Origin of the sequence: Streptomyces microflavus, from assembly GCF_014650075.1 — a bacterium.
GTDB lineage: Bacteria > Actinomycetota > Actinomycetes > Streptomycetales > Streptomycetaceae > Streptomyces > Streptomyces microflavus.
On sequence record NZ_BMUG01000013.1, the window covers coordinates 1 to 57,671 of the forward strand.

The window sequence follows — 57,671 nt, forward strand, 5'->3', positions numbered from 1 at the left end:
GCCCGCAACTTCCTCAAGGACAACCCCGACCTCGCCGACGAGATCGAGAAGAAGATCCTGGAGAAGCTGGGTGTCGGTGTCCGGCCGGAGACCGAGACCGCCGAGCCGGCCGCGGAAGGAACGGCGGCTGCGGGAGCGGCGGCGGACGGGGCGGCGAAGCCGGTGACCGCTGCGGCCACCAAGGCGAAGCCGGCCAAGACCGCGGCGGCCAAGAGCTAGGCCGTGGCACGTCGTACGGAGTGGCCGGGAGGCCCTGCGGAGCCCGGCGCCGGGTTCGGCGAAGGGGCGGGCCGCCGTGGCCGCTCCGGCACCAGGAGCAGCGGCTCCCCTTCCTCGTCGAGGGCCGAGAAGGGGGAGCCGCGTGATCAGCGGGACAGGGGCGAGCCCCGCGATCCGGTCGAGCAGGCGCGCAATATCTGCCTGCGCCTGCTCACCGGGACGCCGAGGACGCGCAAGCAGCTCGCGGACGCCCTGCGCAAGCGGGAGATCCCGGACGAGGCCGCCGAGGAGGTCCTCTCGCGCTTCGAGGACGTCGGGCTGATCGACGACGCGGCCTTCGCCGGGGCATGGGTGGAGTCCCGGCACCACGGCCGGGGGCTCGCCCGCCGGGCCCTCGTCCGCGAGCTGCGCACGAAGGGCGTCGCCCCGTCCGTGATCGATGACGCGGTCGGGCGGCTCGACGCCGATCAGGAGGAGGAGACGGCCCGGGAGCTGGTGGCCCGCAAGCTCCGCTCCACCCGCGGCCTGGACCGCGACAAGCGGCTGCGCCGCCTCGCGGGCATGCTCGCCCGCAAGGGATACGGGGAGGGCATGGCCCTGCGGGTGGTGCGCCAGGCGCTGGAGGAGGAAGGCGAGGACACGGAAGGCCTGGACGAGCCTTTCTGAGGGGAGCGGGCGCGGGCCGGACGGGGGAGCGGGCGCGGGCAGCGGGGGCGCTGTGCAGTAGTGGCCGGTCAGCAGTGGTGGCCGGTCAGCAGCGGGGAGCGGAGCGGCGGTCGGGGGCCCGCCGGTCAGTGTCCGGCCAGGGACGCGCGGCGGGCGGCTGAGTCGAGGAGGGCCAACGCGTCCGCCGCGGTGCGGCCCGGCGCGCGGTTCCAGGGGCCGATCAGCCCGGGCCACCCCTGGGAGCGGAGCTCGGTGATCAGCCAGGCGCCGGCCCGGTTCACGGTGGTGGGGGAGCCGTAGCCGAGCCGGTGGGCGGTGAGCATCGCGCCGCAGATGCAGCGGGCGCCACGGGCGTTGCGCAGCCGGTACGGGGTGTTCTGCCAGCCCCATTCGGTCAGGACCTGCCGGGCGTAGCCGAGGTGGACGGAGGGTCTCAGATCTCTCTGGCCGACCCGCCGCCAGGCGTGTACACGGTCGGGCAGTACCGCACCCAGCCGACCGGGGAGCGGGCGCTCGGGCGGAGGCGCTGCCGGCAGCGCCTGCAGGGAGTCGTCGATGAGCCGGTCGACGGGGACGGACAACAGACTCCGCCAGTCGGCAGGGCGGTCCTGTGCGGGTGACGGGCACCGGCCGGGGACTACCGGCTCCGGGCGCTCGGCCGGGGAGAGCACGGGCTGGGGGGCGGTGCTCTCCCACCCCGAGACGATGCGCTGCCACGCTTGTGTGTCGTGCAGCCGGGAAGCCTGGGCGTCGAGCTGGTCGGGGGTGAGGACTGGGATCGCCATGAGTGCGTCATCTCCGTACATTTCGACCTCTGTATGAGGCGAATGTCGGTCGCGCACGGCGATGGCTCTACTGGAATGCGGCGTTCGGGTGTGTCACGCGCAGGAGCGAGGTTCAGAAGAAGTGAGCCAGAAGCAGTGAGTCGGAAGTGAGCCGGACGTGAGGGAGGGGGCGGCCACGTCACGCCCGTGGCCGCCCCCTCCCTCGGATCGATGTCCGGCGTCAGCCGCCGGTGCCGGTGCCGGTCCTGCCCTCGGCGTCGGCGTCGGCAGCGGTCTCGGCGTCGGCGGCCAGGGTCACCGGGAGCCCTGCCGCGCGCCAGGCCTGGAAGCCGCCGATCAGGTCGGTGGACCGGTGCAGCCCGAGTTGGCGCAGCGATGTCACCGCGAGGCTCGACGCGTACCCCTCGTTGCAGATGACGACCACCGGGAGGTCGTGGCTCACCGCCTCGGCGGCGCGGTGGCTGCCCTGCGGGTCGAGCCGCCACTCCAGCTCGTTGCGCTCCACGACCAGCGCGCCGGGAATGAGCCCGTCCCGGTCCCGGAGTGCCGCGTACCGGATGTCCACCAGCAGCGCCCCGTCCGCCGCCGCGGCGGAAGCCTCGTGCGGGCCGATCCGGTCGTAACCGGCCCGGACCCGCTCCAGCAGCTCGTCGATGCCCACCGGCTCCGGGGTGCCCACGCCCTCGGCGCCACCCCGGTCGTCGCCGCTCACTGCCAGTCCTCCGGGCGCTCGGTCTGCTCCAGCCGGAGCACCGCGCCGGTGCGGCTGAACCGGCGGATCCGCGGCAGCGGCGGGTAGTACGCGTGGACGGAGACGGCATGCACGCTGTCGGACTCGTTGAGGACCTCGTGCACATGGTTCTGCCCGAAGGCCCGCCCCTGACCGGCCGCCAGCTCCCGTGACCGGTCCACCCCCTCGTTCAGCTCCAGGGTCTTCCAGCCGTCGGTGGGCAGCCGTACGGCCAGTGAGTGCTCCTTGAGGGCGCCGGCCGCGGTGGTGAAGGCGCCGACCGAGTCGGCGTGGTCGTGCCAGCCGGTCCCGGTCCCCGGCGGCCAGCCGATCAGCCAGGCCTCGCTGCCACCCGGCCCGTCGAGCCGGACCCAGGTGCGGCCCTCCGGATCGAGCGGGAGAGAGGCGATGAGCGCGGTGTCCTCGGCGGCGCGGCGCACGAAGTCAAGCAGCTCCGCGACCGTCGGACCGGAGGAAACGGAACGGGCCGAGCCGACCCGCGCGGAAACAGCGGGAGCGGAGGCCACCGGTCCGGTGGCGGGGGAGGCGGGGGAGGGTACGGAAGCAGCCGTGGGTACGGCAGGAGAGGGGGAAGACACAGGGACCGTCCTGAGAGTTCGCGCGAGATCCCGGCCGTGCGGGAAAGCGGCACGGACCGGCAGAGGAGGGCGATTCAGCAGGACGGGCGACACACGCAGCCCGCGTAACGGAGGAGGTCCATATGGACCCTCCGCCACAGGCGCACATCGGTGTCGGTCATGATCTGGAGTACACCATGTGCGCCCGTGACGGTCAATTGATCCTGGCGGTCCGGTCGGCGTGAACCCGCTCGCGGGGCCCCGGCGCGCGCGCCGCCCCCCGCTCGTCCCCGTCGCTCTTCCTGTCCCCGCTCTCCCCGTCCCCGCTCTCCGCGGATCCGGCGTCGGACCCGGCCCCGGCCCCGGTCAGCCCGCCCAGCGCCGCCCGCGCCGCGGCGAACAGCTCCGCGGGCCGTACGCCGGCGAAGGCGGCCACCAGGTGTCCGTCGGGCCGCACCAGCAGGACGGTGTGGGCCGACGCACCCGGGTAGCTCTCCGTGACCAGCAGCTCCGCCGTGGACGGCAGTGCCTCCACGGCTTCCACGAGGCGCGGCATGATGCCGGCGGTCAGCCAGTGCCGCCGGTCCCACACACCGGTTCCGGGGGCGACCAGGATCACCAGCGGGTGCCCCTGCCCGAGCCGCTCGCGCAGCCGTACCGACGTTCCGTCCGGCGCCGTCACCCGTACATCGGCGACCGGCGCACCGGGGGGCGTACCCACCGTGGTGTGCGCCTCGGCGTGCGGTGGTGCAAGGGGGGAGTGCGTGTACGAAGGGGGCGCACCGAGGGCTCCGCAGCCCAGGTGGCCGTCGGCGAGCAGCGTGTCGTGACTCCGGGCCGCGCCCGGTACCAGCGTCCGCAGTCCCCCGCCGCCCCGCAGTATCGGCAGGGACTGGTCGGCGGCGCGCAGCCGGGCGGCCACCGCGGCCCGGCGTTCGGCCTGGTAGCTGTCGAGCAGCAGATCGGTGCCGCCGTGATGCCAGGCGTGGGCGAGCTTCCACGCCAGGTTCTCGGCGTCCCGGATGCCCTCGTCCAGGCCCTGGGTGCCGAGCGCTCCCAGCAGATGCGCGGCGTCGCCCGCCAGGAAGGCCCGCTGCACCCGCCAGCGCCGGGCGAGGCGGTGGTGGAGCGTGTGCACCCCGGTGTCGAGCAGCTCGTACGGCGGGGTCTCGCCGCACCAGCCGGCCAGACTGTCCCGGATGCGGGTGATCAGGGCGTCCGGGGTGACCAGCTCGCCGCGCGGCGGGAGCAGCCAGTCCAGCCGCCAGACCCCGTCCGGCAGCGGCCGCGCGCCGACCTCGGCACCCCCGGTGCGCCACGGCGGCTGCCGGTGCAGCACGGCCTCGCCCGGCCAGGGCAGGTCGGCCCGCAGCGCGGCGACGGCGTGCCGTTCCACCGCCGTACGACCGGGAAACCTGATGTCCAGCAGCTTGCGCACGGTCGAGCGTGCGCCGTCGCAGCCGACCAGATAGCTGCCGCGCCACCAGGTCGCACCGGGCCCCTTGGTGTGCACCGTGACGCCGTCGCGGTCCTGCTCCAGGGTGTCGACCCGGCTCAGCTCCACCAGCTTCACCAGCGGCGCCGCCGCGACGGCGGCGCGCAGGGCCGACGCCAGCGCGTGCTGCGGAATGTGGAGGGGGGCCGGGAGGGGCGGCGCGTCCTCGTCGACGGAGTCCCCGGAACCCGGACCCAGCGGCACATCACGGACCAGCTGCTTCCGGCGCATCGAGCGCCACCCGCTCCACCGCAGCCCGTCCTTCTCCAGGCGGGCGGCGCCGAGCCGCTCCACCAGATCGGCGGTGTCCTCACGCAGCACGACCGTGCGGGCGAGACGTACTTCCTCGGTGCCCGGCCCCTCGTCGAGGAGCACGCAGGGGACACCCTGGGCGGCGAGGGCCAGCGACAGCGTCAGGCCGACGGGCCCGGCGCCGACGACGATCACCGGGTCCACGGCGCGTGTCCTCCGGCCCGTACGGTCATGCGGAACGTGGCAGTGGAAGCCGGGTGCGTGATCACAGAACGTATGCAACCCACTGGGGGTGCTTGCGTCAAGTGACCGAGGCAGCGACGCGTGCGCCGCTGCCTCGAATGCTTCTGCCGGGAAGGACCGACCACGGTCAGTTCTGTGACACTCCGGCCCCACCTGCACCGTCGGCCCCGGTGCCTGCGCCCCCTGCGCCCCCTGTGGTGTCGGCGTTCGGGCCGAACGTGCCGGCCGTCGCGTCGATGGTTCCGGGGGCCTGGACGGCCGGCGCCACCGCGATGCCGGTCTTGGCGCGGCGGCCGCGCTTCTCGATCCAGGTCGCCAGCGACGAGAGCAGCAGACAGAGCGCGATGTAGATCGTGCCGATGACCGTGATCGTCGAGACGTACGGGTACTGGCCGTTGACCAGGGTGTTGGAGGCGATCAGACGCGCGGTCTGGAGCAGCTCCGGGTACAGGATGATGAAGCCGAGCGAGGTGTCCTTGAGGGTCACCACGAGCTGGCTGATGATCGTCGGCAGCATCGACCGGACCGCCTGCGGCATCAGGACGGTGACCATCACCTGGGTCTTGCTCATGCCGAGCGCGTACGCGGCCTCGCTCTGGCCCCGGGGGACGGCGTTGATGCCGGCGCGCAGCACCTCGGCCTGCACACAGCCGTTGTAGACGGACAGGCCCGCGGCCAGCGCCCACATCGAGTAGTCGGTGAGGAAGCCGACCCAGATGGCGTAGATCGTGATCAGCAGCGGGAGCGAGCGGAACAGCTCGATGAAGGTGGTCGCCGCCCAGCGGACCGGTTTGTGGTCGGAGAGGCGTCCCACCGCCAGCACCACACCGAGGACGACCGAGCCGACCGCGGCCAGGCCGAACGCCTTGAGCGTGGCGACGAGGGCGTCGGCGATGTTCTGCCGGATGCCCGAGTAGTTGAAGATGTCCCACATCTCGGGGGCCAGGTGGCCCTTGTCGGCCAGCCGCAGCAGACTGACCGCGATCAGCGCCGCGATGGCGAGGGTGCCGACGACGGCGTAGATGCGGTTACGGACGACGGCCTTGGGGCCCGGGGCGTCGTAGAGAACGCTGGCGCTCATCGGGCGACCTCCATGCGACGCTCCAGCAGCCGGAAGAGGCCGCTGATGGTAAACGTGACGACCAGGTAGCCGAGGGCCACCCAGATGAAGACGGGGACGATGTCGTAGCCCTTGTCGCTCATCAGCTTCTGCCAGCCGAAGAGTTCGGCGACGCTGAAGGCTCCGGCGATCGCGGAGTTCTTGGTGAGCGCGATGAAGATGCTGCTCAGCGGCGGGATGACGGTCCGCGTCGCCTGGGGGAGCACCACGATGCGCAGGGTCTGGGCGAACGTCATGCCGATCGAGCGGGCGGCTTCGGCCTGGCCCAGCGGCACGGTGTTGATGCCGGAGCGGACCGCCTCGCAGACGAACGAGGAGGTGTAGAAGCCGAGCGCCAGCGAGCCGAGCACGAACGGGCTCATCCCCGGGAAGAGGATCTCCGGGACGACGAAGAAGAAGATCAGGAAGAGCAGCGTCAGCGGGGTGTTGCGCATCAGCGTCACCCAGGCGGTGCCGAAGTACCGCAGCGGCGGCACCGGCGAGACCCGGAATCCGGCGATGGCGACACCGAGCACCAGGGCGATAACCGAGCTGACGGCGGTGATCGACACGGTTCCTATGAAGCCGTCGCGGAACTCTGGGAAATTGTCGAGCAGTACGTTCATGAGGTCTCCGCGTCGGCGGTCAGCGGCATCAGGGCAGGGGAAGGGGCGCCCCGTGCGCCCGCCCCGTGCCCCTGAGGGGCAGCGGCGGCGTACGGGACGCCTCCTGAGTCACACGCGGTACGTCAGTGACGGGGCGTCGGCCGTGGGACGGCGGACGGCGTCAGTAGCGCTCGAGCGCCGGCGGCTCGATGTAGTCCGAACCGGACAGGCCCAGCGTGGCCTCGTAGATCTTCTTGTACGTGCCGTCCGTGACGTGCTTCTCGAGCGAGTCGTTGATCGCGTCGCGCAGGACCTTGTCGTCCTTGTTCAGGCCGACGCCGTAGGGCTCGCTGGTGAACGGCTTGCCGACGACCCTGAGCTTGCCGGAGTTGGCGGCCGCATAACCCTTGAGGATCGAGTCGTCCGTGGTGAGGGCGTCGACCTGCTTGGTCAGCACCTGCTGCACGCAGTCGGAGTACTTGGCCAGCTCGACGACGTCCGCGCCGTACTCCGGCTTCTTGATCTCCTGGAGCGGGGTGGAGCCGACGATCGAGCAGACCTTCTTGCCCTTCACCGAGTCCTTGCCGGTGATGGAGTTGTCGTCCTTGCGGACCAGGAGGTCGGCGCCCGCCTTGTAGTACGGACCGGCGAAGCCGACCTGCTTCTTGCGCTCGTCGTTGATCGTGTACGTACCGACGAAGTAGTCGACCTGGCCCTTGGAGATCGCCGTCTCACGGATGCCGGAGTCGACGGTCTTCCACTCGATCTGCTTCTCCGTGAAGCCGAGGTCCGCCGCGATCATCTTGGCGATCTCGATGTCGAAGCCGGAGCGCTCCTTGGTCGACTGGTCCTCGAAGCCGAGGTAGGGCTGGTCGGCCTTGGCGCCGATGATCAGCTTGCCGCGCTCCTTCGCCTTCTTGAAGACCGGCGAGTCCAGGGAGACGTCCTTGGCGACGGTGTACGTGGGCAGCGCGGGAGCCTCGGAGGAGCCGGGCTTGGTGCCGCTCGGTTTGTCACCGGCGGAACCCTCCTTGCCACCACACGCGGTCGCGGTCAGGGCGAGGACGGCGATGGCCGCGACGGCGGCCGACTTGCGGAGCTTCATGTGAGTTTTCCTTATGCCGTGGGTCGTTGTCGTCAGTCGTCGGTCGTCAGTGGTGAAGGATCTTCGACAGGAAGTCCTTGGCCCGGTCGCTGCGCGGATTGCTGAAGAACTGCTCGGGCGTCGCTTCTTCGACGATCTTTCCGTCCGCCATGAACACCACACGATTGGCGGCCGAACGGGCAAAGCCCATCTCATGGGTGACGACGATCATCGTCATTCCGTCCCGGGCCAGCTGCTGCATGACTTCGAGGACCTCGTTGATCATCTCCGGGTCGAGAGCCGACGTCGGCTCGTCGAAGAGCATGACCTTCGGGTCCATCGCCAACGCCCGTGCGATCGCCACGCGTTGCTGCTGGCCGCCGGAGAGCTGTGCCGGGTACTTGTCGGCCTGTACGCCGACGCCCACCCGGTCGAGAAGGGTCCGGGCCTTCTCCTCCGCGGCCTTCTTGTCGGTCCTGCGGACCTTGGTCTGGCCCAGCATGACGTTCTCCAGCACCGTCTTGTGTGCGAAGAGATTGAACGACTGGAAGACCATGCCCACGTCGGCGCGCAACCGCGCCAGCTCCTTGCCCTCCTGGGGCAGGGGCTTGCCGTCGATCGAGATCGCACCCGAATCGATCGTCTCCAAGCGGTTGATCGTGCGGCACAGCGTGGACTTCCCGGACCCGGAGGGCCCGATGACGACCACGACCTCGCCACGGGCGATGGTCAGGTCGATGTCCTGGAGCACATGCAGCGCGCCGAAGTGCTTGTTGACGTCGCTCAGTACGACAAGGTCGTCGCCCGCGGGCGCGGCATCCTCGGCGGCCTTGGTCACTGAAACTCCGCTCATCGGCTTCTTGCTCCGTCCTCCTCGGGTGCCAAGGACACTAATGACGCGGTGCGACCAGCGTCATTACATCTGAGCGGAAATTGAGCATAACGATCCGGCGGCAACCGGACACTCCGCGTGAAGGGGACGTCACGAGCGGTGCCCGGGCGTACCGGGTGCATAACGGAAACCCTGCTGTAACCGGCAGCCTCTTGACTGGCATGCCGGTCATCGGAGTGGATGCCCTGTGCGGCAAAAGAATGTGAAGCGCCGCTGAACGGAGAGTTTCGCCAGGGATCTTCCGGGTGAAGCAGGGCGAAACTTGAGATATCGCCGTGTGGCGCCGTGCAACGGTGGCGTGCACAGGACCGGTTACGCGAACGAGTACGGGACGTCCCCACGGCCCGGGGAGACGGAGAGGAGGGCCATGAGACTGCTGCTCGTCGAGGACGACGACCATGTCGCGGCGGCCCTGTCCGCCGTGCTCGCCCGGCACGGGTTCCAGGTCGTGCACGCCCGCAACGGCGAGGAGGCCCTGCGCGCGCTGCTGCCCGCGGAGAAGGAGCCCTTCGGCGTCATCCTGCTCGACCTCGGCCTGCCCGACCAGGACGGCTACGAGGTCTGCGGCAAGATCCGCAAGCGCACCGCGACCCCGGTGATCATGGTTACCGCCCGTGCCGACGTCCGCTCGCGCATCCACGGACTCAACCTCGGCGCCGACGACTACGTCACCAAGCCCTACGACACCGGTGAGCTGCTCGCCCGTATCCACGCGGTCGCCCGGCGCACCACCAGTGGCGAGGACACCGCGTCGACCCCCGTCGCGGCACTGCGTCTGGGGTCCGTCCGGATAGAGCTGCCGACCCGGCGCGTCAGCGTCGACGACGCAGAGGTCCAGCTGACCCGCAAGGAGTTCGACCTGCTGGCCCTCCTCGCCCAGCGGCCCGGCGTGGTCTTCCGCCGCGAACAGATCATCAGCGAGGTCTGGCGCACCAGCTGGGAGGGGACCGGGCGCACCCTGGAGGTGCACGTGGCCTCGCTGCGCTCCAAGCTCGGGCTGCCCGCCCTCATCGAGACCGTGCGAGGCGTCGGCTACCGGCTCGTCGCCCCGGCCGCGTGACGGACGGCTTCTCCCCCGGTGCGCACCCGTCTCCTCCCCCTGCTCATCACGCTGATGGCCGCCGTCCTGCTCACCCTCGGCTTCCCGCTCGCGGTGAGTGTGGCCGCCGCCGAGCAGCAGCGTCTGGTCATCGACCGGATCGACGACACCGCCCGCTTCGCGGCCCTCGCCCAGTCCATCACCGACACGGTCCCGGCCACCGACGAGCGCCGTCTGACGCTCGCCACCGACCTGGAGGTCTACGCCTCGGTGTACGGCATCCGGGCCGGCATCTTCTACCGCAACGACCTGGCCCTGGCGAAGGCCCCGGACGGCTGGCTGCTGCCGGCCGAGGGGGAGGGGCGCACCGCCTTCAGCGAAGCGCTCCTCGGCCGCCGTTCGCACGACCCCCCGCAGGTCTGGCCCTGGCAGGACGGCCGGGTCGTCGTCGCCTCGCCCGTCGTGCGCGACGGTGACGTCGTCGCCGTGGTCGTCATCGATTCGCCCACCGACGAGATGCGCTCCCGCATCCTGCGGACCTGGCTGCTGATCGCGGTCGGCGAGGCGCTGGCCATGCTGGTCGCGGTCGGCGCCGCCGTCCGGCTCACCGGCTGGGTGCTGCTGCCGGTGCGGGTCCTGGACGCGGCCACCCACGACATCGCCGTCGGCCGGATGCGCTCCCGGGTCGCCGCCTCCGGCGGGCCGCCGGAGCTGAGGCGCCTGGCCCGGTCCTTCAACGAGATGGCCGACAACGTCGAGGACGTCCTGGAACAGCAGCGCGCCTTCGTCGCCGACGCCTCGCACCAGCTGCGCAACCCGCTCGCCGCGCTGCTCCTGCGCATCGAACTCCTCGCCCTGGAACTGCCCGAGGGCAACGAGGAGATCGCCGCCGTACGCACCGAGGGCAAGCGGCTGGCCCGGGTCCTGGACGACCTCCTCGACCTGGCGCTGGCCGAACACACCGAGGCGGACCTCCAGCTGACCGACATCGTCCCGCTCACTGCCGAACGCGTCGCCTCCTGGCGTCCGATGGCGGACGAGAAGGGCGTGCACCTGATCCAGGACGGGGCCCCGGCCGCCACCGCCTGGGCCGACCCCACAGCGCTCTCGAGCGCCCTGGACGCGGTCATCGACAACGCCCTGAAGTTCACCCCGGCCGGACAGGACGTACGGGTCACGGTCGTCCCGGGAGCCACCGCCACGACCGTCGTGGTCGCCGACCGGGGGCCCGGCCTCACCGAGCAGGAGCTGGAACGCGTCGGGGACCGCTTCTGGCGCAGCACCCGCCACCAGAACGTCAGCGGGTCGGGGCTCGGCCTCTCCATCTCCCGCGTGCTCCTCGCGGCGGGCGGCGGCTCGATCACGTACGAACGCCATGAGCCGCACGGCCTGCGGGTCACTGTCTCGGTGCCGCGCGAGCTGCCGCAGACCCCCTGAGGCCCGGGGCCCGGAGGGTTTCCGGCTCAGGGGTTCAGCGGCTCAGGGCTTGACCGAGCGGTAGTAGCGCTTGGCGCCCTCGTGCACTTCCAGCGGGTCCGTGTAGATCGCAGTCCGCAGGTCCACCAGCTGCGCCGCGTGCACCTCGCGGCCGATCCGGTCCCGGCTGTTGATCACCGTCCGGGTGAAGGCCTCGGTCATGGCCGGATCCGTACGGTCCGTGGTGATGAGCAGATTGGCGACGGCGACCGTGGCGACCGACTGGCCCCGCTGGGCGAAGCGGTAGGCGTCGGCGGGCATCGTCGCCGAACGGTAGTAGCGGGCGGAGCCGCCGACCGACTGCAGCTCCTTGACCAGGTCCTCGTCCAGCGGGACCAGCTTCACGGCGAACCGCTCCGTCAGCTCCTGCACCGCCCCGGTCGGCAGCCCGCCGGACCAGAAGAAGGCGTCCAGGTCCCCGGAGACCAGCCGGTCCGGCATGGTGTTGATGCCCGCCGACACCGCGGTCACGTCCTGCGTCGGGTGGAGTCCCGCCGCGTTCAGCAGCCGGTCCGCGACCAGCCGGACCCCGGAGCCCTCCTGGCCGACGCCGACCCGCTTGCCCCGCAGATCGGCGACGCCGGCGATGTCGGAGTCGCGCGGGACGACCAGCTGCACATAGTCGTCGTAGAGCCGCACACAGCCCCGCAGCAGATGGGCGCCGGGCCTGCCGTCGCGCACATAGGTCGCCACGGCGTCGGCGGTGGCGATGGTGAAGTCGGCCTCTCCCGTCGCCACCCGCGCGAGGTTCTGCTGGGAGCCCTCGCTGGTGAGGAGCTTTATCGACACCTCGGGCATGTCCTTGGCAAGGGCGCCTTCCAGCCGTTCCCCGTACCGCTGGTAGACGCCGCTCGGCACCCCCGTGGAGAAGGTCAGCGTCCCGCTCGGGGCCCGTTCGCCCAGGGGAAGGAGCCACCACGCGAGCAGCCCGAGCACGACCGCGAGCGCGGCGCCCGTCTGAAGGGTGCGACGTCGGCCGAATCGGGACAGAGCGTGGAGCATGCGCGCGATCCTGCCAGCTCACCGCCCCTCTGACCAGGCCCGGCCGCCGAGGCGGACCCGGTACGGGAGGGGCGCGCCCGGCAACCGCCTACCCTGGTCACATGAGCAGCGGCAACCGGAGCGAAGCAGTGGACGTCCAGAAGAGCTACGAGGTGCGCACCTACGGGTGCCAGATGAACGTCCACGACTCCGAACGGCTGTCGGGTCTCCTGGAGGGCGCCGGATACGTCCGCGCCCCCGAGGGCTCCGACGGCGACGCCGACGTCGTCGTCTTCAACACCTGCGCGGTACGCGAGAACGCCGACAACAAGCTCTACGGCAACCTCGGCCGGCTCGCCCCGATGAAGACCAAGCGCCCCGGGATGCAGATCGCCGTCGGCGGCTGCCTCGCCCAGAAGGACCGCGACACCATCGTCAAGCGGGCCCCCTGGGTGGACGTCGTCTTCGGCACGCACAACATCGGCAAGCTGCCGGTCCTCCTGGAGCGCGCCCGTATCCAGGAGGAGGCGCAGATCGAGATCGCCGAATCCCTGGAGGCCTTCCCCTCCACGCTCCCCACCCGCCGAGAGTCCGCGTACGCCGCGTGGGTCTCCATCTCCGTCGGCTGCAACAACACCTGCACCTTCTGCATCGTCCCGGCGCTGCGCGGCAAGGAGAAGGACCGCCGTACCGGCGACATCCTGGCCGAGATCGAGGCCCTGGTCGCCGAGGGCGTGTCCGAGATCACCCTGCTCGGCCAGAACGTCAACGCGTACGGCTCCGACATCGGCGACCGCGAGGCCTTCTCCAAGCTGCTGCGGGCCTGCGGGAGGATCGAGGGCCTGGAGCGGGTCCGCTTCACCTCCCCGCACCCCCGCGACTTCACCGACGACGTCATCGCCGCCATGGCCGAGACGCCGAACGTGATGCCCCAGCTCCACATGCCGATGCAGTCCGGCTCCGACCGCGTACTGAAGGCGATGCGTCGCTCCTACCGTCAGGAGCGCTTCCTCGGGATCATCGAGAAGGTGCGCGCCGCGATGCCGGACGCCGCCATCTCCACCGACATCATCGTGGGCTTCCCCGGCGAGACCGAGGAGGACTTCGACCAGACGATGCACGCCGTCCGCGAGGCCCGTTTCGCCAACGCGTTCACCTTCCAGTACTCCAAGCGCCCCGGGACGCCGGCCGCCGACATGGACGGCCAGATTCCCAAGGAGGTCGTGCAGGAGCGGTACATGCGCCTGTCCGCCCTCCAGGAGCAGATCTCCTGGGACGAGAACAAGAAACAGGTCGGCCGCACCCTGGACGTCATGGTCGCCGAGGGGGAGGGCCGCAAGGACGGCGCCACCCACCGCCTCTCCGGCCGCGCCCCCGACAACCGCCTGGTCCACTTCACCAAGCCCGGCCAGGACGTGCGCCCCGGCGACGTGGTGACCGTCGAGGTCACCTACGCCGCCCCGCACCACCTGCTCGCCGAGGGCACCCCGCTCGCCGTACGGACCACCCGCGCGGGCGACGCCTGGGAGAAGCGCACCACGGCCGCCGCCGCCAAGCCGGCCGGAGTGATGCTCGGCCTCCCCACCATCGGCGCCCCGGCCCCGCTGCCGGCCGCCGCGGCACCGGCCTGCGGCATCGGCTGATCCGCACGGGAGGCGACGGGGAGCGGGGACCCGGCCCCCGGCAAGTACCCTGACCGGCATGCTTGTCGCCGCCGCCGTGTGCCCCTGCCCGCCGCTCCTGGTGCCCGAGGTCGCCGCCGGGGCCGCGCCCGAACTCGACACCGCGCGCGCCGCGTGCCTGGACGCCGTGGGGGTGCTCGCCGCCTCCCGCCCCGACCTGCTCGTGGTCGTGGGGCCGGGGGCCGGCCGGTCCTACCCGTCCGGCGGGCACGGCTCCTTCCGCGGGTTCGGCGTCGCCCTCGACGTCACCCTGGGCGAGCCGGGCCCGGCCGCGCAGGAACCCCCGCTGCCGGACTCCCTCGCCGTGGGCGCGTGGCTGCTGGACCGGGCCCGCTGGGCGGGCGCACCGGTCGAGGGGCTCGCGGTGGACGCGCGCCACCCCGCCGGCGAGTGCGCACGGGCCGGAGAGGGGCTGGCCGCCCGCGTCGACCGCGTCGCGCTCCTGGTGATGGGCGACGGCAGCGCCTGCCGCACGCTCAAGGCGCCCGGCTACCTGGACGAACGGGCCGAGGCCTTCGACGCCCTGGCCACCGCGGCGCTGGGCTCCGCGGACCTCGCCGCACTGGACGCGCTGGACGCGACACTCGCGTACGACCTCAAGGCGGCCGGCCGGGCCCCCTGGCAGGTGCTCAGCGGCGCCGCACGAGGAGCGGGCCTCGGCGGGCGGCTGCTGTACGAGGACGCGCCCTACGGAGTCGGCTACACCGTCGCCACCTGGTCCTGAACGGACACCGCCTGGTCCTGGACAGGCCGACGGCGGCACCGGAGAGATCCGGTGCCGCCGTCGGGGCCTGCCCCTGTCAGGGGCAGGCCGCTGTCAGATCAGGAAGCGGGCGGCGGAGGGGGCGGGGTGGTGCCGGGGGTGCCGCCGTCCTTCTGGCCCAGCTTGTCCACGGCTTCCTTGGCCTTGCGCGTACCCGTGTCGATCTTGTCGCTGTACTTGCCCTTGGTCTTCTGGTCGACCGTGCGCGCGGCCTTGTCGAGGCCCTGCTCGATCTTGCCCCCGTGCTGCTGCGCGAGGTCGCCGACCTTTTCCTTGGCCGGTCCCAGCTTGGCCTTCAGGTTGTCCAGGAACCCCATTGGGTCACCTTCCGTGCAGTGAGGACTGTCTGCGGGAGCGTTCTCCCGCCCCCATTGTCCGTCACCTGTCCCTTCCTGCCGACTTTACTCGCCCTTTAGCGTTCTCTTAGCGCCCATCCGGTTCCCCCGGGCGTGGGCGGGAAGGGCACGGATATTTGGGAGACTGTCCCGGTGAACCGTCCCGTTTCAGCCCCCCGCGTCATCACCGTCGTCGGCCCCACCGCGGCCGGAAAATCCGATCTGGGGGTCTTCCTCGCCCAGCAGCTCGGCGGTGAGGTGGTCAACGCCGACTCCATGCAGCTCTACCGCGGGATGGACATCGGTACGGCGAAGATGACGCCCGCCGAGCGCGCGGGCGTCCCCCACCGTCTGCTCGACATCTGGGACGTCACCGAGGCCGCCAGCGTCGCCGAGTACCAGCGCCTCGCCCGGCTGGAGATCGACCGGCTGCTCGCCGAGAACCGCACGCCCGTCCTGGTCGGCGGCTCCGGGCTGTACGTGAAGGGCGCCATCGACGCCCTGGAGTTCCCCGGTACGGACCCCGAGGTGCGCGCCCGCCTCGAACAGGAGCTGGCCGAGCGGGGCTCCGGCTTCCTGCACCAGCGGCTCGCCGCCGCCGACCCCGGCGCCGCCCGCTCCATCCTCGCGAGCAACGGCCGCCGTATCGTCCGCGCCCTCGAAGTCATCGAGATCACCGGCAAGCCCTTCACCGCCAACCTCCCCGGCGACGAGCCGGTCTACGACGCCCTGCAGATCGGCGTCGACGTCGACCGCCCCGAGCTGGACGAGCGCATCGCCCTGCGCGTCGACCGGATGTGGGAGGCCGGCCTGGTGGACGAGGTGCGCGCCCTGGAGGCGTGCGGGCTGCGCGAGGGCCTCACCGCCTCACGGGCGCTGGGCTACCAGCAGATCCTCGCGGCGCTCGCGGGGGAGTGCACCGAGGAGGAGGCGCGGGCCGAGACCGTGCGCGCCACCAAACGCTTCGCGCGCCGTCAGGACTCCTGGTTCCGCCGCGACCCGCGCGTCCGGTGGCTCGGCGGCGGACAGCGTGACCGGGAGGAACTCCCGCACCGGGCGCTGACGTTGATCGAACGAGCGGTCACAGCCTGATCACGTGATGGCATCGGGACGCTCCGCCCGTCAATTCGGCGCCCGTGATCGTGCCATCATCGAGCATCGATCCACCAGTGGAGTCCTAGTTGGGAGGGCGCGTGGCGATGGAGGCCGGCCCTCGCGACACGGAGCAGCACGACGTACCGCCACCGCAGGAGACCGCGGGGCGGCTGAGTCCCGACGGGCCCGACGAGCAGGACGTGGCCCCGGAGGTCGAGGTCGAGCTCAGGCCCGCCCGCAGACTGCGGATCTGGCAGCTCGCGCCCATCATCATGCTGGCCGCCGTCGGCTCACTGATGTTCGCCTTCCCGCTTGCCTTCGAGTTCGGTGACGGCGGTGCCGTCGTCGCCATGCTGGGCCTTCTGATCAGCTGCTGCGCGGCCGGCTGGGGCATGATGGCGGCCCGCCGCGTCGGCCACACCTGGCCCGGCCTGCCGGCCAGGGGCTCGGGCGACCGTCTCGACTGGCGGGTGATCGCGCTGTACGTCGCACTGGGCGGTGGTCTGGTCGCCCTCGCCGTGTGGCGCGTGGCCCGCCTGCGCTGAGCCGTTCCAGGGGTGCCCGGGGGTGTCCGGCATCGCGGACTGTCGGTGATGGCTCGTACAGTTGCCGTGTGAGCACTTCGCAGATCACCTTCCTCAAGGGTCACGGCACCGAGAACGACTTCGTGATCGTCCCCGACCCGGACAACGCCCTCGCGCTGCCCGCCTCCGTCGTCGCCCGGATCTGCGACCGCAGGGCCGGTATCGGCGGGGACGGCCTGCTGCACGTCGTCCGCTCCGCGGCCCACCCCGAGGCCCAGGACATGGCCGCCGAGGCCGAGTGGTTCATGGACTACCGCAACGCGGACGGCTCGATCGCCGAGATGTGCGGCAACGGGGTGCGCGTCTTCGCCCACTACCTCCAGCGCGAGGGGCTCGTCGAGCAGGGCGGCCTCGCCGTCGCCACCCGGGGCGGCATCAAGCAGGTGCACCTCGCCAAGGACGGCGACATCACCGTCTCCATGGGGCGTGCCGTGCTGCCCGAGGAGAGCGCCACGGTCGCCGTCGGGGAGCGCAGCTGGCCCTCCCGCAACGTCAACATGGGCAACCCGCACGCCGTCGCCTTCGTCGACGACCTCGCCCACGCCGGCGATCTCCTCTCCGCCCCTCCGGTCAGCCCCGCCGCGGTCTACCCCGACGGCGTCAACGTCGAGTTCGTCGTGGACCGGGGCCCGCGCCATGTCGCCATGCGCGTCCACGAGCGCGGCTCCGGCGAGACCCGCTCCTGCGGCACCGGCGCCTGCGCGGTGGCCGTCGCCACCGCCCGCCGGGACGGCACGGACCCGGCGGTGACCGGGCTCCCCGCGACGTACACGGTGGACCTCCCCGGCGGCACCCTGACCATCACCGAGCACCCGGACGGCGCGGTGGACATGACCGGCGCCGCGGTGATCGTCGCCGAGGGCACCATCGACCCGGCCTGGCTCGAAGCGGCGGGCGGCTGAGCGCCGGGCGGCTCATCGGCCGAGCGCCGAGGGCCGGGCGGCTCCCGGTTCGAAACCGTGGTCGGTCGGAGCTTCGCTCGAATGGGTGATCCGTTTCACGCTGGGCGAGAGCCGGACTGCGCCACGTGGTGGGGTCGATAGCATCAAGCACCGGCCCGGAGAAGCGTCCGCCTCTCCCCACCGCCGGTCGACTCCGCCGGAGGTGCCCATGAGTGCAGAGGCCGCCGATCCCGCCGCTGTGCCCCGCAGGCGGAGCCTGCCCAGGATCGATCTGCGCAGACTGGGCCGGGTGGCGCTGCTCGGCCCGGTTTCCCGCGACCGGCTGCCCGACGCCATCGGCCATGTCGCCGACGCGCACCGGGCCCACCATCCCGACGCCGACCTGGGCATCCTCCACCGCGCCTACGTCCTCGCGGAGTCCTCGCACCGGGGCCAGATGCGCAAGAGCGGCGAGCCGTACATCACGCACCCGCTGGCCGTCACCCTGATCCTGGCCGAGCTCGGAGCCGAGACCACCACCCTGACCGCCTCCCTTCTCCACGACACCGTCGAGGACACCGAGGTGACCCTCGATCAGGTGCGGGACCAGTTCGGCGAGGAGGTCTGCTATCTCGTCGACGGCGTCACCAAACTGGAGAAGGTCGACTACGGCGCCGCCGCCGAGCCGGAGACCTTCCGCAAGATGCTCGTCGCCACCGGCAACGACGTCCGGGTCATGTCGATCAAACTGGCCGACCGGCTGCACAACATGCGCACCCTCACCGTGATGCGCCCCGAGAAGCAGGCCAGGATCGCCAAGGTCACCCGGGACGTCCTCATCCCGCTGGCCGAACGGCTCGGCGTACAGGCGCTCAAGACCGAGCTCGAAGACCTGGTCTTCGCGATCCTGGACCCCGAGGAGTACGCGGACACCCGCGCCCTCATCGCGTCCGCCGCCGGCGAGGAGGACCCTCTGGGCGCCATCGCCGACTGCGTCCGGGCCACCCTGCGGGAAGCGGGCATCAGCGCCGAAGTCCTCATCAGGCCCCGCCACTTCGTCTCCGTGCACCGGGTCCGCAGGAAACGCGGCGAACTGCGCCCCACCGACTTCGGCCGACTGCTCGTCCTGGTCGGCGAGGACGCCGACTGCTACGCCGTCCTCGGTGAGCTGCACACCTGCTTCACCCCGGTGATCTCCGAGTTCAAGGACTTCATCGCCGCCCCCAAGTTCAACCTGTACCAGTCGCTGCACACCGCCGTCGTCGGCCCCGAGGGCGCCGTCGCCGAAGTCCTCATCCGTACGCACCGGATGCACAAGGTCGCCGAGGCGGGCGTCGTCGCCCTGGGCAACCCGTACGCCCCTGACGCGACCACCGCCCACGACGGCGCCGCCCAGCAGACCGAACCGTCCGACGAGCGCGCCGACCCGACCCGGCCGGGCTGGCTCTCCCGGCTGCTGGACTGGCAGGAGTCCGCCACCGACCCCGACACCTTCTGGACCACGCTCCGCGCCGACCTCGCCCAGGACCGCGAGATCACCGTGTTCCGCACCGACGGCGGCACCCTCGGCCTGCCCGCCGGGGCCAGCTGTATCGACGCCGCCTACGCCCAGCACGGGGAGCGGGCGCACGCCTGCATCGGAGCACGCGTCAACGGCCGCCTCGCCACCCTCTCCACCCAGCTCAGCGACGGGGACACCGTGCAGCTGCTGCTCGCCCAGGACACCGCCTCCGGCCCGTCCCCCGAGTGGCTCGACCACGCCCGTACCCCCGCGGCCCGCATCGCGATCACCGGCTGGCTCTCCGCCCACCCCGACGCCCCGGGCCCGGAGGCCGGGGGAGCCGACGGCCGTACGGAGCCTGCGGCCGACAACCCGCAGTCCGCCGCACCCGCCCGCACCCGGTCCGGCGTGCGCGCCGCCAACGTCGTCGTGGACGGCCCCGAGAGCCCCGTCCGCCTGGCCGGCTGCTGTACGCCGGTGCCCCCGGACGAGGTGGTCGGCATCGTGGTCCGGGGCGGCGCCGTCACCGTGCACCGCCAGGAGTGTCCCGCCGTCGCCCGGATGCGGGAGATCGGCCGCGCCCCCGTCGCCGCCCGCTGGCGCGACGAGGACGGCTGGAGCGACCCCGCTGCCTGCCGGGTCACGCTCGTCGCCGAGTCCTTCGGGCGCCCCCGGCTCCTCGCCGACCTCACCGAAGCGATCGCCACGGCCGACGCGGCGATCGTCTCCGCCACCGTCGAACCGCCCAGCGAACAGCGCGTCCGGCACACCTACACCCTTCAGCTCCCCGACGCCGCCGGGCTGCCCGCCCTGATGCGCGCCATGCGCGAGGTCGCCGGGGTCTACGACGTCAGCCGCGCCCAGCACCCGGCGGCCACCGGCTGAGCACCGCCCCGGGGAGGCCGCCTCGTTCGGGTGGTGCGGCGCGCGGCACCACCGGGAGAGCGCCCGGCGCTGATAGCGGTAGTCCATGCCGCACCTCTCCCGCCGCCTGCGGGCCGCCCTCCTGGCCACCGCGTCGCTCACCCTCGTCGCCGCCGCCCTGCCCGCACCCGAGCCCCTCGGCATCGGTGACCGGCTCTTCCCCGAGCTGGGCAACCCCGGCTACGACGTCCTCACGTACGACATCGCTTTCACCTACCACGGCAGCAACACCAAGCCCCTGGACGCCGTCACCAAGATCAGGGCCCGAACCACCGCACCGCTGGACCGCATCAACCTCGACTTCGCCCGGGGCACCGTCCAGGGCGTCGAGGTCAACGGGCTGGCCGCCGACTTCGGGAGCAAGAACGAGGACCTGGTCGTCCAGGCCCCCCGCCGCCTCCCCGAAGGCGCGCCCCTGAACATCACGGTCCACCACACCAGCGACCCGGCCGGAACCGCGGGCAACGGCGGCTGGATCCGAACCGCCGACGGCCTCGCCATGGCCAACCAGGCCGACGCCGCCCACCGGGTCTTCCCCAGCAACGACCACCCCTCGGACAAGGCGCACTTCACCTTCCGCATCACCGCGCCCAAGGACCTCACGGCCGTCGCCAACGGACTGCCCGCCGGCCGGACCCGTAACGGCGCCACGACCACCTGGACCTACCGCACCCAGCACCCCATGGCCACCGAGCTCGCCCAGGTCTCCATCGGCCGGTCCGCCGTCCACCACCACACAGGACCGCACGGACTCCCGCTGCGCGACGTCGTCCCGGCCGCCGACCGCGAGAAGCTGGAGCCCTGGCTGAAGAAGACGCCCGCCCAGCTGGAGTGGATGGAGCGGCGGGTCGGCCGCTACCCCTTCGAGACGTACGGAGTCCTCGTCGCCGACAGCCGCATCGGCTTCGCACTGGAGACCCAGACCATCTCGCTCTTCGGCAGGTCCCTCTTCACCGAGCCCGCCTACCCCGAGTGGTACGTCGACTCCGTCATGGTCCACGAACTGGCCCACCAGTGGTTCGGCAACAGCGTCACGCCCGCCTCCTGGTCCGACCTCTGGCTCAACGAAGGTCACGCCAGCTGGTACGAGGCCCTGTACGCCGAGGAGAACGGCGGAGGGACGCTGGAGCGCCGGATGCGCGAGGCGTACAAGCTCTCCGACGGCTGGCGGGCGAACGGCGGCCCGCCCGCGCACCCGGACGGCCCGGCCGAGGGGGAGAAGCTCTCCCTGTTCCGGCCCGTCGTCTACGACGGCAGCGCCCTGGTGCTCTACGCCCTCCGCCAGGAGATCGGCGCGGCCGCCTTCGACCGGCTGCAGCGCGCCTGGGTCCGGATCCACCGGGACGGTACGGCGACCACCGCGGACTTCGTCCGGCTGGCGTCCGGCATCGGGGGACGCGACCTGACGGCCTTCTTCGACGGCTGGCTGTACGGGAAGAAGACACCGCCGATGCCCGGACACCCCGACTGGAGTGCGGCCGAGCCCGCTGTCACCCCCTGAAGCCTGGGGAAAACCCCAGTGACGGGCCCGGCGGGGCCGTGCCACTATCGACACGTCGGCACGGCGGAGAGCACCGGAAACCCCTGGCGGGCACGGCCGGGAATCATCCGGACACATCACACGTTGTGACTGGCGTAAAGACTTCTATCGACGTAAGGATCCAATGACCTCCTCTTCTTCCCTTCCCCAGGACGCGCAGGACGCGCAGAGCGCCACGGAGAACACCCCCGAGAGCCTCACCGAGAGCCTTCGGGCCGACGCCCTGATGGAAGAGGACGTCGCCTGGAGCCAGGAGATCGACGGAGCGCGCGACGGCGACCAGCTGGACCGCTCCGAGCGTGCCGCCCTGCGGCGCGTCGCCGGTCTCTCCACGGAGCTCGAGGACGTCACCGAGGTCGAGTACCGACAGCTGCGCCTGGAGCGCGTCGTGCTGGTCGGTGTCTGGACCTCGGGGACGGTGCGCGACGCGGAGATCTCCCTCGCGGAGCTCGCCGCACTCGCCGAGACGGCGGGCGCACAAGTGCTCGACGCGGTGTACCAGCGGCGCGACAAGCCCGACCCGGCGACCTACATCGGGTCCGGCAAGGCGCTGCAGCTGCGGGACATCGTCCTCGAATCCGGGGCCGACACCGTCGTCTGCGACGGTGAGCTCAGCCCGGGCCAGCTGATCCACCTGGAAGACGTCGTCAAGGTGAAGGTGGTCGACCGGACCGCCCTCATCCTCGACATCTTCGCCCAGCACGCCAAGTCCCGGGAGGGCAAGGCGCAGGTCTCGCTGGCACAGATGCAGTACATGCTGCCGAGGCTGCGCGGCTGGGGTCAGTCGCTCTCCCGTCAGATGGGTGGCGCCGGTTCCGGCGGCGGTGGCGGCATGGCCACGCGTGGTCCCGGTGAGACCAAGATCGAGACGGACCGGCGGCGGATCCGCGAGAAGATGGCGAAGATGCGCCGGGAGATCGCGGAGATGAAGACCGGCCGCGAGATCAAGCGGCAGGAGCGCAAGCGCAACAAGGTGCCCTCCGTCGCCATCGCCGGATACACCAACGCGGGCAAGTCCTCGCTGCTCAACCGCCTCACCGGAGCCGGTGTCCTGGTGGAGAACGCCCTGTTCGCCACCCTGGACCCGACCGTGCGCCGGGCCGAGACACCGAGCGGCCGCATCTACACCCTCGCCGACACCGTCGGGTTCGTACGGCACCTGCCGCACCACCTCGTCGAGGCGTTCCGCTCCACGATGGAGGAGGTCGGCGAGTCCGATCTCATCCTGCACGTGGTGGACGGCTCCCACCCGGTGCCGGAGGAGCAGCTCGCCGCGGTGCGCGAGGTCATCCGGGACGTCGGCGCGGTCAATGTGCGCGAGATCGTCGTGATCAACAAGGCGGACGCGGCGGACCCGCTGGTCCTCCAGCGGCTCCTGCGCAACGAGAAGTACGCGATCGCGGTCTCGGCCCGGACCGGTGCCGGAATCGACGAGCTGCTCGCGCTCATCGACGACGAGCTGCCGCGCCCGTCCGTCGAGATCGAGGTGCTCGTGCCGTACATCCAGGGGGCCCTGGTCTCCCGGGTGCACGCCGAGGGTGAGGTCCTCTCCGAGGAGCACACCGCCGACGGCACCCTGCTCAAGGCCCAGGTCCACGAGGAACTGGCAGCGGAGCTGGGGACGTTCGTCCCCGCCGCGCACTGATCACCGCACGGCGCAGGCCGTGAACGACGATGCCCGACCGGGACCCCCGGTCGGGCATCGTCGTTCACGGTGCCTCGTTCACGGGGTCACTACGCACCGTCGCCCGCCGTGCCGGAGCCGCCCCCGGCGTTCCCGTACCCCGGGGGCACGAAACACGCGGTCACGGTCTTGCCGTCCCGCTGCGCATGGTGCTGCCAGCTGTCGGCCAGCGCGTCGACGATGGCCATACCCCGGCCGCCGAGTGCGCCGGGGCCGGCGTCGCGCGGAGCGGGCGGCTGCGGGCTGGAGTCGTGGACACTCACATGCAGGCACGCGCTGTCCCAGGTCAGAACGAGCTGGGCGTCGCTGTGGGCGTGCCTGTGCGCGTTGGTGATGAGCTCGGAGACGGCGATGAGCACCGAATCCACGGTGTCGGGCGCCTTCTCGGCCCACTCCAGTGATTCGAGGTGCTCCCGCGCCCAGTGCCGCCCCGCCCGCACTCCTTGGGAGATGGGGAAGGACTGCGCCCAGCCCACCGCCCTCATCGTGGAATCGGTCATCGCCATGCCTCTCGGTCGTGGCCGTACGGGATCCGGCGCCCGGTTGCCTTCCGTGTACCCGCCGGAACGCGGAACACCGTCCCGCCGGAGGGCGGGACGGTGTTCCGGAGCTCTCGGCCGGGCGCGGAGCGCTGGTGGCCCTACTGACCCGCGTACTTCTCGCTGACCGCACGGTAGACGCCCTCGGCCTCCTTGCCGAGCCGGGGGCCGGCCAGCCAGCCCGCCGAGATCGGGCCGATCGAGGTGTTCGAGACCAGGGCGGGCTTGCCGTCCTGGCCGGCCGCGACCCAGCCGCCGCCGGACGAACCACCGGTCATCGTGCAGCCGATGCGGTACATCGTCGGCTCGTCCTGGCGGACCGAAAGACGGCCCGGCCTGTCCTGGCACCGGAACAGCTTCTGGCCGTCGAACGGCGGCGCGGCCGGGTAGCCGACGGCCGTCATGGACGCGATCTGCGGTACGGCGGGAGCGTTGAACTCGACCGGCAGTGCCGAACCGACCGTCTCCTCCAGCGACTTGCCCGTCGAGCCCTTCTCCGGCGCCACGTGCAGCACCGCGAAGTCGTACGGGGCGCCCTGCCCGCCGGTCGACGCACCCTCGGCGATCCACTGCTCGGAGGTCTGGGCCCACCGGCCCCACCACACCCCGTAAGGAGCGACCTTCTCCTTGGGCGCGGTGTCCAGCTCCGCCGGCGAGAGGCCGTCGTTGTTGTACGACGGGACGAAGGCGATGTTGCGGTACCAGCCGCCCTCCTTGCCCGCGTGCACACAGTGCCCGGCGGTCCACACCATGTTGGACTTGCCGGGGTTCGCCGGGTCCTTCACCACGGTCGCGGAACAGACCATCGAGCCCTTGGGGCCGTCGAAGACCAGCTTCCCGGCCTCCGGGGCCCTGTCGTGGTACGGCGTCGCCACCCCGGCCGCCCGGACGGGCGCGGGCGTCGGGTCCGTCACGCCGTCGTCACCGGAGATGTCGTTGTCGACCGGGTTCTCCGGGGGCTTGTCGGCCTCCCGCATCCGCTCCGGGTCCCAGAGGCCTTCGATGACCGGGTTGACGAAGTCCTTGGCCTCACGCAGCCACTTGTCCTTGTCCCAGTTCTTCCACTCGCCGTCCCGCCACTTGTCCGGATCGATCCCGTGCTCCTTGAGCCGGTTCTTGAGATCGTCCGGGATGACGACCTTGCCGTCGGACGACGGGTCGGCCGAGGCGCTGGGCGTCGTACCGCCCGCGTTGTCCTCCTCCGGACCGCAGGCGGTGGCGGTGAGCGCCAGGACGGCGACGGCCGCCGTCGCGGCGAGCACGCCGGAGGGCATGCGCCGTACGCGCCTGCCGCGGCGCGCGGTGTCGGTCGGGCGAATGGGTCGCATCTGGTGATCCCCCTGGGACTTCGTCACTCGGTACTCCGTGCAGCTTTCGGACACTTCGGGGCCGTAGGACAGCTGTTTCCGGCCCTCTGTGCGGCCCCCACTATGCCGGTGCCGATGGGGACGGCACGCGGCAGGTCCACGGTTCCGTCTCCGCAAGGATGTTCCGATTTACCCGTGATCCCTTGCGGCCGGCGTCGTTGGTACGTACGGGGGACACCGGGACAGCGTTCACCCCCGCACTCCGTCCGCGCGAAAACGTATCGACGTGCAACGCAACTGTTACCGCAGGAGGATCAAGAGCCGTGTCCGTGACCGAACCCGCTCCGGTGGTACCGCCCCCCGCGCACGAGGGCATCCTCCGCCGCCAGTCGCTGCGCGAGTCGGCCGCCCGTACCTACGCGCGGTCCCTGCCGATCGTCCCGGTCAGGGCGCGCGGGCTCACCATCGAGGGCGCGGACGGACGGCGCTATCTGGACTGTCTGTCGGGCGCGGGCACCCTGGCGCTCGGCCACAACCACCCCGTCGTCCTCGAAGCCATCCGCAAGGTCATCGACTCCGGAGCACCCCTGCACGTCCTCGACCTCGCGACCCCGGTCAAGGACGCCTTCACCACCGAGCTGTTCGCCACCCTGCCGCGCGAGTTCGCCGACAACGCCCGCATCCAGTTCTGCGGCCCCGCCGGTACGGACGCAGTCGAGGCCGCGTTCAAGCTGGTCCGCGCCGCGACCGGGCGCGAGGGCCTGCTGACCTTCACCGGTGCGTACCACGGCATGACCGCCGGGGCGCTGGAGGCCTCCGGCGGCGCCCGGGACGTGCGGGTGACCCGGCTGCCCTTCCCGCAGGACTACCGCTGCCCGTTCGGGGTCGGCGGCGAGCGCGGCGCCGCCCTCGGCGCGCGGTGGACGGAACACCTGCTGGACGACGAGAAGGGCGGGGTCCCGGCTCCGGCGGGCATGATCGTGGAGCCGGTCCAGGGCGAGGGCGGGGTCAACCCCGCCCCGGACGCCTGGCTGCGCAGGATGCGCGAGATCACCCGGGCCCGCGGTATCCCGCTGATCGCCGACGAGGTGCAGACCGGCGTCGGCAGGACCGGTGCCTTCTGGGCGGTCGAGCACAGCGGAATCGTGCCGGACGTCATGGTCCTCTCCAAGGCGATCGGCGGTTCCCTCCCCCTCGCGGTGATCGTCTACCGCTCTGAGCTGGACCTCTGGCAGCCTGGCGCCCACGCGGGTACGTTTCGTGGCAACCAGCTCGCCATGGCGGCGGGCGCGGCCACCCTCGCGTACGTCCGGGAGAACGGGCTGGCGGAGCGTGCGGCGGCGTTGGGCGCCCGAATGCTCGACAGCCTGCGGAAGTTGCGGGCGGACCATCCGGGGATCGGCGACGTACGGGGGCGCGGACTGATGATCGGCCTGGAGCTGGTGGACCCCGAAGCCGCGCCCCTGCCGGCCGAGGCCGACGACCACGCCCCGGCCCCGCCACCGGACCCGGCCCTCGCCCGCGCCGTCCAGCAGGAGTGCCTGGACCGCGGCCTCATCGTCGAACTGGGCGGCCGGCAGAGCGCCGTGGTCCGCCTCCTGCCCCCTCTCACCCTCACCGACGAACAGGCGAGCGCCGTCGTCGACCGGCTGGCCGACGCGCTGGCAGCCGCGGAGCGTTCGCCGCACCGCAGGGCCGCCGTCGGGCTGACCACCTGATCCCCGGAACCACACAAGGAAGACCGCCGTGAACCCCACCCCCGCGTCCGAGGCCGACGGCCCCGGCACCCCCCAGCACCGAGGGCAGGACGGACCGGCCGCCCCCGGCACGGTCGAGGCGACGACGACCGTGCCCCGTCAGAAAGCTCCGTACGAGGGCGACTTGGACACTTCCTACGGGCAGGACCTGTTGAGCCGACAGGACTCTCCGGACCGCCAGGACCCCTTGGACCACCCGGACCCGCTGCGGGCCGCCGACGCCGCGGGCACGGAGAGCCTCCTGCGGTGCTGGACCCGGGAGAACGACCTGCCCCGCCCCGAAGGCGACACCCTGCGCGTCGACTTCCCCGCCACCGGCACCGCCCTCCTCGTCCCCGTGCACTACTGGTCCGCCACCGGAGCCCACCGCTTCGGCGCCCCGGTCCTCGAAGGCGCCCCCGAGAAGGCCCCGCCCGCCGACGCCGTCACCGTCGCCGTCCTCATCGGCCGGGAAGCCGACCGCAACGGCTCCGCCGACCTGGTCGCCAGGGTCGCCGACTCCGTACGCCACACCGCGGGCTTCGTCGAACAGCGGCGGCGCAGCCCCGCCGACCCGGCCGACGCCGACCTCTTCCTCACCGCCGAACAGTCCCTCCTCCTCGGCCACCCGCTCCACCCCACCCCCAAGAGCCGCGAAGGGCTCTCCGAGGCGGAGTCCCGGCGCTACTCCCCGGAGCTCCACGGCTCCTTCCCGCTCCACTGGTTCGCGGTGGACCGTTCGCTGACCGCCACCGACTCCGCCTGGAGCGACGGCGGCACGGCGTCCGCCGAGGAGCTCATCGCCCCGCACCGCGAGGGACTGCGCCTGCCGCCCGGCACCGCCGCCCTTCCGCTGCACCCCTGGCAGGCCGCCGACCTGCTGAGCCGTCCGCAGGTCGCGGCCCTCCAGGAGACCGGCCTGCTGCACGACCTCGGCCCGCACGGCGAGCACTGGCACCCCACCTCTTCCATCCGCACCGTGCACCGCCCGGGCGCCCGGGTGATGCTCAAGCTCTCCCTCGGCGTACGCATCACCAACTCCCGCCGCGAGAACCTCCGCAAGGAGCTGCACCGCGGCGTCGAGGTCCACCGCCTCCTCTCCACCGGACTGGCCGAGCGCTGGCAACGGGAGCACCCCGGGTTCGACATCGTCCGCGACCCCGCCTGGCTCGCCGTCGACGACCCCGAGGGCACCCCCGTCACCGGCCTCGACGTGATGCTCCGCCAGAACCCCTTCGGCCCGGGCGACGACGCCGTCTGCATCGCCGGACTCACCGCACAACGCCCCCGGCCCGGGCAGCCCCTGATGCGCTCCCGGCTCGCCGAGGCCGTCGCCGCCCTGGCCGCACGGACCGGCCGCCCGGCCGCGGACATCTCCGCCGAGTGGTTCCGCCGCTACCTGGACCGCGTCGTACGCCCCGTCCTCTGGCTCGACGCCCACGCCGGGGTCGCCCTCGAAGCCCACCAGCAGAACACCCTGGTCCTCCTCGACCCGGACGGCTGGCCGGTCGGCGGACGCTACCGGGACAATCAGGGCTACTACTTCCGCGACTCCCGCCGCGACGAACTGGAACAGCGGCTTCCGGGCATCGGCGCTATCAGCGACACGTTCGTCTCCGACCCGGTCACCGACGAGCGGTTCGCCTACTACCTGGGCATCAACAACGTCCTCGGCCTCATCGGCGCGTTCGGCGCCCAGCGCCTCGCCGACGAACAGGACCTCCTCACCGTCCTCCGTCACTTCCTCACCGAGACCGCGGAACTGGGCTCGCCCCTGCCCGCGTATCTCCTGGAACACCGCCAACTGCGCTGCAAGGCGAACCTGCTGACCCGGCTGCACGGACTCGACGAGCTGGTCGGCCCGGTCGACACCCAGTCCGTCTACGTCTCCATCGCCAACCCGCTGCACGCCTGAGGGACCCGGCCGCCACCGCGCCGGCCACCCGCTCCAGAGAGGAGAGTGTCACCGTGCCTCCCGCCGACGCGCCCGCGGAATCCGACGCGGCGCCTCCGGAACCGGCCCATGTGCCCGGCGACCAGGGAGCCACCGCCGCGCCCTCCGCCACCGGCACCGAGGACACCCTCGACCTGAAGCTCACCGAGGAGCTCCTGGCCCTCATCGGCGAGGACCGCGAAAGGGCCGCGGCGACAGGGCGCGGCCCTGCCGGTGAACTGCTCGGTGACCCGGCCACCTGGCCCGCTGCTACCACCGAGGCCGGGGTGTTCCAGCTGGTTCCGGTGGTCCCGGAGCGCGACCTCGCCGTCCTCAGCCGCTGGATGAACGACCCGGCGGTCGCCGCCTTCTGGGAGCTCGCCGGACCCGAATCCGTCACCGCGGACCACCTGAAGCCCCAGCTCGACGGGGACGGACGCTCCATCCCCTGTCTCGGCGTGCTCGACGGAACCCCCATGAGCTACTGGGAGATCTACCGCGCCGACCTGGACCCGCTGGCCCGCCACTATCCCGCCCGCCTCCACGACACCGGGATCCACCTCCTCATCGGGGGCGTGAACAACCGGGGGAGGGGCGTGGGCACCACCCTGCTGCGCGCCGTCGCCGACCTCGTCCTGGACAACCTGCCGCGGTGCGGCCGGGTTGTCGCCGAGCCGGATCTGCGTAACACCCCGTCCGTATCGGCATTCCTGAGCGCCGGATTCCGCTTCTCCGCAGAAGTGGACCTCCCCGACAAACGTGCCGCCCTCATGATCCGCGACCGAACGTACCGTGATCACCTGTGAACATCGCTCCGCACCGTCCACACCGCTCGAACCCCATCGGTTCCACCCGGAGGAGTCCCCGTGCCGACATATCCCGCGAGCCATGATTCAGTCGAGCCCCACCCTCTGCTCAACCCCCCGGAGCTGAACCGGCAGGTCTGGGACCGGGCCGCGGCGCGGCTGCTCGCCAAGATGCTCGGCGAGTTCGCGTACGAGGAGATCATCGAGCCCGAACGGCAGCCCGGCGACGGCCGCCTCTACGCGCTCCCGCTCGACGACGGGACCGAGCTCCGCTTCTCGGCCCGCCGGGGCGTCTACGGCAGCTGGCGCGTCGACCCCGACTCCGTCGTGACGGTCCACCGGCCCGTGAGCGCGCTCTCCAACGGCTCGCCCTCGCCCGGCGGTTCACCCTCGTACAACGCGTCCTCCAACGGTTCGTCCGAGGGGACCCGGCCGTTCCGCGACCCGCTGCGGTTCCTCGCCCGCGCCGGCGGCCTCCTCGGACTCGACGGCGCCACCCTCGGCCACCTCATCCGCGAGCTGACCCACACGCTCTCCGCCGACGCCCGGCTCGACCACACCGCCCTCACCGCCGCCCGGCTCGCCGACGTCGGCTACGCGGAGCTCGAAGGACACCAGACCGGTCACCCCTGGCTGGTCGCGAGCAAGGGGCGGCTCGGCTTCTCCGCCGCCGACACGGCCCGCTTCACCCCCGAGACCCGCAGCCCCCTCCAGCTGCCGTGGATCGCCGTGAGCACCCGTATCGCGCAGTACCGGGGCGTGGGCCGCCTCACCACCCCCGAGCAGCTCTACGACGAGGAGCTCGACCCCTCCGTCCGCGCCTCGTTCGCCGCCGAACTGCACACCCGGGGGCTCGACCCCGCGAGCTATCTCTACCTCCCCGTACACCCCTGGCAGTGGGACGAATGGATCGTTCCGCTCTTCGCCCCCGCCATCGCCGACGGGGACATCGTGGCGCTGCACAGCGACGGTGACACCCGCCTTCCGCAGCAGTCCGTCCGCACGTTCGCCAATGTGGGACGCCCCGACCGGCACACGGTGAAGCTGCCGCTCTCGATCCTCAACACCCTGGTCTGGCGCGGCCTGCCGACCGAGCGGACCCTCGCCGCCCCCGCCGTCACCGCCTGGGTCCAGGGCCTGGCCGAGGCCGATCCGTTCCTGCGCGACACCTGCCGGGTCATCCTCCTCGGCGAGGTCGCCTCCGTCGCCGTGGAACATCCGCTGTACGACCACCTCCCCGAAGCGCCCTACCAGTACAAGGAGATCCTCGGCGCGATCTGGCGGGAGCCCCTGCCGCCCCGCCTGGCACCGGGTGAACGCGCCCGCACGCTCGCCTCCCTCCTCCATACGGATCCGGCGGGCCGCGCGTTCACCGCCGAACTCGTCGAGCGCTCCGGTCTCGCCCCGGCCGCCTGGCTCACCCGCCTCTTCGCCGCCCTGCTGCCGCCTCTCCTGCACTTCCTCTACCGCTACGGCACGGTGTTCTCCCCGCACGGCGAGAACGCCATCGTGGTCTTCGACGAGAACGACGTGCCCGTACGCCTCGCGATCAAGGACTTCGTCGACGACGTCAACGTCAGCGCCCACCGGCTGCCGGAGCACGACACCATGCCCGACGAGGTGCGCACGGTGCTCCTGACCGAGGAGCCGTCCTTCCTCACCCAGTTCATCCACTCCGGACTCTTCGTCGGCGTCTTCCGCTACCTGTCCCCGCTCTGCGAGGAGCAGCTGGGAGTGAGCGAGGACGAGTTCTGGTCACTCGTCCGGGCGGAGATCGTCCGCCACCACGCCCGCTTCCCGGAGCTCAAGGAGCGGTTCGAGCTGTTCGACATGCTCACCCCCGAGATCGAACGGCTCTGTCTCAACCGCAACCGGCTGCACGTCGACGGCTACCGCGACCGCTCCAGCCGCCCGCACGCGGCGATCCACGGCACGGTCCCCAACCCGCTGCACCCCTCCGCCCGGATCCAGGAGTGATCGCCGTTGTCAGTGGTGCGCCGTAGGGTGGTCGGGCTATGACGAAGCCATCCCTCCCCGAGCTCCTGCACGCCGCCGTCACCGCTGTCGGCGGTACGGAACGGCCCGGCCAGGCCGCCATGGCCGAGGCCGTCGCCGAGGCGGTCGACGACCAATCCCACCTGCTGGTCCAGGCCGGTACCGGCACCGGCAAGTCCCTCGGCTATCTGGTGCCCGCGCTGGCGCACGGGGAGCGGGTCGTCGTGGCCACGGCCACCCTCGCCCTCCAGCGCCAGCTGGTGGAGCGGGACCTTCCGCGCACGGTGGACGCCCTCCATCCGCTGCTGCGCCGGCGCCCGCAGTACGCGATGCTCAAGGGCCGCTCGAACTACCTCTGCCTCCACCGGCTCCACGAAGGGGTCCCGCAGGACGAGGAGGACGGGCTCTTCGACCAGTTCGAGGCGGCGGCGCCCTCCAGCAAGCTGGGCCAGGACCTGCTGCGGATGCGGGACTGGTCGAGCGAGACGGAGACCGGGGACCGGGACGACCTCACCCCCGGCGTCTCGGACCGGGCGTGGGCGCAGATCTCGGTCTCCTCGCGGGAGTGCCTCGGCGCGACAAAATGTGCGTACGGTGCCGAGTGCTTCGCGGAGGCGGCCCGCGAGCGCGCCAAGCTCGCCGATGTGGTCGTCACCAACCACGCACTGCTCGCGATCGACGCCATCGAGGGCGCCCCGGTGCTGCCGTCGCATGAGGTGCTGATCGTGGACGAGGCCCATGAGCTGGTCTCCCGGGTGACCGGGGTCGCCACCGGCGAGCTGACCCCGGCGCAGGTCAACCGGGCGGTCCGCCGGTCGGCGAAGCTGGTCAACGAGAAGGCCGCCGACGCGCTCCAGACCGCCGCCGAGGGGTTCGAGCGCGTGATGGAGCTGGCGCTGCCGGGGCGTCTTGAGGAGGTGCCCGAAGACCTCGGGTACGCGCTGATGGCGCTGCGCGACGCGGCCCGCACGGTGATCTCCGCGATCGGTGCCACCCGGGACAAGTCGGTCGAGGACGAGAACGCGGTCCGCAAGCAGGCCCTGGCCTCGGTCGAGTCGATCCACGGCGTGGCCGAGCGCATCACCCAGGGCTCGGAGTACGACGTCGTCTGGTACGAGCAGCACGACCGGTTCGGCGCCTCCGTGCGGGTGGCCCCGCTCTCCGTCTCCGGGCTGCTGCGCGAGAAGCTCTTCGCCGAGCGCTCCGTGGTCCTGACCTCGGCCACACTGAAGCTCGGCGGCGACTTCAACGGGGTGGGGGCGTCCCTCGGGCTCGCCCCCGAAGGGACCGCGGGCGACGACGTCCCGCAGTGGAAGGGGCTGGACGTCGGCTCCCCGTTCGACTATCCGAAGCAGGGCATCCTCTATGTCGCCCGGCATCTGAACACCCCGGGGCGCGAGGGGTCCCGCACGGACATGCTGGACGAGCTCGCCGAGCTGGTGGAGGCGGCGGGCGGCCGCACACTGGGGCTGTTCTCCTCCATGCGGGGGGCCAAGGCGGCCGCCGAGGAGCTGCGGGGACGGCTGGACAAGCCGATCCTGCTCCAGGGCGAGGAGACCCTCGGCGAGCTGATCAAGAACTTCGCGGCCGATCCGGAGACCTGCCTCTTCGGCACGCTCTCGCTCTGGCAGGGCGTCGATGTGCCGGGGCCGAGCTGTCAGCTGGTGGTCATGGACCGGATCCCCTTCCCCCGGCCCGACGACCCGCTGATGAGCGCACGCCAGAAGGCGGTCGAGGAGGCCGGCGGCAACGGCTTCATGGCGGTGGCCGCGACGCACTCCGCGCTGCTGATGGCGCAGGGCGCGGGCCGTCTCGTCCGGGCCACGGGGGACAAGGGCGTCGTCGCCGTGCTGGACCCGCGGCTCGCCAGCGCGCGGTACGGCAGCTATCTGCGGGCCTCGCTGCCGGACTTCTGGTACACGACGGATCCCCATCAGGCACGCCGTTCACTCGCAGCGATCGACGCCCTGGCCAAGGCGGACGGCAAGTAGGCGGGGGAGGGTCATAGGCAACGACGGAGCCCCGGGATCGCCGTAAAGCGTCCCGGGGCTCCGTCGTATCCGTGCGGTCAGCGACCGGCGCTCTTCACACCCGCCGCAGCACCGCCACCACCTTGCCGAGGATGGTCGCCTCGTCACCGGGGATCGGCTGGTACGCGGCGTTGTGCGGCAGCAGCCACACATGCCCGTCCTCGCGGCGGAAGCGCTTGACCGTCGCCTCGCCGTCCAGCATCGCGGCGACGATGTCACCGTTCTCCGCGACGGGCTGGCGGCGCACGGTGACCCAGTCGCCGTCACAGATCGCCGCTTCGATCATCGAGTCACCGACGACCTTCAGGACGAACAGCTCGCCGTCACCGACGAGCTGGCGCGGCAGCGGGAAGACGTCCTCGACCGACTCCTCGGCGAGGATCGGCCCACCGGCGGCGATCCGGCCCACCAGCGGAACGTAGGAGGCGGCGGGCTTCCCCGTCGTGTCGGTCGCCTGGGTGCTGGGCTGGTCCGATCCGCGCACCTCGTAGGCGCGGGGCCGGTGCGGGTCCCGTCGGAGGAAGCCCTTGCGCTCCAGGGCCATCAGCTGATGGGCGACGGACGACGTACTGGACAGGCCCACCGCCTGACCGATCTCCCGCATGGACGGCGGGTAGCCGCGGCGCTGCACGGAGTCGCGGATGACCTCGATGACCCGCCGCTGCCGGTCCGTGAGTCCCGAGCTGTCCGCCCTGATCCCTGGCGGCCTCCCGGGCAAGGAGCGCCCGGGTCGCGCGGGCTCGGGCCCGTCCGTGTTCGTGACTGAGTCATTCATGGCATGCACCGGCTCAAGTCGGCTCTGGGAGCGGTGGTCCCGGGCGGTGATGGTGGCACTGTCTGCGGTCGTGGTCACGTCGGCCCCTCTCGAATGTTCTCCCTAGCTGGACAACGGTAGTAGCTTTCGAAAGGTTGCGCCAAACACACGTTCGAGTGAAAAACGAATAAAGGGCCGCCGCGATGCTTCCCGCAGGTGTATGAGCACGGAGATGGAAGGTGCGTTCGGGGTTCTGCGGGCCCTCGCCGAGGCTGTGTCCAGTCTTTCATCCGGTTCCGCGCCCCGGGGCCCCGGCGGCTCGCGGCCCGCGCGATTCCCGTACCCTCTTGCCTGGCCCGCGCTCCCCCCGGCCGGTACCCGGGGCGCGACACGCGGTGGGGTCGAAATTGCTACTCAACCCTAGATCTAGTGGTTGGATCGTCCCGGCCACCCAGAAGTTGTGGTCCTGGGTTCATCCAGTCCAGGGCCATCGCCTATGCTGGGGACTGCCTCCCAGGGGCCCGCGAGGGTTGCCGACGGGGCTATTCAGTCGTGCTGTGAAGGAGGGTTGGGAGCCATGCACTGCCCCTTCTGCAGGCACCCCGACAGCAGGGTCGTCGACAGTCGCACCACCGACGACGGGACGTCGATCCGTCGCCGCCGCCAGTGCCCCGACTGCTCCCGCCGCTTCACCACGGTGGAGACCTGCTCGCTGATGGTCGTCAAACGCAGCGGTGTGACCGAACCCTTCAGCCGCACCAAGGTCATCTCCGGCGTCCGCAAGGCATGCCAGGGCAGGCCCGTCACGGAGGACGCTCTCGCCAAGCTCGGCCAGCGGGTCGAGGAGGCGGTGCGTGCCACCGGCAGTGCCGAGCTGACCACCCACGACGTGGGTCTGGCCATACTCGGCCCCCTGCAGGAGCTCGACCTCGTCGCGTACCTGCGCTTCGCGTCCGTCTACCGGGCGTTCAATTCTTTGGAAGACTTCGAGGCCGCCATCGTGGAGCTGCGCGCGCAGCGGCCCTCCGTGGAGGACTGCGGGAGCGGAGAGACCCTTGAGGTCCCCGCGCCTGCCATTGCCGCCGACTGAGCGGTACCGGCCCGTCACCGTCCGGCAGTAACTCCGCCGGTCGGTGACCGGGCGATTCAGAACCTGTCCCCGTGGCCCAGTGCGGCCCGCGGGACGACGGACACACACTGTGCCTGGGAAGAACTGGGCACTTCAGGGCGTTTTTGCCCACATATGGGAGGCGGCATGACAGAGACGGCGAGCGGCCCGGCGCGAGGTTCCCGCACCAAGGGGACCAAGGCGAGCAAGGGTCTGCGTATCGAGCGCATCCACACCACCCCCGGCGTGCATCCGTACGACGAGGTGACGTGGGAGCGCCGTGACGTCGTCATGACCAATTGGCGCGACGGCTCGATCAACTTCGAGCAGCGTGGCGTCGAGTTCCCCGACTTCTGGTCGGTGAACGCGGTCAACATCGTCACCAGCAAGTACTTCCGCGGCGCTGTCGGTACGCCGCAGCGCGAGACCGGTCTCAAGCAGCTGATCGACCGGATCGTGAAGACGTACCGGAAGGCCGGCGAGGAGAACAGCTACTTCGCCTCTCCCGCGGACGCCGAGATCTTCGAGCACGAGCTGGCCCACGCCCTCCTGCACCAGATCTTCAGCTTCAACTCCCCGGTCTGGTTCAACGTCGGAACGCCCCAGCCGCAGCAGGTCTCCGCCTGCTTCATCCTGGCCGTCGACGACTCCATGGAGTCGATCCTCGACTGGTACAAGGAAGAGGGCATGATCTTCAAGGGCGGCTCCGGCGCCGGCCTGAACCTCTCCCGTATCCGCTCCTCCAAGGAGCTCCTCTCCTCCGGCGGCAACGCCTCGGGACCGGTCTCCTTCATGCGCGGTGCCGACGCCTCCGCCGGAACCATCAAGTCCGGTGGCGCCACCCGCCGTGCGGCCAAGATGGTCATCCTCGACGTCGACCACCCCGACATCGAGGCCTTCATCGAGACCAAGGTGAAGGAGGAGGAGAAGATCCGCGCCCTGCGTGACGCGGGCTTCGACATGGACCTGGGCGGCGACGACATCACGTCCGTCCAGTACCAGAACGCCAACAACTCGGTCCGAGTGAACGACGAGTTCATGAAGGCCGTCGAGGCGGGCTCCAAGTTCGGGCTGCGCGCCCGGATGACCGGCGACGTCATCGAAGAGGTCGAGGCCAAGTCCCTCTTCCGCAAGATGGCCGAGGCCGCCTGGGCCTGCGCCGACCCCGGCATCCAGTACGACGACACCATCAACGCCTGGCACACCTGCCCGGAGTCCGGCCGGATCAACGGCTCGAACCCGTGCAGCGAGTACATGCACCTGGACAACACCTCGTGCAACCTCGCCTCGCTCAACCTGATGAAGTTCCTCAAGGACGACGGCCTGGGCAACCAGTCCTTCGAGTCCGAGCGCTTCTCCAAGGTCGTCGAGCTGGTCATCACCGCGATGGACATCTCGATCTGCTTCGCGGACTTCCCGACGCAGAAGATCGGCGAGAACACCCGCGCCTACCGCCAGCTGGGCATCGGATACGCCAACCTCGGCGCCCTCCTGATGGCGACCGGTCACGCGTACGACAGCGACGGCGGCCGCGCCCTGGCCGGTGCCATCACCTCGCTGATGACCAGCACCTCGTACAAGCGGTCCGCCGAGCTCGCCGCGGTCGTGGGCCCGTACGACGGCTACGCCCGTAACGCCGAGCCGCACCAGCGCGTGATGAAGCAGCACTCCGACGCCAACGCCAAGGCCATCCGCACCGACGACCTGGACGCCCCCGTCTGGGCGGCGGCGACGGAAGCCTGGCAGGACGTGATCCGGCTCGGAGCGAAGAACGGTTTCCGCAACGCGCAGGCCTCGGTCATCGCGCCCACCGGCACCATCGGTCTCGCGATGTCCTGCGACACCACCGGCCTGGAGCCCGACCTCGCCCTGGTCAAGTTCAAGAAGCTGGTCGGCGGCGGCTCGATGCAGATCGTCAACGGCACGGTGCCGCAGGCCCTGCGCCGCATGGGCTACCAGCCGGAGCAGATCGAGGCGATCGTCGCCCACATCGCCGACAACGGCAATGTGATCGACGCGCCGGGCCTGAAGGCCGAGCACTACGAGGTCTTCGACTGCGCGATGGGCGAGCGTTCCATCTCCGCGATGGGCCACGTCCGGATGATGGCGGCCATCCAGCCGTGGATCTCCGGTGCGCTCTCCAAGACGGTCAACCTGCCCGAGACGGCGACCGTCGAGGACGTCGAAGAGGTCTACTTCGAGGCGTGGAAGCTGGGCGTCAAGGCGCTCGCGATCTACCGCGACAACTGCAAGGTCGGCCAGCCCCTCTCCGCCAAGACCAAGGACAAGGAGAAGGAAGCGGTCACCGCGAAGGCCGAGGAGACCATCCGTACGGCGGTCGAGAAGGTCGTCGAGTACCGCCCGGTCCGCAAGCGTCTGCCCAAGGGACGTCCCGGCATCACCACCTCCTTCACGGTGGGCGGCGCCGAGGGCTACATGACCGCCAACTCCTACCCGGACGACGGTCTCGGTGAGGTCTTCCTGAAGATGTCCAAGCAGGGCTCGACCCTCGCGGGCATGATGGACGCCTTCTCCATCGCCGTCTCGGTCGGTCTGCAGTACGGCGTCCCGCTGGAGACGTACGTCTCGAAGTTCACGAACATGCGCTTCGAGCCGGCCGGTATGACGGACGACCCGGACGTGCGGATGGCCCAGTCGATCGTCGACTACATCTTCCGCCGCCTGGCGCTCGACTTCCTGCCCTTCGAGACCCGCTCCGCCCTCGGCATCCACTCCGCCGACGAGCGTCAGCGCCACCTCGACACCGGTTCGTACGAGCCGTCCTTCGAGGCGGACGGTGTGGACTCCGAGAGCCTGGCCCAGTCGGCCCCGGTGCAGCCCGAACCCCTGAGGGCGGTGGCGGCTCCCCGCGAGTCCGCCGAGAAGCCGGCTCCGGCGACGGCGCACACCTCGGCCGAGCTGGTGGAGATGCAGCTGGGCATCAGCGCGGACGCCCCGCTCTGCTTCTCCTGCGGTACGAAGATGCAGCGCGCCGGCTCCTGCTACATCTGCGAGGGCTGCGGCTCGACCAGCGGCTGCAGCTGACACCGGGCTGATCAGTACATGAGAGAGGGCGCCGACCACAGGTCGGCGCCCTCTCCAGTTCCCGGATCGGCGACGATCAGGGTGTGACGTACGGACGCAGGACCATGAGCGAGTCCTCCAGGGCGGCCACCATGGCGAACGGGAACCGGTCGAGCTCAAGACAGAGCGCGATGTCGTCGGGGTGGACGCCTTGACGCACCCCCTCCGCCAGCTCGGTGGCGGCGCGTGACGCGGCGGCGCGACGGAGGAAACCGGCGGCGTCCGTCCCGGCTCCGGTGGCCCGCCCGGCGATGTACTGGGCGCAGGCCAGATCCTCATCGGCCCGGCCGCCCTCGCCGGTGACCACGAACGTGACACTGCCACTCCCGCGTGCCCGCAGGACCTGGGCCGTCGCCTCCGCCACCACGAAGCCGGCGCACAGCACCAGCGAGGCGTCCTTGACCGCGAGAGCGCCGACCGTCCCCGCCGTGGTCTTCTGCACGACGGTCCGTCCGCCGAGGTCGGCCGAGCGCAGCAGGCCCGGCGAGTTGACCAGGGCGAACCCGGGCGCGGGCGGCCCGTCCTTGAGCGCCACCCACTCCGGGTGGCGGGCCGTGAGCGCCAGGGCGTCGTCCAGCGACTCGGCGAGAACGATCTTCTCCGCACCCCGGGCAAAGGCCCAGGCGGCCACGGTGAACGCGCGCATGACGTCGACGACGACCGCCACGGACGGGATTTCGGCCAGCTCGGCGATTCCGACGAAACGAGTCTCCATCCGGCTCATGATCGCGCAGGCCCGCCCCCGAGCAGCCGGAAAGTGATCCACTTCATGGCCGTTCGCGTCGGCTCGGGAGGGGGCGGCCCCCCTCCCGAGCCCACCGGCATTGGCCGGAACTGACCGATGCCGGTCAGACGCGGTCGCCCATCACCGCGGCGAACGCGTCGGGGTCGGCGTCGAAGCCCCGTACGTCCGAGCGGAACGCCCACTGTCCCGAACCGGTACGGGAGAACTCCGCGACGACCGCCGCCGTCGACCGGGCGACGCTCGCGAAGTCGTCCTCCAGCAGACTGGTGTAGCCCTCCAGTATCTGCACCGCGGTGCTGCCGACCTCCCCGAAGGTCTTGCGGCCCTCGCGCTGCTGGATGGCGACGCCGACGACCACCCGGCTGTAGGTGTCCGCGAGCCGGTCCAGCTCGATCGTCATGACCTCGTCGAATCCGAACCCCTGGCCGGTCCTGCTGTCCCGGTTCAGCGTGATGGTGCCGTCCGGCGAACGGCTGTCGAAATGCACCAGGTACGAGGGGCTGCCGTGCGGTGCGTCCGCCGGATAGGTGGCCGCGATGATGTCGAGGTCGTTGGCCGGTTCACCATGCGGGCTGGGGTCCCATTTGATCCGTACTTCGACCTTCTCGATGTCCTTGTTCGGAGTGCTCACCGGACTTCCCCTCCTGGCCGACGGTCCATGGACCGTTCTCGTCATCCGATCATGTACGGAACGGGCCGCACCGCCAACTGCCCCTGTGGTGGACGGCGGATTCGGGCCATGGGCCCGGTGTGCCGCGTGTGTTGCGTGAGGGGATCCGGTTCGGGTGGTCCGCGGGCGAGCGTGACCCAGGCCACGTTCCGCGCCGTACGATGGCGCGGTGCTGGTGAAGTGGATTCGCTGTTCCGTGGTGGACCGTCATGGTTTCGAGCGGGGGCAGCGGAAGTGGGCGGGGCTGCTCGGCGAGCCGGGGTTCAGGGGGCAGGGCGGCGGGTGGAGCCGAACACGCCCCGATGTCGCCCATGTCTTCGCGTTCTGGGACAACCGCGTCTTCTACGACTCCTTCATGGCCCGCGGCCACGACCGCCCGGCGACCGGACAGGCGGGCACGTTCCGCGACATGCAGGTCATGCTCTTCGAGCGGCGGTTCGATGTGAAGACGGGTTTTGAGCCCGAGTTCACGGACGTGGACGTCGTCAGGGTCGCGCACAGCAGCGTTCACGAGGACCGGGCCGAGCACTTCACGCTGATGCAGAAGCAGGTGTGGAACCCGGCGATGGCCGGTTCCCCCGGGATAGTGCGCGGCGTCTTCGGCGAGGCCCCCGGCAACGAGTTCCTGGTGCTCTCCATGTGGAAGTCGAGCGCCGAGCGGGGCAAGTACCGCGCCGACGGGGCGGAGCGCCTGGCGGCCCGCGCGCAGACCGAGACGGACGTGGCCGCCCTGTCGGGGGACGTCGTCGAGCTGGAACCCTCCTGGACGGTCTGACACCGGTCTTCTTCGGATGACGCGTGGTCTCTTCGGACCACGCGGAATCGCCGTCCACCACCTAGGGTCGGTTCATGGCACGACCGCAGCGCATTGTCCTCGTCCGGCACGGCGAGTCCGAGGGCAACGCCGACGACACGGTGTACGAGCGGGAGCCCGACCACGCGCTCCGGCTCACCGCGACGGGCCTGCGGCAGGCGGGGGAGACCGGAGCACTCCTGCGCGAGCAGTTCGGCCAGGAACAGGTCAGCGTCTACATCTCGCCCTACCGGCGCACCCACGAGACGTTCCGGGCCTTCGCCCTCGACCCCGCCCGGGTCCGGGTCCGCGAGGAGCCCCGGCTGCGCGAGCAGGACTGGGGCAACTGGCAGGACCGGGACGACGTACGGCTCCAGAAGGCCTACCGGGACGCCTACGGGCACTTCTTCTACCGCTTCGCCCAGGGGGAGTCCGGCGCGGACGTGTACGACCGGGTGGGCGCGTTCCTGGAGAGCCTGCACCGCAGCTTCGAGGACCCGGACCATCCCGAGAACGTCCTGCTGGTCACCCACGGGCTGACGATGCGGCTGTTCTGCATGCGCTGGTTCCACTGGTCGGTGGCCGAGTTCGAATCGCTCTCCAACCCGGGCAACGCCGAGACGAGGACCCTGCTCCTCGGCGAGAACGGCCGCTACACCCTCGACCGGCCGTTTCAGCGCTGGCGCACCCCTGAGCCGTACGGCCGTACCGGATAGAGTGGCAGGGCGATGACCGTTGATTCTGCTTCCGAGCGGCGCTTCGAACGCGCCCTGGCCAGCCTGCGTGGCCTGTCCGTGGGAGACGCCCTGGGCTCCCAGTTCTTCGTCCCGGTCAACTACCCGCTGCTCAAACAGCGCGTCCTGCCCCCTGGCCCCTGGCAGTGGACCGACGACACCGAGATGGCCTCCTCGGTCCTGGCCGTACTCGCCGACCACGGCCGTATCGACCAGGACGCGCTAGCCCACTCCTTCGCCGAGAACCACGACTTCGACCGGGGCTACGGGCCTGCCGTGAACCGGCTGCTCCGGCTCGTGCGGGAGGGCGGGGACTGGCGCGAGCTGGCCTCGGCGCTCTTCAACGGGCAGGGCTCGTGGGGCAACGGCTCGGCCATGAGGATCGCCCCGCTCGGCGCCTGGTACGCGGACGACCCGGAGCAGGCCACCCACCAGGCCGAGATCTCCTCGTACACCACGCACCAGCACCGTGAGGCCGTCGTCGGCGCGATGGCCGTCGCGGCGGCCGCCTCGCTCGCCGCGGCCCCGGGCGGCCCGCCGAAGCCCGAGGAGCTCCTGGACGGCGTGATCGCCCTCGTGCCCCGCAGCGCGGTCGGCGCCGGGCTGCGCAGGGCCCGCGACATGCTGGACTACAAGGACGCCGGCACGGTCGCCGCGGTCCTCGGCAACGGCCGCCGCACGAGCGCCCACGACACCGTCCCGTTCGCCCTCTGGTCGGCGGCCAGGAGCCTCGGCGACTTCGAGGAGGCCTTCTGGGTGACCGCCCAGGCGGGCGGCGACGTCGACACGACCTGCGCCATCGTCGGGGGCGTCGTCGCCGCGGGGGCGGCCGGGGCGCCGCCCGCCGCATGGCTGGCACAGACCGAGGAACCTCCCGGCTGGCTGGTCCCGGCGCACCACTGACCGCACGGCCGTCCGTCCGCTCCGGCGGGCGGACGGCCGCCGGGACGACTGTCACGGTCCTGCCACAGCCTCACTCTGAGTGTTCGCGAACACCGGTTCGGGAATACTCTTTCGGCCACGCCGCCTCTGTTTGATCTTCACGGGTCGATCTCCACGGGCGCGCGCCGAATGAGATGCCGGGACCGTGTGCCGCCCGAGGCCGCGCGCGGGAGCCCGGTGGGGGAGGGGTCCCATGTCCGAACAGAAGCCCGGGTCGCCGGAGTCGGCCGAGGCATCAGGCCCGCCGGCCGACGCCCCGCCGAACCCGCAATCGCCGTCGCCGTCACCGTCGCCGGGGCAGGCGTCCCCGGGGCAGGCGTCACCGGTCAAGGAGACGGCCGCGCCCCGGCCACCGGCCCCGCAGCCGGGCCCCTACGCGGCCCAGGGCGCCGAGCCCCCGGCCACCCCCGCGTACCTCCACGCCCAGCGGCAGCGGGCCCAGGGGGCGCAGCAGACCTGGCAGCCCGGCCGGCCCTGGCAGCCCCCGGTCAAGCGCCCCGGCGCGACGGCCAAGCTGCGTCCGGCCGCACCGCCCCTGATCCCGCTCGCCGTCCTCTGGGCGGTCCTGGCGACCGCCGTCCTCAGCGCGCTCCTGCTCGGCGACGGCCTCGGCGTGAACCTCCTGATCGTCGCCGTGCCCGCCGCCCTGGCCGCCGCCTTCGCCGCGCGGGCCGCCGGCCGTCGGCTGCGGCCCTGGACCGCCACCTGGGCCGTCGGCGGCCTCGCCCTGCTCGCGGTGCCGGCGCTCCTGGACGCGGGCTGGCCGACCTTCCTGGCCGTCGTGTCGGCCTTCGCCCTGGGCTCGCTCGCGCTGCACGGCAGCCGGAGCTGGCTCGGCGTGCTGATGGGTTCCGTGGGCACCCTGGACTCGGTCGTACCCGGGATCCGCTGGGGCTGGCGCGGGGTACGGGAGCGGGCCGACGACTCCCGGGGGCGCTGGGGCACCGTCGTACGCACCTCGGCCGTGGCCGTCGGGCTCCTCGTGGTGTTCGGGACGCTCTTCGCCAGCGCCGACGCCAACTTCGCCGACCTGCTGGGCCGGCTCACCCCCGACGTGTCGATCGTCGACGGCCCCTTGCGCACGTTCCTCTTCCTCGTGGGACTGGTGGGCGCGCTGGCCGCCGCCCGCACCGCCGCCGCACCCGTGCGCTGGGACGGGCTCAGCGTCAAGCCGGGCAAGCCCCGGGGACGTACGGAGTGGGCCCTTCCGCTCATCGTCCTCGACCTGCTCTTCGCCGCGTTCATCGCCCTCCAGCTCGTGGTGCTCCTCGGGGGCTACGACAAGGTGCACGAGAAGACCGGGCTCACCCACGCCGACTACGCCCGCCAGGGCTTCTGGCAGCTGCTCTGGGCCACCCTGCTCACCCTCCTCGTGATCGCCCTGGCCCTGCGCTGGGCGCCGCGCGGCGGCAGCCGGGACCGGACGCTGGTGCGCGCCGTGCTCGGCACCCTCTGCGTGCTCACCCTGGTCGTCGTCGCCTCGGCGCTGCGCCGCATGGACCTGTACGTCGACGAGTACGGGCTGACCAGGCTCCGGATCTCCGTGGCCGCGATGGAACTCTGGCTCGGCGTGGTGCTCGTCCTGATCCTCGCCGCCGGGGTCTTCGGCGCCAGGTTCCTGCCCCGCGCGATCGCGGTCAGCGCCGCGGCCGCCGTACTGGCCTTCGGGCTGATCTCGCCGGACGCGGTGGTCGCCCAGCAGAACGTGCAGCGCTTCGAGGACGACCGCACCTCGATCGACATCGACTACCTCAAGGACCTCTCCGCCGACGCCGTCCCGGCCCTGGACAAGCTGCCGGAACCGCAGCGCTCCTGTGCGCTCCGGGTCATCCAGGGCGAACTGCGCGGCTCCGGCTCCCCCTGGTACGCCACCAGCTGGAGCGAGGCCCGGGCCGAGGAGATCCTCCGGAAGCGCCCCGCGAACACCGACCGCCGCACCTGCTACGGGCTGGGCACGGACGGGGTACGGGAGGGCGTACGAGAGGGCGAACGGGACGGCTACGAGCAGGACCACGACGACTACGACCCCTACTGATCCCACCCGCTCCGGCGCCTGTCGGCCGAAACTCGGTGTGCACGGTGCCCCGGGGTGTTGCTGCCGTAGCTCTCGGCGTACGCTGGCTGGCGCCATGCCGTACGAACCACCCACGCACACCGTCGAGCGCTCGCTTCGCGCTACCACCGGTGCCAGGACCGTTGCCGGTGTCGACGAGGTCGGACGCGGGGCGTGGGCCGGACCCGTCACCGTGTGTGCCGCGGTCACCGGCCTGCGCCGACCGCCCGAAGGCCTCACCGATTCCAAGCTGTTGACGCCCCGGCGGCGCGCCGAACTCGCCCCCCTGCTGGAGAGCTGGGTCACCGCCCACGCCCTGGGTCACGCCTCTCCGCAGGAGATCGACGACCTCGGCATGACCGCGGCACTCCGGCTCGCCGCCGTACGGGCCCTGGAAGGGCTGCCGGTGCGGCCCGACGCCGTGATACTCGACGGCAAGCACGACTACCTGGGAGCCCCCTGGAAGGTCCGTACGGTCATCAAGGGCGACCAGTCCTGCATCGCGGTGGCGGCCGCCTCGGTCATCGCCAAGGTGTACCGCGACCGGATGATGGCCGAACTGGGCGGGGAGTCCGAGGAGTACACAGACTTCGCCTTCGGTGCCAACGCGGGGTACCCCTCGCCGGTGCACCGGGCCGCACTGGAGGAGCGGGGGCCCACACCCCATCACCGCCTCTCCTGGGCGTACCTGGACGCGCTGCCCCGGTGGCAGCACCTGAAGAAGGTCCGTTTTTCCGCCGAGGCGGCCGCACTCGAAAGCGGGGGCCAGCTCGGCTTCGAATTCTGATCGCGCGCAGGCGCCCTCCAGCGAGGCCGACGGACCATGTCGGCCCACGACAGACCACCTTCCTGCTCTTCTTCCCTTTCTCCCCCAGGAGCCTCAGATTCACGAGAGTGCCCAGGGTCCCCGCGTCGCTCCGGCCGCCGGCCGTACCGCGCCGACCCCCCGTCCCGTACCAGGTCCGCGTTCCGCGGCCACGCCGCGCCCCGGACGTCCGGGCCCCGGCCCCGCGCGCCCCACGCCTCCGGCGCAGCGCGCACAGCCCGCACCCGTGCCCGCAGCGCCCAAGAGGGCTCCGAGTGGGCCGGAGAATCGTTCCGCACCGCAGCTCCAGCTGATCCCGGCCCCGGCCGACGGCGCCCTCGACGCGGCGGAGGAGGCAGTCGATCTGCTGCTGGAGTCCGGCCGCGCACCGGGCGACATCCTGGTGCTCACCACCGGCCAGCAGCACCCGTGGGCCGCCCACGAGCTGTCCTTCGGCGAAGCCGCCTACTGGGCCCAGCAGGACGCGGGCGACGACGTCTTCTTCGCGGACGGCTCCGCGGTCGACCGGGCGAAGCCCCGGCCCGTGGTCGTCGTGGCCGTCAACGGGGATGCCGATGGCACCGTCGCCCGTGCGCTGCCCGTCGCGCGTGACCGTGCCGACGCGCTGTTGATCGTCTGCGGAGACCCGCAGACGATCAACTCCGCACTCGGCGCAGGCGTCTGAACCGTCCGGCCGGAGCGCCGGCTGCCCGCTCGGGCGCCCGGCACTCCGGCCGGACGGATGCTCGGCGCCGCCCGGTCACCGGGCGGCCGAGCGGCGCAGCGCCTCCGCCGCCCCGCCACCGGTCCGCGTCGGAGCGGGCGGCTGTCCGGCGACGGCGTCCGCCAGCGAGGCCGGCTCCGACAGCGAACTGGGCCGCCGTCCGCCCCGCCCTTCGCCGAGGACCTGCCAGCCCCCGCCGGTCAGGGTGATGTACGCACCGCACCGGAGACCGTGCAGGGTGCAGGCGTCCCGCAGCCCCCACATCCACGCCCCGTCCTCCTCGGTCCACCGTTCGTCGCCGTCACGGCAGTAGAGGAGCACGGCGGTACGCACCGGAGTGCGGCGCCGCAGATCGTGCGGGATGACGCGCCGCAGATGCGCCAGCAGGGCATTGCGGAAATCCCAGCCGTCGGCCGCCACCGTGTCCCGGCGCACGAACGAGGCGCTCGCCGTGAGCCGTTCCTCATGATCGAGGACCGCGACCACTGCGGTGGCAGGTGTCGGCCGGTGCCGGGAGTGCAGCCCGCTGACGACCTCCCGCGGGCTGCGCAGCAGCGGTATGCCCGCCGAGGCCCACTCGGCGGGTTCGAGCATCCGGGCAAGGCGGTTGACGGAGTCCGCGGAACCCGGAGATGCCGAGAACGCCGCTGTGGAAGTGGCTGCGGACGGGGCGAATCCGAAGGTCATGGTCCTCCCTTCGCTACGCGCCCATGGTGCGGGCAGGGTCGAGTGAGGGCGCGCCGCGGCACAGCCCTTCCGGGCCCGACGAGGAACTGTGCGGGAGCAGTCCCAATTCTTCCTGGCGTATCGGCAGGCGGCAACGAGCAATTGGTGCGGCTGACGGGAATCAGCCGGAATGACACTGATATCCCTGCCCAGCCCCGGTCCGGATGACGCCTACCGTCACGCCTGGACCGCGAGGACCAGCGGACACACCCCCTGAGCTCCGGCCCGCCGCAGCAGCCGCGCGGCGACGGCCAGCGTCCAGCCGGTGTCGGAAAGGTCGTCCACGAGCAGGACAGGACCACCGGCGGACTTCAGTGCCTGGGCCAGCTCCGGCTCGACGGTCAGGGCCTCGTGCAGCGCCCGGACCCGCTGCGCGCTGTTGGTCTGTGACATCGTCAGATCCTCGGTGCCCGGGGCGTACGTCACCGTCCCGAGCAGGGGCATCCGGCCGATCTCGGCGATGCGTCGGCCGAGGGACTCGACCAGCTGCGGCCGGCGGCGCGAGGCGACGGTGACCACACCGACCGGCCGGGGCGCGGCGTCCGGTGCGCCGGAGGCCCAGCCGCCGGGGCCCTTCGCCCAGTCCGTGAGCACGGTGACCACGGCGTCGGTGACATCGTCCGGCACCGGCGCGTCCGGTGCCTGTGCCGCCAGCATGGGGCGCAGCCGGTTGCCCCAGCCGATGTCGGAGAGGCGGCCGAGCGCCCGGCCGGTGGAGGAGAGTTCACCGGCGGGGATGCGCCCCTTGAGGTCGACGCCCACCGCGGAGAGACCGGTGGGCCACATCTTGCGGGGGACGACCTCCACTCCCGGGCGGCCCAGTTCGCTGCGGGCGCCGTCCAGGGCCGCGGTGGAGACCTTGTCGTCGAAGCGGACGCCCGCGCAGTTGTCACAGCGCCCGCAGGCGGTCGCCTCCTCGTCGTCGAGCCGCAGCCGCAGGAACTCCATCCGGCACGCCGTCGTGGTGGCGTAGTCCCGCATGGCCTGCTGCTCGGCGGCCCGCTGCCGGGCGACCCAGGCATAGCGCTCGGAGTCGTAGACCCATGGCTCGCCGGTGGAGATCCAGCCGCCCTTGACCCGCTTCACCGCACCGTCGACGTCCAGCACCTTGAGCATCGTCTCCAGGCGGGTCCGCCGGAGATCGACCAGGGGTTCCAGCGCGGGCAGGGAGAGCGGCCGCTCCGAGCCGGCCAGGACGTCCAGGGTGCGGCGCACCTGCTCCTCGGGAGGGAAGGCGACCGAGGCGAAGTACTGCCAGATCGCCTCGTCCTCCTTGCCGGGGAGCAGCAGCACCTCGGCGTGCTCGACCCCGCGCCCCGCGCGCCCGACCTGCTGGTAGTAGGCGATGGGGGAGGAGGGCGAGCCCAGGTGCACGACGAAGCCCAGGTCCGGCTTGTCGAACCCCATGCCCAGCGCAGAGGTGGCGACCAGCGCCTTGACGCGGTTGGCCAGCAGGTCGTCCTCCGCCTGCTGCCGCTCCGCGTTCTCGGTCCGGCCGGTGTAGGACGCGACCGGATGACCGTTCTGGCGCAGGTAGGCGGTGACCTCCTCGGCCGCCGCGACCGTCAGCGTATAGATGATCCCGGAACCGGGGAGCTCCCCGAGGTGGTCGCCCAGCCAGGCCAGCCGGTGCGCCGCGTTCGGCAGCCGGAGCACGCTGAGGCTCAGGCTCTCCCGGTCCAGCGGACCGCGCAGGACCAGGGCGTCCGTGCCCGCGCCCGTACCCAGCTGTTCCGCCACGTCCGCCGTCACGCGGGCGTTCGCCGTGGCGGTGGTGGCCAGGACCGGAACGCCGGCGGGGAGATCGGCGAGCATGGTCCGCAGCCGCCGGTAGTCCGGCCGGAAGTCGTGCCCCCAGTCGGAGATGCAGTGCGCCTCGTCGACCACCAGCAGCCCGGTCGCGGCGGCGAGCCGGGGCAGCACCTGGTCCCGGAAATCGGGATTGTTCAGCCGCTCGGGGCTGACCAGCAGGACATCGACCTCACCGGCGGCCACCTCGGCCTGGACGCTCTCCCACTCCTCCGTGTTGGACGAATTGATCGTCCGGGCGCTGATGCCTGCCCGCGCGGCCGCCGCGACCTGGTTGCGCATCAGCGCCAGCAGCGGCGAGACGATCACGGTCGGGCCGCTGCCCTGCGCGCGCAGCAGCGAGGTCGCCACGAAGTAGACGGCGGACTTGCCCCACCCGGTGCGCTGGACGACCAGAGCCCGGCGCTTGTCGGCGACGAGTGCTTCGATCGCCAGCCACTGGTCCTCGCGCAGCCGGGCCTTGCCCGTGGCATCCCCGACGAGGCGGGTGAGAACGGAGTCGGCCGAAGCCCTGAGTGCTGCACGATCTGCGTTGGTCATCCCCCCATGCAACCCGATGGCGACCACAAACCGCGAACGGCGGGGCGGGCCTGTGGATAACGTTATCCACAGGGGTCGCGGGATTCGGCGGGGCGCGGGACCGTCGAGCCATGAACAAGCACCACGAATCCACCGGCCCGGCCGACAGTCAGCAGATCACCCTGCGAGGCCCAGCCGAACTGGCCGATGCCCTCCCGTATCTGATGGGATTCCATCCCGACGACAGCGTCGTCATGGTCGCCCTGCACGGCGGCCGAGGCCGGTTCGGCGGCCGGCTCCGGCTCGGCATTCCGCGGGCGCCCGGCGAATGGGGGCCGGTCGCTGATCAGCTGGCGGAGAGTCTGATCTCGGGTAGCGAGCGCCGTGAGGGGCGGCCCGACGGGATCGTGATCTTCCTCTGCCAGGACTCGCCCGACGGCGAGAGCGGCCGCCTGACCATGGAGCGGCTGCGGCCGTTCGCGCAGAGCCTGCGCACGGCGTGCGGGGCGCTCGACGTGCCCGTGCTCGAAGCGCTCTGCATCTCGGACGGCCGCTACTGGTCGTACTGCTGCCCCGATGGCCGGTGCTGCCCGGACCAGGGAAATCCCCTGGCCATGCCGGGTACGACGGTGATGGCCGCGGCCGCCGCCTACGCGGGGATCCAGGTACGGGGGACGCTGCGCGACATGGAGGCGCGGCTCGCTCCCTGGCAGACACCGGACGCGGCGTCCGAGCAGCAGCAGGCGCTGGACCGGGCCCTGCCGTCGCTGGTGCCCCGGATCCTCGACGAGCGGGCGAAGGCCGAGGTGGCGAAGGAGACCCTGTCACTCGCCCGCACACTCATCGGCCGTCTCGGGCGGACGCGGCCCGCTCCGGAAGCCGTCTCCGACTTCGGGGACGACCAGCTGATCAGCGACGACGAAGCCGCCGCTGTCATTCTCGGACTCCAGGACCGGGAGACCCGTGACAAGGCCGCGGCCTGGATGGAGGGCCCCGACGGCCTGTCCGCCCTCAGGCTCTGGCGAACGCTCGCCCGCCGCTGCGTCGGACCGTACGGCGAACACGCGGCCGCCCCGCTCACCCTGGCCGGCTGGGTCTCCTGGTCCACCGGCGACGAGCCCGGCGCGCGGGTCGCTCTGGCCATGGCGCTCCGCGCCGACCCGGAGTACACCTTCGCGCAGTTACTGCACCGGGCCTGCAACGAGGGGCTGGATCCGGAGATGCTGCGCCGCTGTCTGCGAGGTGACGACGGTGGCGACGGAGGGCCGGAGGAGGCGACCACGGACACCGAGGAGGGCGGGCCGTCGGCGGAGGCCGGGGCGATCAGAGGGCCCGGCCTCCATGTCCGCAGGGTCAGGCCGTCGGCGAACCGGGAGCGCAGGCGCGGCAGTGTAAGGGGGCGCCGGGCCACGGACGCGGCAGGAGCGACGCCGACGCCGACAACAGGGCGACCTGCCGCCACCCGGTCCGGCCCTGCCCGGACCGCAGCCGCCCGGCCGGGGACGCCGACGGCCGGGCGCCGGATGCGGGACGTCCGGCGGTACGGCCGACGGGGCACCGGGACGCGCCGCTGAGAGCGACGGGCCCGGCCGTACGGCGGGAAGCAGGTTTCTCCCGGAGGAGGGTCCGGGCCGTTCGGGGGTGCACGCCCGTGGATGGCACTGCCCGGGGCGGAGCTGCTCCACGCGTACGGCCGGATCCGGCCGTACCGGGGATTTCCCTGATCACCGGAGCACCGAAGGGAGTGTTTATCGTCAGGCAGACGACTATGATCGCGGCATGCCGCCCTACGACCCGTCGACCTTCCCGCCCTTCGCCGTCACCGTGGACCTGGTCGTGCTCACGGTGCGCCGCCACGCGCTCTGCGCGCTGGTGGTCCGCCGCGGGGAGACCCCCTTCCAGGGCCGGTGGGCGCTGCCCGGCGGCTTCGTCAGGACCGACGAGGACCTCGGATCCGCGGCGGCGCGCGAGCTGGCCGAGGAGACGGGGCTGTGCGCCCACGATCCGGCGAAGCCCGCCGTGGGCAACGGGGCGCACCTCGAACAGCTGGCCACCTACGGGGACCCGGCGCGGGATCCCCGGATGCGGGTCGTCAGCGTCGCCCACCTCGCCCTCGCGCCGGATCTGCCCGCACCCCGCGCGGGCGGCGACGCCAACAGTGCGCGCTGGGCTCCCGTCGAGGACCTCCTGCGCCCCGGCACCGGGCGGGAGGGCGAGCCGGCGACGCCGCTCGCGTTCGACCACGCGCGGATCCTCGCCGACGGAGTGGAGCGCGCTCGCTCCAAGATCGAGTACTCCTCGCTGGCCACCGCGTTCTGCCCGCCGGAGTTCACGGTCGGGGAGCTGCGCCGGGTGTACGAGGCGGTGTGGGGTGTCGTCCTCGACCCCCGTAACTTCCACCGCAAGGTCACCGGCACCCCCGGATTCCTGGTGCCCTCCGGCGGAACCACCACGCGACAGGGCGGCAGGCCCGCGCAGTTGTTCCGGGCCGGCGCCGCCACGGTGCTCAATCCGCCGATGCTGCGGCCGGAAGTCTGAGGCCCCTGCCGGAAGTCCGGGGCGGCCCCGAACCCTGAGGAGCGGAACACCCGCGGGCACACTGCTGCACCAAAAGTCTGAAATGTAGCGTTATGTTGCTGCGGTACCCCTCTGCCGCCGAGCGGTCTCACCTTCCGTGAGAGAACGCGAGAGAAGCGATGCTCCAGGCCATCGGACTCACCAGCACCCCCCGTCGCGACGCTCCGCCCGCCGTGGACGACCTCACCTTCGAGGCCCCGCCCGGCCGCGTCACCGCCCTGCTGGGCGCCCCCGGCTCGGGCAAGACCGCGGCCCTGCGTCTGATGCTCGAACTCGATTCCGGGCGGGGCGTCGCCTACTTCCGCGGCAGGCCGCTGCACCGCATCGCCCACCCGGCGCGCGAAGTGGGCGTGCTGCTCGGCGACGTACCGGGGCACCCCTCCCGCACGGCCCGGGGCCAGCTCCGGATGCTCTGCGCGGCCGCCGGGGCGCCTGCGGCCCGAGCCGACGAGATGCTCGAAGTCGTGGGCCTCGCCGGGCTCGGGGACCAGCGCCTCGGCACGCTCTCGGTGGGGATGGACCGTCGGCTCGGCCTCGCCTCCGCCCTGCTCGGGGACCCGCACACCCTCGTCCTGGACGAACCCGCCGAGGGGCTCTCCCCGCGCGAGAACAGCTGGTTGTACGGGCTGCTGCGCGCCCACGCGGCGCAGGGCGGCACGGTCCTGTACGCCACCGCCGACCCCAAGGAGGCCGCCCGCACAGCCGATCACGTCGTCACCGTCGACGGCGGCCGCCTCCTCGCGGACCAGGATGTCGCCGACTTCGCCCGCACCCGGCTCCGCCCCCGGGTCGCCGTCCGGACCCCGCACGCGGCCCGGCTCGCCGCGGTCGTCAGCAGAGAGGCGCGGGCCGCGCAGCGATCGGTCGAGGTGGTCCCCGAAGCCGGCGGCCTGCTGACGGTGTACGGCTCCACCTGCGCCGAGGTCGGGGACACCGCGTTCCGGCACGGCGTCCCCGTGCACCAACTCGCCGACGAGATCGGCGACACCGGCCCCGCCGCCCCACCGGAGGACGAGGGCGGGGTGCGGCAGCCCTCCGCCGTCGCCCTCTCCGAACTGCCGCCGCCGATCCGGGCCCGACCCGCGCGGGGGCCGCTGCGCCCGCTGCGGTACGAGCTGCGGCGCTCCCTCGGCGTCCGGACGACGACCCTGATCATGGCCTCCGTCCTGCTGGTCTCCGCCGCGCTCTCCGTCCTGCTGGCCCGCACCGGCGGCACGCCCCTGCCCCGCGCGCTCGCCGCCTGGCCCGAGCTGCTGCCGCTGCCTCCCGCTGCCCTGGGCGCGGGCATCCTGGGCGCCCTGTCCTTCGGGGACGAGTTCCGCTACCCGGCGCTCGCCGCAGGGCGCGGGACCGTGCCCCGGCGGATCGGCCTGCTGGTGGCCAAGCTGACGGTGACCGCGGGGTTCGCGCTCCTGCTGGCCCTCCTCGCTGTGGTCTGCGGCGCACAGGGCCTCCGGCTCTTCTACGGGCCCGAGTTGATCACCGTCCCGGACAATGCCGTCGTGCTGGGCGCGAGTTGGGCGTGCCTGACGGTGGGCTGCGCCTGGGCGGGGCTGCTGGCGGCGGGGGTCTTCCGGGTGGCCGGGGCCGGGATCGCCGCCGTACTGGCCGTCCCGGTGCTGGTGGTTCCGCTGGTGCAGAAGGTGTTCGCCGCCCCGTCCGCGCGTTCGGTCACCGGGCTTCCCGGCCGACTGCGTGAACTGGCTTGGTGGCAGCTGCCGCAGGAGGCGGACCGCTGGGTCCTGGCCGTCGCGCGGGTGGTGGCGCAGCCCGTGGGCGCCGCGCTCGCCCTGTCGTTGTCGGCCCTGATCTGCGCGTATCTGTTCACCAGCCTTCGCGGAAAGGTGCGTTGGTGATCGCTGCGGACCGGCGCCGGGAAGAGGAGCCCGTAACTCCCTAGGAAATGCCTGCTTCATGCATATATAGCGTCAATTGCGGCGTGGGCGCCGATCACCCTTTCGTGTGCTTTTCACCAAAGACCTCAAGGGGCGGGCGAGCCGCGCCGACAAAGGATGCGTGAGTACCCTTGCGCACACCATGATGACCGCCGCCCGCTCCGCCGATTCCGGCCTGGCCGGCTCGGGCGAACTCGATCGCTATCCGTATTCGGAGGCGCTGGCCGGCGATCGCGCCGCGGCCCGGCCCTGGGGCGGTTCCGATTCGGAGTTGGGGCGGGCGAGCCGACGGGGAGCGGCCAGCCGCGGGCGCGGCCTCCACGGCCAACTCGTCCAGCAGCTGGGCCAGATGATCGTCTCCGGCGACCTCGGCGCGGACCGCCCTCTCGTTCCCGAGGAGATCGGCCAGCGCTTCGAGGTCTCCCGCACCGTCGTACGCGAGTCCCTGCGCGTCCTCGAAGCCAAGGGACTCGTCAGCGCGCGTCCTAATGTGGGTACGCGGGTCCGCCCGGTCAGCGACTGGAACCTGCTGGATCCCGACATCATCGAATGGCGCGCCTTCGGTCCGCAGCGTGACGACCAGCGCCGTGAGCTGGCCGAGCTGCGCTGGACCATCGAGCCGCTCGCCGCCCGTCTCGCCGCCGGTCACGGCCGGGAAGATCTTCAGCAGCGCCTCGGCGACATGGTGGAGATCATGGGGCACGCGATGGGGCAGGGGGACGCGATCACCTTCTCCCGCGCCGACGCGGAGTTCCACGCCCTGCTCATCCAGGCCGCGGGCAACCGGATGCTCGAACACCTTTCCGGCATCGTCTCGGCCGCCCTGCATGTCTCCGGCGGACCGGTCACCGGCTGTGACCGCCCGGGCGAGGCCTCGCTCGGCCACCACGCGCGGATCGTCGACGCCCTGGCTTCCGGCGACTCCGCGGCCGCCGAGTCGGCCATGCGCCAACTGCTCGTCGTCCACCCCGACGTGGAGCGTGTGGTTCCCGCGCCGCGCGAGCACTGACCGGTCCACCGCCGGGGTGCGCAGGCCCTGTGCCGCCGGACCGCACGGGTCCGGCGGCACAATTGTGAGGGGATGCCTGCCCTGGCACGGTTCGTCGCGAATGGGGTGTGACTCGGGCCACGCGGATTGGGCGTAACACTCCTCGAAGCAGCGCGATGACTTAAGAGGTGACCGCCGCGGAAGGAATACAGCAGCCCTTGGGCGCGCTGTTCAGTTCTGAGGCCAAACCCGCGCCGTCGACGACATCCCCAGTCGACGGTCGTCGGTTCCCGCCCTCTCCAGGGCAGGGCCGGAAGCCGTTTCCATCGTTCCGAGAGGTTGTTCGTGTCGGCCAGCACATCCCGTACGCTCCCGCCGGAGATCGCCGAGTCCGAGTCTGTGATGGCGCTCATCGAGCGGGGAAAGGCTGATGGGCAGATCGCCGGCGATGACGTGCGTCGGGCCTTCGAGGCTGACCAGATTCCGCCAACCCAGTGGAAGAATGTTCTGCGCAGCCTCAACCAGATCCTCGAGGAAGAGGGTGTGACGCTGATGGTCAGTGCCGCGGAGTCGCCGAAGCGCGCCCGCAAGAGCGTCGCAGCGAAGAGCCCGGTCAAGCGCACCGCCACCAAGACTGTCGCGGCGAAGACCACCGTGACGAGGACCGTCGCGGCCACCGCCGCCCCGGCGGCCGAGAGCGCGGACGCGGTGGCGGGCGACGCCGTCGCGGCCGCCCCCGCGAAGAAGGCGGCAGCCAAGAAGACGGCTGCCAAGAAGACCGCCGTGAAGAAGACGGCGGCCAAGAAGACAGCGGCGAAGAAGTCCGGCAAGCAGGACGACGAGCTGCTCGACGGTGACGAGGCCGTCGAAGAGGTCAAGGCCGGCAAGGGCGAGGAAGAGGAGGGCGAGGGCGAGAACAAGGGCTTCGTCCTCTCCGACGACGACGAGGACGACGCGCCTGCCCAGCAGGTCGCCGTCGCCGGCGCCACCGCCGACCCGGTCAAGGACTACCTCAAGCAGATCGGCAAGGTTCCCCTCCTCAACGCCGAGCAGGAGGTCGAGCTCGCCAAGCGCATCGAGGCGGGTCTCTTCGCCGAGGACAAGCTGGCCAACGCCGACAAGCTCGCACCGAAGCTCAAGCGCGAGCTGGAGATCATCGCCGAGGACGGCCGGCGGGCCAAGAACCACCTCCTGGAGGCCAACCTCCGCCTGGTGGTCTCCCTGGCCAAGCGCTACACCGGCCGCGGCATGCTCTTCCTGGACCTGATCCAGGAGGGCAACCTCGGTCTGATCCGCGCGGTCGAGAAGTTCGACTACACCAAGGGCTACAAGTTCTCCACGTACGCCACCTGGTGGATCCGTCAGGCGATCACCCGCGCCATGGCCGACCAGGCCCGCACCATCCGTATCCCGGTGCACATGGTCGAGGTCATCAACAAGCTCGCGCGCGTGCAGCGCCAGATGCTCCAGGACCTGGGCCGTGAGCCCACCCCGGAGGAGCTGGCCAAGGAGCTCGACATGACCCCTGAGAAGGTCATCGAGGTCCAGAAGTACGGTCGTGAGCCGATCTCCCTCCACACCCCGCTCGGTGAGGACGGCGACAGCGAGTTCGGTGACCTGATCGAGGACTCCGAGGCGGTCGTCCCGGCGGACGCGGTCAGCTTCACGCTCCTCCAGGAGCAGCTGCACTCGGTGCTGGACACGCTCTCCGAGCGTGAGGCCGGCGTGGTCTCGATGCGCTTCGGTCTCACCGACGGCCAGCCGAAGACGCTGGACGAGATCGGCAAGGTCTACGGCGTGACGCGTGAGCGCATCCGTCAGATCGAGTCGAAGACGATGTCGAAGCTCCGTCACCCGTCGCGTTCGCAGGTCCTGCGCGACTACCTCGACTAGAGCGGGAGTTTCACCGGCCGAGGGCCCGGATCCCCCAGGGAACCGGGCCCTCCGGCGTGTCCGCGGGTGCGGAGGGGGAGGGGCTGGATCACGCTGGGTGGAACATTGCCACCTCAGTGTCAGGAGCCTTCATGCCCCGTCCCGTCGTCCGTGCCCTGACCGGGGTCCTCGCCCTGACCGCCGCGGCCGCCGTGCTGCCGCTCGCCTCGCCGCTCCCGGCGGCCGCGGACAGCATCGTCGTCGGCGGGCAGCCCGCCCCGGTGGCGGACAGCCCCTGGGCGGTGGCCCTGTCGAGCCGTGACCGGTTCGGGGGAGCGCGCTCGGGCCAGTTCTGCGGCGGTGTCGCCGTGGCCCCCACGAAGATCCTGACGGTCGCCCACTGTCTGGGTGAAGAGGCGCTCGGCGGCCCCGTGAGCCGGGTGCGGGATCTGCGCGTCATCGCCGGGAGGGACCGGCTGAGTGACACGACGGGCCAGGAGATCCCCGTCCGGGGGGTCTGGGTCAATCCGGCCTACGACCCCGCCACCAACGCCGGTGACCTCGCGGTGCTGACCCTGTCCCGGGCCCTGCCGGAGAGCAGCGTGATCCCGATGGCCCGGGCCGGGGACGAGGCGTACCGGGCCGGGACGGCCGCGGACGTCTACGGGTGGGGGGACACGACCGGAAGCGGTACGTACGCCCCCGTGCTGCGCTCCGCCCGGGTCCAGGTCCTGCCGGACAGCGAGTGCGCCCGTGCCTACCCGGGCGGCCGGGAGGGCACGTACGACGCCTCAGGGATGCTCTGTGCGGGCGATCCGGCGGGCGGGCGGGACGCGTGCCAGGGCGACAGCGGCGGGCCGCTGGTGGCCCGTGGGCGGCTCATCGGCCTGGTGTCCTGGGGGAGCGGCTGCGGGCGCGTCGGCAGCCCCGGGGTGTACACCCGGGTCTCCGCCGCCGTGAAGTGGGCCGAGGGCCGCGTCTGAGCGGGGTCCGGCCCTCCCGCGGCAACGAGAACGGGCGGCGCCCCCGGTGGGGGTGCCGCCCGTCGGCCGGTCCTGGACCGGCCCCTGGCTCGTCGTGGATGCGAGGTGTCAGTGTTGTTCCTCGTCGGCAGCAGTCGCCTGCACGGCGTTGAGCCGATCCGTCTCATCCTGTATTTCCGCGGCGATCTTCTTGAGTTCCGGCTCGAACTTGCGCCCGTGGTGGGCGCAGAAGAGCAGTTCACCGCCGCTGATCAGGACGACGCGCAGATAGGCCTGGGCGCCGCAACGGTCACAGCGGTCTGCTGCGGTCAGCGGGCTCGCGGGGGTCAGAACAGTAGTCACGTCGCCTCTTCTCTAGCTCGACGAGCTGTCGTACCAGGGTCAACATCCAACCAGGCCGAAAACGTTCCC

Annotated in this window: 49 protein-coding genes and 1 pseudogene; 31 read left to right on the plus strand and 19 right to left on the minus strand. The window is 71.7% G+C overall.

What is annotated here, in order from left to right; genetic code table 11:
• A pseudogene (locus tag IE264_RS31825) lies at window positions 1-219 on the plus strand (recombinase RecA); the annotation flags it as partial.
• A gap of 3 nt (window positions 220-222) precedes the next feature.
• Window positions 223-885 carry a recombination regulator RecX gene (gene recX, locus IE264_RS31830; RefSeq protein ID WP_032757093.1) on the plus strand — a complete coding sequence of 221 codons (663 nt, stop codon included), beginning with the start codon at window positions 223-225 and terminating at the stop codon, window positions 883-885.
• 125 nt (window positions 886-1,010) lie between these two features.
• Here the strand turns inward: recX and IE264_RS31835 are convergent, their stop codons facing one another.
• The 9 genes from IE264_RS31835 to IE264_RS31870 form a co-directional block, all read right to left on the minus strand.
• Window positions 1,011-1,670, minus strand: a complete 660-nt coding sequence (locus IE264_RS31835; protein ID WP_032757094.1) for a DUF6197 family protein — start codon at window positions 1,668-1,670, stop codon at window positions 1,011-1,013.
• 220 nt (window positions 1,671-1,890) lie between these two features.
• Window positions 1,891-2,382, minus strand: coding sequence for a rhodanese-like domain-containing protein (locus IE264_RS31840; RefSeq protein WP_032757095.1), 492 nt, complete (start codon window positions 2,380-2,382; stop codon window positions 1,891-1,893).
• Window positions 2,379-2,999 carry a cupin domain-containing protein gene (locus tag IE264_RS31845; protein WP_015611880.1) on the minus strand — a complete coding sequence of 207 codons (621 nt, stop codon included), beginning with the start codon at window positions 2,997-2,999 and terminating at the stop codon, window positions 2,379-2,381. The genes IE264_RS31840 and IE264_RS31845 overlap by 4 nt, the downstream gene beginning before the upstream one ends.
• A 74-nt stretch (window positions 3,000-3,073) precedes the next feature.
• Window positions 3,074-3,160, minus strand: a complete 87-nt coding sequence (locus IE264_RS38755; protein ID WP_311307652.1) for a putative leader peptide — start codon at window positions 3,158-3,160, stop codon at window positions 3,074-3,076.
• 32 nt (window positions 3,161-3,192) lie between these two features.
• Window positions 3,193-4,929, minus strand: a complete 1,737-nt coding sequence (locus IE264_RS31850) for an FAD-dependent monooxygenase (protein WP_032757096.1) — start codon at window positions 4,927-4,929, stop codon at window positions 3,193-3,195.
• 166 nt (window positions 4,930-5,095) lie between these two features.
• Entirely contained in the window at window positions 5,096-6,049 is a 954-nt protein-coding gene (locus IE264_RS31855; RefSeq protein ID WP_015611883.1) for an amino acid ABC transporter permease, read from the minus strand.
• Window positions 6,046-6,693 (minus strand): amino acid ABC transporter permease, encoded by a 648-nt coding sequence (locus IE264_RS31860; RefSeq protein ID WP_015611884.1) that lies wholly within the window; start codon window positions 6,691-6,693, stop codon window positions 6,046-6,048. The genes IE264_RS31855 and IE264_RS31860 overlap by 4 nt, the downstream gene beginning before the upstream one ends.
• Before the next feature lie 160 nt (window positions 6,694-6,853).
• Window positions 6,854-7,777, minus strand: a complete 924-nt coding sequence (locus tag IE264_RS31865) for a glutamate ABC transporter substrate-binding protein (protein WP_015611885.1) — start codon at window positions 7,775-7,777, stop codon at window positions 6,854-6,856.
• 46 nt (window positions 7,778-7,823) lie between these two features.
• Window positions 7,824-8,609, minus strand: coding sequence for an amino acid ABC transporter ATP-binding protein (locus IE264_RS31870; RefSeq protein ID WP_015611886.1), 786 nt, complete (start codon window positions 8,607-8,609; stop codon window positions 7,824-7,826).
• 406 nt (window positions 8,610-9,015) lie between these two features.
• Here IE264_RS31870 and IE264_RS31875 point away from each other — a divergent pair, with 406 nt between their 5' ends.
• On the plus strand, window positions 9,016-9,708 hold the full coding sequence (locus IE264_RS31875; protein WP_015611887.1) for a response regulator transcription factor: 693 nt from the start codon (window positions 9,016-9,018) through the stop codon (window positions 9,706-9,708).
• 18 nt (window positions 9,709-9,726) lie between these two features.
• Window positions 9,727-11,124 carry a sensor histidine kinase gene (locus IE264_RS31880; RefSeq protein ID WP_032757097.1) on the plus strand — a complete coding sequence of 466 codons (1,398 nt, stop codon included), beginning with the start codon at window positions 9,727-9,729 and terminating at the stop codon, window positions 11,122-11,124.
• A 42-nt stretch (window positions 11,125-11,166) separates the two neighbouring features.
• Here the strand turns inward: IE264_RS31880 and IE264_RS31885 are convergent, their stop codons facing one another.
• On the minus strand, window positions 11,167-12,165 hold the full coding sequence (locus IE264_RS31885) for a TAXI family TRAP transporter solute-binding subunit (protein ID WP_032757098.1): 999 nt from the start codon (window positions 12,163-12,165) through the stop codon (window positions 11,167-11,169).
• Between the two features lie 101 nt (window positions 12,166-12,266).
• On the opposite strand from IE264_RS31885, the gene miaB reads away from it, so the two are divergent.
• Both miaB and IE264_RS31895 read left to right on the plus strand, forming a co-directional pair.
• Entirely contained in the window at window positions 12,267-13,787 is a 1,521-nt protein-coding gene (miaB, locus tag IE264_RS31890; protein ID WP_078618769.1) for a tRNA (N6-isopentenyl adenosine(37)-C2)-methylthiotransferase MiaB, read from the plus strand.
• Between the two features lie 58 nt (window positions 13,788-13,845).
• Window positions 13,846-14,550, plus strand: a complete 705-nt coding sequence (locus IE264_RS31895; RefSeq protein ID WP_032757099.1) for a class III extradiol dioxygenase subunit B-like domain-containing protein — start codon at window positions 13,846-13,848, stop codon at window positions 14,548-14,550.
• Window positions 14,551-14,648: 98 nt separating this feature from the next.
• On the opposite strand, the gene IE264_RS31900 is transcribed toward IE264_RS31895, so the two are convergent.
• Complete coding sequence (locus IE264_RS31900; protein ID WP_015611892.1) at window positions 14,649-14,906, minus strand: antitoxin; 258 nt, start codon at window positions 14,904-14,906, stop codon at window positions 14,649-14,651.
• Between the two features lie 171 nt (window positions 14,907-15,077).
• Here IE264_RS31900 and miaA point away from each other — a divergent pair, with 171 nt between their 5' ends.
• The 6 genes from miaA to hflX all read left to right on the plus strand — a co-directional run bounded on the left by miaA (window position 15,078) and on the right by hflX (window position 23,094).
• Entirely contained in the window at window positions 15,078-16,016 is a 939-nt protein-coding gene (gene miaA / locus IE264_RS31905) for a tRNA (adenosine(37)-N6)-dimethylallyltransferase MiaA (protein ID WP_032757100.1), read from the plus strand.
• 107 nt (window positions 16,017-16,123) lie between these two features.
• Entirely contained in the window at window positions 16,124-16,564 is a 441-nt protein-coding gene (locus IE264_RS31910; protein ID WP_032757101.1) for a hypothetical protein, read from the plus strand.
• A gap of 68 nt (window positions 16,565-16,632) precedes the next feature.
• Entirely contained in the window at window positions 16,633-17,505 is an 873-nt protein-coding gene (gene dapF / locus IE264_RS31915; protein ID WP_015611895.1) for a diaminopimelate epimerase, read from the plus strand.
• 208 nt (window positions 17,506-17,713) lie between these two features.
• Complete coding sequence (locus IE264_RS31920; protein ID WP_032757102.1) at window positions 17,714-19,870, plus strand: RelA/SpoT family protein; 2,157 nt, start codon at window positions 17,714-17,716, stop codon at window positions 19,868-19,870.
• Window positions 19,871-19,955: 85 nt separating this feature from the next.
• Window positions 19,956-21,410, plus strand: a complete 1,455-nt coding sequence (locus IE264_RS31925) for a M1 family metallopeptidase (protein WP_032757103.1) — start codon at window positions 19,956-19,958, stop codon at window positions 21,408-21,410.
• Between the two features lie 163 nt (window positions 21,411-21,573).
• Window positions 21,574-23,094, plus strand: coding sequence for a GTPase HflX (gene hflX / locus IE264_RS31930; protein WP_015611898.1), 1,521 nt, complete (start codon window positions 21,574-21,576; stop codon window positions 23,092-23,094).
• Between the two features lie 89 nt (window positions 23,095-23,183).
• On the opposite strand, the gene IE264_RS31935 is transcribed toward hflX, so the two are convergent.
• On the minus strand, window positions 23,184-23,633 hold the full coding sequence (locus IE264_RS31935) for an ATP-binding protein (protein WP_190167741.1): 450 nt from the start codon (window positions 23,631-23,633) through the stop codon (window positions 23,184-23,186).
• 140 nt (window positions 23,634-23,773) lie between these two features.
• Window positions 23,774-24,946 (minus strand): trypsin-like serine peptidase, encoded by a 1,173-nt coding sequence (locus IE264_RS31940; protein ID WP_031125832.1) that lies wholly within the window; start codon window positions 24,944-24,946, stop codon window positions 23,774-23,776.
• Between the two features lie 356 nt (window positions 24,947-25,302).
• Between IE264_RS31940 and IE264_RS31945 the strand changes: the two genes are divergently transcribed.
• From IE264_RS31945 to IE264_RS31965, 5 genes are read left to right on the plus strand one after another with little or no spacing between them, the layout of a single operon-like run.
• On the plus strand, window positions 25,303-26,697 hold the full coding sequence (locus tag IE264_RS31945) for a diaminobutyrate--2-oxoglutarate transaminase family protein (protein ID WP_015611901.1): 1,395 nt from the start codon (window positions 25,303-25,305) through the stop codon (window positions 26,695-26,697).
• A gap of 28 nt (window positions 26,698-26,725) precedes the next feature.
• Window positions 26,726-28,630, plus strand: a complete 1,905-nt coding sequence (locus IE264_RS31950; RefSeq protein WP_032757104.1) for an IucA/IucC family protein — start codon at window positions 26,726-26,728, stop codon at window positions 28,628-28,630.
• Window positions 28,631-28,683: 53 nt separating this feature from the next.
• Window positions 28,684-29,454: a GNAT family N-acetyltransferase gene (locus IE264_RS31955; protein ID WP_015611903.1), complete on the plus strand. Its 771-nt coding sequence runs from the start codon at window positions 28,684-28,686 to the stop codon at window positions 29,452-29,454.
• A gap of 60 nt (window positions 29,455-29,514) precedes the next feature.
• Window positions 29,515-31,431 (plus strand): IucA/IucC family protein, encoded by a 1,917-nt coding sequence (locus IE264_RS31960; protein ID WP_032757105.1) that lies wholly within the window; start codon window positions 29,515-29,517, stop codon window positions 31,429-31,431.
• A gap of 38 nt (window positions 31,432-31,469) precedes the next feature.
• Window positions 31,470-33,440 (plus strand): ATP-dependent DNA helicase, encoded by a 1,971-nt coding sequence (locus IE264_RS31965; RefSeq protein WP_032757106.1) that lies wholly within the window; start codon window positions 31,470-31,472, stop codon window positions 33,438-33,440.
• Between the two features lie 94 nt (window positions 33,441-33,534).
• Here the strand turns inward: IE264_RS31965 and lexA are convergent, their stop codons facing one another.
• A complete protein-coding gene (gene lexA, locus IE264_RS31970; RefSeq protein ID WP_015611906.1) occupies window positions 33,535-34,332 on the minus strand; it encodes a transcriptional repressor LexA in 798 nt (265 codons plus the stop codon).
• A 478-nt stretch (window positions 34,333-34,810) separates the two neighbouring features.
• Here lexA and nrdR point away from each other — a divergent pair, with 478 nt between their 5' ends.
• Both nrdR and IE264_RS31980 read left to right on the plus strand, forming a co-directional pair.
• Window positions 34,811-35,323, plus strand: a complete 513-nt coding sequence (gene nrdR / locus IE264_RS31975; protein WP_015611907.1) for a transcriptional regulator NrdR — start codon at window positions 34,811-34,813, stop codon at window positions 35,321-35,323.
• Window positions 35,324-35,488: 165 nt separating this feature from the next.
• Window positions 35,489-38,386 (plus strand): vitamin B12-dependent ribonucleotide reductase, encoded by a 2,898-nt coding sequence (locus IE264_RS31980; protein ID WP_031125826.1) that lies wholly within the window; start codon window positions 35,489-35,491, stop codon window positions 38,384-38,386.
• Between the two features lie 76 nt (window positions 38,387-38,462).
• Here IE264_RS31980 and IE264_RS31985 read toward each other — a convergent pair whose 3' ends face one another.
• A complete protein-coding gene (locus IE264_RS31985) occupies window positions 38,463-39,140 on the minus strand; it encodes a 2-phosphosulfolactate phosphatase (RefSeq protein ID WP_032757107.1) in 678 nt (225 codons plus the stop codon).
• Between the two features lie 133 nt (window positions 39,141-39,273).
• Window positions 39,274-39,801 (minus strand): TerD family protein, encoded by a 528-nt coding sequence (locus tag IE264_RS31990; protein ID WP_032757108.1) that lies wholly within the window; start codon window positions 39,799-39,801, stop codon window positions 39,274-39,276.
• A 208-nt stretch (window positions 39,802-40,009) separates the two neighbouring features.
• Here IE264_RS31990 and IE264_RS31995 point away from each other — a divergent pair, with 208 nt between their 5' ends.
• From IE264_RS31995 to IE264_RS32020, 6 genes are all read left to right on the plus strand, one after another.
• Window positions 40,010-40,615, plus strand: coding sequence for a YdbC family protein (locus tag IE264_RS31995; RefSeq protein ID WP_015611911.1), 606 nt, complete (start codon window positions 40,010-40,012; stop codon window positions 40,613-40,615).
• 74 nt (window positions 40,616-40,689) lie between these two features.
• Window positions 40,690-41,349, plus strand: a complete 660-nt coding sequence (locus tag IE264_RS32000; RefSeq protein ID WP_015611912.1) for a histidine phosphatase family protein — start codon at window positions 40,690-40,692, stop codon at window positions 41,347-41,349.
• A gap of 12 nt (window positions 41,350-41,361) precedes the next feature.
• The gene (locus IE264_RS32005) at window positions 41,362-42,270 is read left to right on the plus strand and encodes an ADP-ribosylglycohydrolase family protein (RefSeq protein WP_032757109.1); all 909 of its coding nucleotides are present in this window, start codon (window positions 41,362-41,364) and stop codon (window positions 42,268-42,270) included.
• A gap of 232 nt (window positions 42,271-42,502) precedes the next feature.
• Window positions 42,503-44,344: a DUF4153 domain-containing protein gene (locus tag IE264_RS32010; RefSeq protein ID WP_032757110.1), complete on the plus strand. Its 1,842-nt coding sequence runs from the start codon at window positions 42,503-42,505 to the stop codon at window positions 44,342-44,344.
• Between the two features lie 94 nt (window positions 44,345-44,438).
• Entirely contained in the window at window positions 44,439-45,149 is a 711-nt protein-coding gene (rnhB, locus tag IE264_RS32015) for a ribonuclease HII (RefSeq protein ID WP_015611915.1), read from the plus strand.
• Window positions 45,150-45,246: 97 nt separating this feature from the next.
• Complete coding sequence (locus IE264_RS32020; RefSeq protein ID WP_078657458.1) at window positions 45,247-45,852, plus strand: hypothetical protein; 606 nt, start codon at window positions 45,247-45,249, stop codon at window positions 45,850-45,852.
• A gap of 75 nt (window positions 45,853-45,927) precedes the next feature.
• Here the strand turns inward: IE264_RS32020 and IE264_RS32025 are convergent, their stop codons facing one another.
• Together IE264_RS32025 and IE264_RS32030 are read right to left on the minus strand one after the other, a co-directional pair.
• Entirely contained in the window at window positions 45,928-46,578 is a 651-nt protein-coding gene (locus IE264_RS32025; protein ID WP_032757112.1) for a hypothetical protein, read from the minus strand.
• Window positions 46,579-46,794: 216 nt separating this feature from the next.
• Window positions 46,795-48,966: a RecQ family ATP-dependent DNA helicase gene (locus tag IE264_RS32030; protein WP_032757113.1), complete on the minus strand. Its 2,172-nt coding sequence runs from the start codon at window positions 48,964-48,966 to the stop codon at window positions 46,795-46,797.
• A gap of 110 nt (window positions 48,967-49,076) precedes the next feature.
• Between IE264_RS32030 and IE264_RS32035 the strand changes: the two genes are divergently transcribed.
• From IE264_RS32035 to IE264_RS32060, 6 genes are all read left to right on the plus strand, one after another.
• Complete coding sequence (locus IE264_RS32035) at window positions 49,077-50,519, plus strand: DUF4192 domain-containing protein (protein WP_032757114.1); 1,443 nt, start codon at window positions 49,077-49,079, stop codon at window positions 50,517-50,519.
• A 205-nt stretch (window positions 50,520-50,724) separates the two neighbouring features.
• On the plus strand, window positions 50,725-51,483 hold the full coding sequence (locus IE264_RS32040; RefSeq protein ID WP_015611920.1) for an NUDIX hydrolase: 759 nt from the start codon (window positions 50,725-50,727) through the stop codon (window positions 51,481-51,483).
• 158 nt (window positions 51,484-51,641) lie between these two features.
• Window positions 51,642-53,378 carry an ATP-binding cassette domain-containing protein gene (locus IE264_RS32045; protein ID WP_032757115.1) on the plus strand — a complete coding sequence of 579 codons (1,737 nt, stop codon included), beginning with the start codon at window positions 51,642-51,644 and terminating at the stop codon, window positions 53,376-53,378.
• Window positions 53,379-53,538: 160 nt separating this feature from the next.
• Entirely contained in the window at window positions 53,539-54,426 is an 888-nt protein-coding gene (locus IE264_RS32050; protein WP_180288853.1) for a FadR/GntR family transcriptional regulator, read from the plus strand.
• A gap of 324 nt (window positions 54,427-54,750) precedes the next feature.
• The gene (locus IE264_RS32055; RefSeq protein ID WP_031125811.1) at window positions 54,751-56,298 is read left to right on the plus strand and encodes an RNA polymerase sigma factor; all 1,548 of its coding nucleotides are present in this window, start codon (window positions 54,751-54,753) and stop codon (window positions 56,296-56,298) included.
• Between the two features lie 131 nt (window positions 56,299-56,429).
• Window positions 56,430-57,260, plus strand: a complete 831-nt coding sequence (locus IE264_RS32060; RefSeq protein ID WP_032757117.1) for a S1 family peptidase — start codon at window positions 56,430-56,432, stop codon at window positions 57,258-57,260.
• A gap of 108 nt (window positions 57,261-57,368) precedes the next feature.
• On the opposite strand, the gene IE264_RS32065 is transcribed toward IE264_RS32060, so the two are convergent.
• Window positions 57,369-57,602 carry a DUF7455 domain-containing protein gene (locus tag IE264_RS32065; RefSeq protein WP_015611925.1) on the minus strand — a complete coding sequence of 78 codons (234 nt, stop codon included), beginning with the start codon at window positions 57,600-57,602 and terminating at the stop codon, window positions 57,369-57,371.
• Window positions 57,603-57,671: the final 69 nt, after the last annotated feature.

What these genes read in the sequence shown, in the direction of transcription:
- IE264_RS32035 (WP_032757114.1), top strand. Translation starts at nt 49,077, where the DNA reads ATGAACAAGCACCACGAATCCACCGGCCCGGCCGACAGTCAGCAGATC.
- IE264_RS31875 (WP_015611887.1), top strand. Translation starts at nt 9,016, where the DNA reads ATGAGACTGCTGCTCGTCGAGGACGACGACCATGTCGCGGCGGCCCTG.
- IE264_RS31860 (WP_015611884.1), bottom strand. Translation starts at nt 6,693, where the DNA reads ATGAACGTACTGCTCGACAATTTCCCAGAGTTCCGCGACGGCTTCATA.
- IE264_RS31925 (WP_032757103.1), top strand. Translation starts at nt 19,956, where the DNA reads ATGCCGCACCTCTCCCGCCGCCTGCGGGCCGCCCTCCTGGCCACCGCG.
- IE264_RS31910 (WP_032757101.1), top strand. Translation starts at nt 16,124, where the DNA reads ATGGAGGCCGGCCCTCGCGACACGGAGCAGCACGACGTACCGCCACCG.
- IE264_RS31855 (WP_015611883.1), bottom strand. Translation starts at nt 6,049, where the DNA reads ATGAGCGCCAGCGTTCTCTACGACGCCCCGGGCCCCAAGGCCGTCGTC.
- hflX (WP_015611898.1), top strand. Translation starts at nt 21,574, where the DNA reads ATGACCTCCTCTTCTTCCCTTCCCCAGGACGCGCAGGACGCGCAGAGC.
- IE264_RS32010 (WP_032757110.1), top strand. Translation starts at nt 42,503, where the DNA reads ATGTCCGAACAGAAGCCCGGGTCGCCGGAGTCGGCCGAGGCATCAGGC.
- IE264_RS31885 (WP_032757098.1), bottom strand. Translation starts at nt 12,165, where the DNA reads ATGCTCCACGCTCTGTCCCGATTCGGCCGACGTCGCACCCTTCAGACG.
- miaB (WP_078618769.1), top strand. Translation starts at nt 12,267, where the DNA reads ATGAGCAGCGGCAACCGGAGCGAAGCAGTGGACGTCCAGAAGAGCTAC.
- IE264_RS38755 (WP_311307652.1), bottom strand. Translation starts at nt 3,160, where the DNA reads ATGACCGACACCGATGTGCGCCTGTGGCGGAGGGTCCATATGGACCTC.
- IE264_RS32005 (WP_032757109.1), top strand. Translation starts at nt 41,362, where the DNA reads ATGACCGTTGATTCTGCTTCCGAGCGGCGCTTCGAACGCGCCCTGGCC.
- IE264_RS31965 (WP_032757106.1), top strand. Translation starts at nt 31,470, where the DNA reads ATGACGAAGCCATCCCTCCCCGAGCTCCTGCACGCCGCCGTCACCGCT.
- IE264_RS32030 (WP_032757113.1), bottom strand. Translation starts at nt 48,966, where the DNA reads ATGACCAACGCAGATCGTGCAGCACTCAGGGCTTCGGCCGACTCCGTT.
- IE264_RS31865 (WP_015611885.1), bottom strand. Translation starts at nt 7,777, where the DNA reads ATGAAGCTCCGCAAGTCGGCCGCCGTCGCGGCCATCGCCGTCCTCGCC.
- IE264_RS32060 (WP_032757117.1), top strand. Translation starts at nt 56,430, where the DNA reads ATGCCCCGTCCCGTCGTCCGTGCCCTGACCGGGGTCCTCGCCCTGACC.
- IE264_RS31935 (WP_190167741.1), bottom strand. Translation starts at nt 23,633, where the DNA reads ATGACCGATTCCACGATGAGGGCGGTGGGCTGGGCGCAGTCCTTCCCC.
- rnhB (WP_015611915.1), top strand. Translation starts at nt 44,439, where the DNA reads ATGCCGTACGAACCACCCACGCACACCGTCGAGCGCTCGCTTCGCGCT.
- IE264_RS31985 (WP_032757107.1), bottom strand. Translation starts at nt 39,140, where the DNA reads ATGGAGACTCGTTTCGTCGGAATCGCCGAGCTGGCCGAAATCCCGTCC.
- IE264_RS32000 (WP_015611912.1), top strand. Translation starts at nt 40,690, where the DNA reads ATGGCACGACCGCAGCGCATTGTCCTCGTCCGGCACGGCGAGTCCGAG.
- IE264_RS31870 (WP_015611886.1), bottom strand. Translation starts at nt 8,609, where the DNA reads ATGAGCGGAGTTTCAGTGACCAAGGCCGCCGAGGATGCCGCGCCCGCG.
- IE264_RS31895 (WP_032757099.1), top strand. Translation starts at nt 13,846, where the DNA reads ATGCTTGTCGCCGCCGCCGTGTGCCCCTGCCCGCCGCTCCTGGTGCCC.
- IE264_RS32040 (WP_015611920.1), top strand. Translation starts at nt 50,725, where the DNA reads ATGCCGCCCTACGACCCGTCGACCTTCCCGCCCTTCGCCGTCACCGTG.
- IE264_RS32045 (WP_032757115.1), top strand. Translation starts at nt 51,642, where the DNA reads ATGCTCCAGGCCATCGGACTCACCAGCACCCCCCGTCGCGACGCTCCG.
- nrdR (WP_015611907.1), top strand. Translation starts at nt 34,811, where the DNA reads ATGCACTGCCCCTTCTGCAGGCACCCCGACAGCAGGGTCGTCGACAGT.
- IE264_RS31980 (WP_031125826.1), top strand. Translation starts at nt 35,489, where the DNA reads ATGACAGAGACGGCGAGCGGCCCGGCGCGAGGTTCCCGCACCAAGGGG.
- IE264_RS31920 (WP_032757102.1), top strand. Translation starts at nt 17,714, where the DNA reads ATGAGTGCAGAGGCCGCCGATCCCGCCGCTGTGCCCCGCAGGCGGAGC.
- IE264_RS31835 (WP_032757094.1), bottom strand. Translation starts at nt 1,670, where the DNA reads ATGGCGATCCCAGTCCTCACCCCCGACCAGCTCGACGCCCAGGCTTCC.
- IE264_RS31940 (WP_031125832.1), bottom strand. Translation starts at nt 24,946, where the DNA reads ATGCCCTCCGGCGTGCTCGCCGCGACGGCGGCCGTCGCCGTCCTGGCG.
- IE264_RS32025 (WP_032757112.1), bottom strand. Translation starts at nt 46,578, where the DNA reads ATGACCTTCGGATTCGCCCCGTCCGCAGCCACTTCCACAGCGGCGTTC.
- IE264_RS31900 (WP_015611892.1), bottom strand. Translation starts at nt 14,906, where the DNA reads ATGGGGTTCCTGGACAACCTGAAGGCCAAGCTGGGACCGGCCAAGGAA.